Raw genomic sequence first — 57,283 nt, forward strand, 5'->3', positions numbered from 1 at the left:
GATGGTGCATCCGGGAGGATTCGAACCTCCGACCGCTCGGTTCGTAGCCGAGTACTCTATCCAGCTGAGCTACGGATGCAAATGGCGGTGAGGCGGGGATTCGAACCCCGGATGCAGCTTTTGACCGCATACTCCCTTAGCAGGGGAGCGCCTTCAGCCTCTCGGCCACCTCACCAACACGCCTCTTGCGAGTGCTTCGAAGAACTTGTTTCTGCTCATCGTCGCTGCGTGGCGCACATATTACTTTCTGGGACTTATAAGTCAAACAATTTTTCCAGAGCTTTTATCGTTTGCACATTTCACGCGCAATTAGTCTGCAAAAACGGCAAAAAGAGTGTTTTATCAACAGATAAATTGGCAATTTCCTGAAGCAGTGAACAAACGGAAACGTCGCAGGAAAAGGCAATACGCGCAGTGGAATCGAAAAAATGGGGAAGACAAAATAGAAAAGAGAAGAAAAAGGACTATTCAATCAGGTTGCGCCTCACCAGAAAGGTGAGACGCGAAAACCTTAGTAACTGGACTGCTGGGATTTTTCAGCCTGGATACGCTGGTAGATCTCTTCACGATGGACAGAAACTTCTTTCGGGGCGTTTACGCCAATGCGCACCTGGTTGCCCTTCACCCCTAAAACTGTCACGGTGACCTCATCGCCTATCATGAGGGTCTCACCAACTCGACGAGTCAGAATCAGCATTCTTTGCTCCTTGAAAGATTAAAAGAGTCGGGTCTCTCTGTATCCCGGCATTATCCATCATATAACGCCAAAAAGTAAGCGATGACAAACACCTAAGTGTAAGCAGTCACGGCATCACATTCTGTTAAACCTAAGTTTAGCCGATATACACAACTTCAACCTGACTTTATCGTTGTCGATAGCGTTGATCCAACCGCTGCGGACTGAAGTCCGCAGCGTCGGCTTACGCTTATAATTATTACAGTTTTGCGCTGACCCAGCCTTTCACACTGGCTAACGCTGCAGGCAGAGCCGCTGCATCCGTACCACCGGCTTGCGCCATGTCCGGACGACCGCCACCCTTACCGCCTACCTGCTGAGCGACCATGCCAACCAGTTCCCCTGCTTTCACGCGATCTGTCACGTCCTTAGACACACCCGCAATCAGAGAAACCTTACCTTCCACTACCGTTGCCAGAACGATAACGGTAGACCCCAGTTGATTTTTCAGATCATCAACCATGGTACGCAACATTTTCGGCTCAACGTCCGCGAGTTCGCTGACCAGCAGCTTCACGCCGTTGATATCAACTGCTTTGCTGGAAAGATTTGCACTCTCCTGTGCCGCAGCCTGTTCCTTCAATTGCTGCAATTCTTTTTCAAGTTGACGCGTACGCTCCAGTACGGAACGAACTTTGTCACCGATATTCTGGCTATCGCCTTTCAGCAGCTGCGCAATATCGCTTAAGCGATCGCTCTCAGCATGCACGGTTTGGATAGCGCCTTCACCGGTTACGGCTTCGATACGACGAACGCCCGCCGCGGTGCCTGACTCGGACACTATGCGGAACAGACCGATATCACCCGTACGGCTGGCGTGAGTACCGCCACACAGTTCGGTAGAGAAATCCCCCATGCTCAGAACACGCACGTGATCGTCATATTTCTCGCCAAACAGCGCCATTGCGCCTTTGGCTTTCGCCGCTTCGAGATCCATGATGTTCGTTTCAATCGGCAGGTTGCGACGAATTTGCGCATTCACCAGATCTTCAACGGCACGGATTTCATCAGGCTTCATAGCTTCGGTATGAGAGAAGTCGAAGCGCAGCACTTTATCGTTAACCAACGAGCCTTTCTGCGCTACATGCGTACCGAGTACCTGGCGCAGCGCCGCGTGCATCAGGTGCGTTGCGGAGTGGTTCAGGCGAATACGCGCACGACGTGCATCATCAACATCGGCCTGTACTGCATCGCCAATTTTCAGAGAACCCGTAGACAGCTTGCCGATGTGACCAATGGCCTGGCCATATTTCTGTGTGTCGCTGACCGCAAAGCTAAAGCCCGCGCCTTTCAGTTCACCCTTGTCGCCAACCTGACCGCCAGATTCCGCATAGAATGGCGTCTGATCCAGAACGACAACTGCGTCCTGACCTGCGTTAATTGCGTCTACTGCTTTACCATCAACAAACAGCGCGGTCACTTTGCCGTTCAGTTCCAGGTGTTCGTAGCCTTTAAATTCAGAGGCGCCATCAACGCGAATCATCGCATTGTAGTCTGCGCCGAAGCCGCTGGCTTCACGCGCACGACGGCGCTGTTCTTCCATTGCAGCTTCAAAACCGGCTTCATCAACCTTAATGTTGCGCTCACGGCAAACGTCTGCCGTCAGGTCAACCGGGAAACCGTAGGTGTCATACAGACGGAATGCGGTTTCGCCATCCAGCGTATCGCCGGACAGTTTTGCCAGTTCTTCATCCAGCAGCGCCAGACCACGCTCCAGAGTACGTGCAAACTGCTCTTCTTCGGTTTTCAGAACCTGCTCAACCATAGCCTGCTGACGCTTCAGTTCTTCACCTGCTGAACCCATGACTTCCACCAGCGGACCAACCAGCTTGTAGAAGAAGGTATCCTTCGCGCCCAGCATATTGCCATGACGTACCGCGCGACGAATGATACGGCGCAGCACATAACCACGGTTTTCATTCGACGGAACAACGCCATCGGCAATCAGGAATGCGCAGGAACGGATATGGTCGGCGATAACGCGCAGCGACTTGTTGCTCAAATCGGTCGCGCCAGTAACTTTTGCCACGGATTCGATCAGTGAGCGGAACAGGTCGATTTCATAGTTGGAGTTAACGTGTTGCAGCACTGCCGCAATACGCTCCAGACCCATACCGGTATCCACGGACGGTTTCGGCAGCGGTTCCATGGTGCCGTCAGCCTGACGGTTGAACTGCATGAAGACGATATTCCAGATCTCAATGTAGCGATCGCCATCTTCTTCTGCGCTTCCCGGAGGGCCACCCCAAATATGGTCGCCATGGTCGTAGAAAATTTCGGTGCACGGGCCGCAAGGACCGGTATCACCCATCTGCCAGAAGTTGTCGGAAGCATAAGCCGCGCCTTTGTTATCACCGATGCGGATGATACGTTCGCGTGGAATACCGACTTCTTTCTCCCAGATTTCATAGGCTTCATCGTCAGTTTCATAGACGGTGACCCACAGACGATCTTTTGGCAGGGCAAACCAGTTTTCACCGGTCAACAGTTCCCACGCGTATTGAATGGCGTCGTGTTTGAAGTAATCGCCGAAGCTGAAGTTGCCCAGCATTTCGAAGAAAGTGTGGTGACGTGCAGTGTAACCGACGTTTTCCAGGTCGTTGTGCTTACCGCCCGCACGTACGCAACGCTGCGAGGTGGTTGCGCGGGAATAATTACGCTTGTCGAGGCCAAGGAAAACATCCTTGAACTGGTTCATCCCGGCGTTGGTAAACAACAAAGTAGGGTCATTGTTCGGTACCAGGGAGCTGCTGGCAACTACCTGATGTCCTTTACTATGGAAAAAATCGAGAAACGCCTGACGGATCTCAGCGGTGCTCTTGCTCATAATTATCCTGAAGAAATCAAGCTAACGAAATATCATTACCAGCATCGGCACGTAAACTGCGCCTCTGGCAATCGAAAAGTGGGAATAAGATAAGTTTTCTTTACTGGGAAGTAAAATCCCGTATGCGCTCAATCGTCAAAATTTCGCCATATTGCCTGAATATCTTCCATCAGATAGCCACGATAGAGCAAAAAACGCTGGACCTTTACCTTATCTGAAAAATCTACAGGTAAAGGTTCTCCGTATTTCCGAATGGCCTGCTCGCGCGCAAGAACTGCCCAGTCAATTTCGCACTCGCGCATCGCTCGTTCGATAGCCTCACGCGTGATCCCCTTTTGGTTTAGTTCCTGGCGCACGCGCGCAGGTCCATAGCCCTTACGGCTACGGCTGGCGATAAACTGCTGAACGAAGCGATCATCATCCAGATAACGACTTTCAATACACCAGGCGATGACCTTGTCGTAATCCTCCGGCGTAGCATCAATGTCTTCCGGTCCATTTTTCCCCATCACTGGAGCGGCCAGCTTGCGCCGCAGCTCCTGCTCGCTGTGATCGCGCATTGCCAGAATACGTACGGCGCGGTCAAGAAGTCGTGAATAAGCCGAACGGCGAGAAGTTGCTTCTGTCATAGTGAGCCTTCAGAAATGAAAAAGGGCTGCATGATATGCAGCCCTTTACTATATGCGATTCAAAACATGCGATTCAAAACAGATTATCAGAAATCTTCGTTCGTTTCTTTTACGTCTTCACCGCTGTCATCAACGGAGAAATCAGGCGTTGAATCCTGGTTGTTGAGCAGTAACTCACGTAACTTCGTCTCAATTTCTTTCGCAGTTGCCGGGTTTTCTTTCAGCCAGTTGGTCGCATTCGCTTTACCCTGACCGATTTTCTCACCGTTGTAGCTGTACCATGCACCCGCTTTTTCAATCAGCTTCTCTTTCACGCCCAGGTCAACCAGTTCGCCGTAGAAGTTAATACCTTCACCGTAAAGAATCTGGAATTCAGCCTGTTTGAACGGCGCTGCAATTTTGTTTTTCACGACCTTAACACGGGTTTCGCTACCAACCACGTTGTCGCCTTCTTTCACCGCGCCAATACGACGGATATCCAGGCGGACAGAAGCATAGAACTTAAGGGCGTTACCACCGGTGGTGGTTTCCGGGTTACCGAACATCACGCCAATCTTCATACGGATCTGGTTGATGAAAATCAGCAGCGTGTTGGACTGCTTCAGGTTACCGGCCAGCTTACGCATTGCCTGGCTCATCATACGTGCCGCAAGGCCCATGTGAGAGTCACCAATCTCGCCTTCGATTTCTGCCTTCGGCGTCAATGCGGCAACAGAGTCGACAACGATAACGTCAACCGCGCCGGAGCGCGCCAGCGCATCACAGATTTCCAGCGCTTGCTCACCGGTATCCGGCTGAGAACACAGCAGGTTGTCGATATCAACGCCAAGTTTGCGCGCATAGACAGGATCCAGCGCATGTTCCGCATCGATGAACGCACAAGTTTTACCTTCGCGCTGTGCGGCGGCAATAACCTGCAGGGTCAGCGTCGTTTTACCGGAGGATTCAGGCCCGTAGATTTCGACGATACGGCCCATTGGCAGACCGCCCGCGCCCAGTGCGATATCCAGAGAAAGCGAACCGGTGGAGATGGTTTCCACATCCATGGAACGGTCTTCACCCAGGCGCATGATGGAGCCTTTACCGAATTGCTTTTCGATCTGACCCAGCGCTGCCGCCAACGCTTTCTGTTTGTTTTCGTCGATAGCCATTAATTACTCCTGTCATGCCGCTTTCGGGTTAAACCGCGAAACGTGATAGATAATGTTCTGTTGAGGCAATTATACTGTATGCTCATACAGTATCAAGTATTTTGTAGAAATTGTTGCCACAGGGTTTGTAACGCGTAGGCGGTCGCCTGTCGACGTACCGCGTCGCGATCGCCGCTGAAGCATTCCCGGCGGGTAATCCCCTCGCCACTCACGCTGGCAAAAGCGAACCATACCGTCCCCACGGGCTTTTCTTCACTGCCACCATCCGGCCCCGCAATACCGCTTATCGAAACAGCGAAATGCGCGCGGGCGGCTTTTAGCGCACCAATCGCCATCTCCACCACGACAGGCTCGCTCACCGCGCCATGCTGGGCCAGCGTCTCTTCGCGCACGCCAATCATCTGCGCTTTGGCTTCATTGCTGTAGGTCACAAACCCACGCTCAAACCAGGCGGAGCTGCCGGCAATATCCGTAATCACTTTGGCTACCCAGCCGCCGGTGCAGGATTCCGCCGTTGTTACGGTTGCACCGCGCGCCTTCAGCGCCAGGCCAACCTTCTCGCTTAACTGCATCAGTTCACTGTCAGTCATTTCAGCCTCTGTCAGTTAAAAAAATATGCCGGACAAGATAGCACTTTCATAACCAATGTGGGGATGGAGAGAACGATTTACGAGGGGGATTCCAAAAATTGCTCCGTGGCATAAATAAGACCTGCCGGATGGCGATACCAGGGCATCTTATCCGGCCTACAAGAGATATCTTCCGGTAGGCCGGTGGAACGATTACTGCACGCGCGCCAGTGCGACTGCCTGACCCAATTGCCACACGGCCATCGCGTAGTGGGTACTGTGATTGTAGCGGGTGATGGTGTAGAAGTTCGGCAGTCCATACCAGTACTGATAACCAGTACCGATATCCAGGCGCAGCAGGCTGGCCTGCTGATGATTCCCCAACGACTGCTGCGGCGTCAGGCCCGCGGCGGCAAGCTGAGATATGCTGTACTGGGTTTTAAAGCCGTTCGCTAGCCCAGGCGCCTGACCATTGGCCGGAACCGCAACCGTATCGCCTTTCACCCAGCCGTGACCTTTGAAATAGTTTGCCACGCTACCGATAGCATCAACCGGATCCCACAGGTTAATGTGGCCATCGCCATTAAAATCAACGGCATATTGTTTATAGGAAGATGGCATAAACTGGCCATAGCCCATCGCCCCTGCGAAAGAACCTTTCAAATCAAGCGGATCGTCGCTTTCATCTCGCGCCATCAGCAGGAAGGTTTCCAGTTCACCAGAGAAATATTCTGCACGACGAGGATAGTTAAACGACAACGTCGCCAACGCATCCAGAATCCGCGTTTTACCCATCACGCGGCCCCAGCGAGTCTCTACGCCAATAATGCCAACGATAATTTCCGGCGGTACCCCATAGACCTGCCAGGCACGGTTAAGGGCATCTTCATATTGGTTCCAGAAGGCCACGCCGTTTTGCACGTTATCCGGCGTGATGAACTGTTTACGATACCGCAACCATGCGCCGTTAGGCCCGGCTGGCGGTTGAGTCGTCGGTGCCTGGCGGTCCATCAATCGCAATACCGAGTCCAGACGCTTGGCCTGCGACAGGATCTCTTGCAACTGCTGGCGGTCAAAGCCGTGCTTGTTCACCATTTTCTCGATGAACTGCTGCGCGTTCGGATTATTGGCAAAATCGCCGCCCGTTTGCATGACATTATGCTGTGGCTCAAGCAGGAAACCGCCGGAAGGCGTACCCGTAGTCGTTTGAGTCTCTGAAGGTTTAGGTTTGCTGCTACAAGCAGCAAGCAATACGAAAAGGGGAAGTAACGCTACATAACGACGCTTGAACATGAGACATCCATTAAACAAATTCAGCCTGGGAGAAGTATGGTAAAGCATCCTCCTCCATACAAGGAAGTAGTTGTCACTCTCCTTCACAGAATTTCCCCCCTCTTGCCCCCCCGACCGACACATTTGCGATCCCTTACGCACAATCTTTCAAATTAAAATATTTATCTTTCATTTTGAGATCAAAATAACACTTTTAAATCTTTCGATCTGATTAAAATTAGTTACCGTTTGGCAAGATAACTAAAAACCCTACAGGAGAGAATAATGATCGACACCATCACACTCGGTGCTGAGTGGTTTATCGGGTTGTTCCAGAAAGGCGGAGAGGTCTTTACCGGCATGGTAACCGGTATTCTGCCCCTGCTGATCAGTCTGCTGGTCATCATGAATGCGCTAATTAACTTTATCGGTCAGCAGCGCATTGAACGTTTTGCCCAGCGCTGCGCCGGAAACCCGCTGTCCCGCTATCTGCTGCTGCCGTGCATCGGCACATTTGTGTTTTGTAACCCAATGACGCTGAGCCTGGGCCGCTTTATGCCAGAAAAGTACAAGCCCAGCTACTACGCCGCCGCCTCATACAGTTGCCATTCCATGAACGGCTTATTCCCACACATCAACCCTGGTGAACTGTTCGTCTATCTGGGGATCGCCAGCGGACTGACCACGCTGGGTCTTCCGCTCGGCCCGCTAGCGGTGAGCTATTTGCTGGTCGGTCTGGTGACCAACTTCTTCCGCGGCTGGGTGACTGATTTCACCACCGCCATCTTTGAGAAAAAAATGGGCATTCAACTTGAGCAGAAAGTACATCTGGCGGGAGCAACATCATGACGCGTATTCGTATTGAAAAAGGCACCGGCGGCTGGGGCGGCCCGCTTGAACTGGATGCCGAACCGGGCAAGAAAATTGTCTATATCACCGCCGGGACTCGCCCCGCAATAGTCGACAGGATAGCAAGTCTGACCGGTTGGCAGGCCGTTGATGGCTTCAAAGAAGGCGAGCCGCCGGAAAACGAAATTGGCGTGGCGATCATCGACTGCGGCGGCACGCTGCGCTGCGGGATCTATCCCAAACGTCGTATACCGACGGTGAATATTCACGCTACAGGTAAATCAGGCCCACTGGCCCAGTACATTATCGAAGACATCTATGTCTCTGGCGTAAAAGAAGAAAATATTACCATTGTCGGTGAAGCATCCGCTGCGACAACGCCTGCAAGCAGCACGATTGGTCGCGAGTACGACGCCAGCAAGAAAATTACGGAACAAAGCGACGGTCTGCTGGCAAAAGTTGGGATGGGAATGGGTTCAGCAGTTGCGGTTCTGTTTCAGGCCGGACGCGACACTATCGATACCGTTCTGAAAACCATTCTGCCATTTATGGCGTTCGTCTCGGCGCTGATCGGCATCATCATGGCTTCTGGTCTGGGGGACTGGATTGCCCATGGACTCGCACCACTGGCCAGCCATCCGCTGGGACTGGTCACTCTGGCGCTGATCTGTTCTTTCCCGCTGCTGTCACCTTTTCTCGGCCCCGGCGCGGTTATCGCCCAGGTTATCGGCGTTCTGATCGGCGTACAGATTGGTTTGGGGAACATCCCTCCACATCTGGCGCTACCTGCCCTGTTCGCCATTAACGCCCAGGCTGCATGCGATTTTATTCCTGTCGGGTTGTCGCTGGCCGAAGCGCGTCAGGACACGGTCCGCGTCGGCGTGCCATCTGTTCTGGTGAGCCGTTTTCTGACCGGCGCGCCTACCGTTCTCATCGCCTGGTTTGTTTCCGGCTTTATTTACCAATAAGAGGCACTCAAAAATGACCGTGATTTATCAAACCACCATCACCCGCATCGGACAGAGTGCCCCGGATGCGCTCTGCGACCAGATGCTGATTACCTTTCGTGAAGGTGCCCCTGCGGATATCGAGGAGTTTTGCTTCATCCATTGCCACGGAGAACTAAGCGGCTCATTGCAAGCAGGGATCCAATTTGTGCTGGGTCAGCATCACTACCCGGTCACGGCCGTTGGCAGCGTGGCGGAACAAAACTTACGTGAACTGGGCCATATCACCCTGCGTTTTGACGGACTGAGTGAAGCGGAATTCCCTGGCACCGTACACGTTGCGGGTCCTGTACCAGACGGTATAGCGCCGGGCTGTATTTTGAAGTTTGTTGCTTAAGATTGAAGGAGATAAAGATGAATCAGGTTGCCGTTGTCATTGGTGGAGGCCAGACCCTGGGGGCATTCCTTTGCCGTGGGCTTGCGACAGAGGGATACCGCGTCGCGGTAGTGGATATTCAAAGCGATAAAGCCGCCAACGTCGCGCAGGAAATTAACGCCGAGTTTGGCGAAGGCACCGCCTACGGTTTTGGCGCAGATGCCACCAGCGAGCAGAGCGTGCTGGCGTTATCGCGCGGAGTGGATGAAATATTTGGCCGCGTCGATCTGCTGGTTTACAGCGCGGGTATCGCTAAAGCCGCGTTTATCAGCGACTTTCAGCTTGGGGATTTCGACCGCTCGCTGCAAGTGAATCTGGTTGGCTACTTCCTCTGCGCACGTGAATTCTCACGCCTGATGATCCGCGATGGCGTTCAGGGGCGCATTATCCAGATCAACTCCAAATCAGGGAAAGTGGGCAGTAAACACAACTCAGGTTATAGCGCGGCAAAATTTGGCGGCGTGGGCCTAACCCAGTCGCTGGCGCTGGATCTGGCGGAATACGGGATTACCGTGCATTCGTTGATGCTCGGTAATCTGCTGAAATCACCGATGTTTCAGTCGTTATTGCCGCAATATGCGACCAAGCTTGGCCTTAAGCCAGACGAAGTTGAGCAGTATTACATTGATAAGGTTCCGCTCAAGCGCGGCTGCGATTATCAGGACGTGTTGAATATGCTGCTGTTTTACGCCAGCCCGAAAGCCTCTTACTGCACAGGGCAGTCCATCAACGTCACCGGCGGTCAGGTGATGTTTTAATGTTGAATTGCCGGATGGCGACTGCGCTTATCCGGCAAAATCAAAGGAGTACATATGGTTTCCGCACTGATTACCGTCGCCGCTATCGCCTGGTGTTTGCAACTGGCGCTTGGCGGCTGGCAAATATCCCGCTTTAACCGGGCGTTTGATAAACTCTGCCAACGGGGTCGGGTTGGCGTCGGTCGTTCCGGCGGACGGTTTAAACCACGCGTGGTAGTCGCCATCGCGCTGGATGAGCGGCAACGGGTTACCGATACGTTGTTTATGAAAGGTCTTACGGTATTCGCCAGACCCGGCAAAATTGCCACAATAATGGGCAAACATCTTGATGATTTACAGCCTGATGTGATCTTTCCCCATGATCCGTTAGCGCAGAATGCACTATCATTGGCGCTTAAACTGAAACATGGGTAATTTCGTTGTGAATGCTAATAGCTTGCGAAATTATCATTTTGCAACCTATTAAGTCAGGGTAATCACGCCTATGAAACCTCGTCAGCGTCAGGCTGCCATACTGGAGCATCTGCAAAAGCAGGGAAAATGCTCGGTTGAAGAACTGGCCCACTACTTTGACACGACCGGAACGACCATTCGCAAAGACCTGGTCATTCTGGAAAATGCCGGAACCGTCATTCGTACCTATGGCGGCGTAGTATTAAATAAAGACGAATCCGACCCGCCAATCGATCATAAAACGCTAATCAATACGCATAAAAAAGAGCAGATTGCCGAAGCCGCCGTCCGTTTTATACACGATGGCGACTCTATTATTCTGGATGCGGGTAGCACCGTATTGCAGATGGTGCCGATGCTCACACGCTTTAGCAACATCACCGTCATGACCAACAGTCTGCACATTGTTAACGCCCTTTCGGAGCTGGACAACGAGCAAACCATCCTGATGCCCGGCGGGACCTTTCGCAAAAAATCTGCGTCATTTCACGGTCAGCTGGCAGAAAACGCCTTTGAGCAGTTCAGCTTTGATAAACTCTTCATGGGAACCGACGGCATTGACCTCAATGCCGGCGTGACCACCTTTAATGAGGTGTTTAGCGTCAGTAAAGCGATGTGTAATGCTGCTCGTGAAGTGATTCTGATGGCTGACTCGTCAAAATTCGGGCGCAAAAGCCCCAATGTTGTGTGCAGCCTGGAAAGCGTCGACAAGCTGATTACCGATGCGGGTATCGACCCTGCGTTTCGTCAGGCGCTGGAAGCAAAAGGGATTGAAGTAATCATAACCGGAGAAACCAATGAGTGATGCACTACTGAACGCGGGCCGCCAGACGTTAATGCTGGAACTACAGGAAGCCAGCCGACTGCCTGAGCGGCTGGGCGATGATTTTGTCCGTGCCGCCAATACTATCATCCACTGCGAAGGCAAAGTGATCGTCTCCGGGATTGGAAAATCCGGCCATATTGGCAAAAAAATCGCAGCGACCCTCGCCAGTACCGGCACGCCCGCCTTTTTTGTGCATCCGGCGGAAGCGCTGCACGGTGACTTAGGGATGATTGAAAGCCGCGATGTCATGCTATTTATCTCCTACTCTGGCGGCGCAAAAGAGCTGGATCTCATCATCCCACGCCTGGAAGACAAATCCGTCGCCCTGCTGGCAATGACCGGAAAACCGACCTCACCGCTGGGTCTGGCCGCCAAAGCCGTGCTGGATATTTCCGTTGAGCGCGAAGCCTGTCCGATGCGTCTGGCACCAACGTCCAGCACCGTGAACACTTTAATGATGGGTGACGCACTGGCAATCGCCGTAATGCAGGCGCGCGGCTTTAACGAGGAAGATTTTGCCCGCTCGCATCCGGCAGGTGCGCTGGGCGCTCGTCTGTTAAATAAAGTGCATCATCTGATGCGCCGTGACGATGCCATTCCGCAGGTGACGCTTACCACCAGCGTCATGGACGCGATGCTGGAACTCAGCCGCACGGGTCTTGGCCTGGTGGCGGTCTGCGACGACGCGTCACTGGTGAAAGGGGTCTTTACCGACGGCGACCTGCGCCGCTGGCTGGTTGGCGGCGGAGCGCTCACCACTCAGGTTAGCGAAGCAATGACCCATAATGGCATTACGCTGCAGGCGCAGAGCCGCGCGATTGATGCCAAAGAGATCCTGATGAAGCGCAAAATCACTGCCGCACCGGTGGTAGATGAAAACGGTAAACTCACCGGTGCTATCAACCTGCAGGATTTCTATCAGGCCGGTATTATCTAATCCTTCAGCCCCAGACGTTTCGCCAGCCGGTGCAGGTTGGCGACGTCTGTTTCCAGCGCTCGCGCACTTGCCGCCCAACTATGGTTATTTTGCGCCAGTGCCCGACGGATCATTTCCCGCTGGAAAGACTCTGTTGCCTCACGCAGGCTGTGATGCTGTGGGATCTCCGCAACAACTTCTGCCGCCTGCGGAGCCGGACCTTCATCCAGCAGGGCAAAATGCTGCGCCTCCAGTACCACTTCATCCCCTGCCCTGGTCGCCCTTGCCAGAACCACCGCCCGGTGAATGGCATGTTCCAGCTCGCGCACGTTTCCAGGCCAGCCATAATTCAGCAGATGGCTACGCGCGCCGGGGCTTAACACTACGCGGGAAAGCCCCAGCCGCAGCCGACATTGCTCGCAAAAATAGCCGGCCAGCAGCACCACATCTTCGCCGCGTTCGCGAAGAGGCGGTACGGAAAGGGGAAAGACGCTCAGACGGTGGAACAGATCCGCACGGAAATTCCCGGCCAGCACCTCTTCGCGTAAGTCACGGTTCGTCGCCGCCAGCACCCGCACATCCACGCGCAGACTGCGATCGTCACCCACACGCTGAATATCACCGTACTGCAATACGCGCAGCAGCTTAGCCTGTAGTGCTAACGAGAGTTCGCCAATCTCATCAAGAAACAGCGTCCCATTGTCGGCCATTTCAAACTTACCGCTACGATTGCTGATAGCCCCGGTAAACGCGCCTTTTACGTGCCCAAACAGCTCACTTTCGGCTACGGTTTCCGGCAACGCCGCGCAGTTCAGATACACCAGCGGGTTTACCGCGCGCGGCGAACCTTCATGGATAGCTTTAGCCACCAGCTCCTTCCCGGTCCCCGTTTCGCCGCTAATCAGTACGTTGAGATCGGACCCTGCCACAATCTCAATCTCTTTTTTCAGCTGCATCATATTGGGCGACAGACCAATCATCTGCGTTTCAGTCACCTGCTCGAAAGCCGTTGATGAGCCTGGCAGCATATTCTGGCTTTCCAGTTGTTCAATCAGCAGCGCATTGCTCAGCGCGCCCGCCGCCAGCGCGGCAATCAGTCTAAGCTCTTCATCGCTGAAAACATCGAACTGATCGGGCTCCATGCCATCCAGGGTTAACGCGCCAATCAGATTTTGACCGGCGAACAGCGGTAAGCCAATGCAGGCGTGTACCTTCAGGCTTTCCTGCCCCGGAATCAGCCCATCGTAAGGGTCTGGCAAATCGCTGTCGGCAGGGAAACGAACCACGTCCCCGGCACGGGCAATCGCCTCCAGACGCGGATGCCCCTCCAGGGTAAAGCGTCTGCCGAGAACATCCTGCGCCAGCCCATCGATCGCCAGCGGAATAAACTGTCGGGACTCATAGCGCAGCAATGCCGACGCGTCGCACTCCAGCACCTGGCGTAAGGTGGTTATCAGGCGTTGAAAACGGTCCTGATGTCCAATACCGCTTTGTAATTCAATGGCGATGCCCGCCAGCACGTCTACGGAAAAGCTCATGACTACCTCATTGTCATTTTGACAATTCATATTGTCATATTGACAATAAAATGAATAGTCATTTTGACTACCACCTAATAAGCATCAAACAATAAAACCTTTAAAATCAATAAAATAAAAAGTTGGCACACAACCTGCAATAAGCAAAACATCTTTTTTAGAAAAACGCTGAATTAATTACTGAGGTTGCTATGTCTATTCTGGTTAAAAATAACATTCATTGGGTTGGCCAACGTGACTGGGAAGTTCGTGATTTCCACGGGACTGAATACAAAACGCTGCGCGGTAGCAGCTACAACAGCTATCTCATCCGTGAAGAAAAAAATGTCCTGATCGATACAGTAGACCACAAATTTAGCCGTGAATTCGTGCAGAACCTGCGCAGTGAAATTGACCTCGCGGATATCGACTACATCATCATTAACCACGCGGAAGAAGACCATGCCGGGGCGCTGACCGAGCTAATGTCCTGCATCCCGGATACGCCGATTTACTGCACAGCCAACGCCATTGACTCCATCAACGGGCACCACCATCACCCGGAGTGGAATTTCAACGTGGTGAAAACCGGTGATTCACTGGACATTGGTAACGGCAAACAGCTGATCTTCGTTGAAACGCCGATGCTGCACTGGCCTGACAGCATGATGACCTACATGACCGGCGACGCGGTGCTGTTCAGTAACGACGCCTTCGGTCAGCACTACTGCGACGAACGTCTGTTTAACGACGAAGTTGACCAGACCGAACTGTTCGAACAGTGCCAGCGTTACTACGCCAATATCCTGACGCCGTTCAGCCGTCTGGTTACACCGAAAATCACTGAGATCCTCGGCTTCAACCTGCCGGTCGATATGATTGCCACTTCTCACGGCGTGGTATGGCGCGACAACCCAACGCAAATCGTTGAGATGTACCTGAAATGGGCGGCGGATTACCAGGAAGACCGGATCACCATTTTCTACGACACCATGTCCAACAATACCCGCATGATGGCGGACGCCATTGCCCAGGGCATCAACGAAGTTGACCCGAACGTGGCGGTGAAAATCTTTAACGTCGCCCGTAGCGATAAAAACGAAGTTCTGACTAACGTCTTCCGCTCTAAAGGCGTACTGGTCGGTACTTCGACGATGAACAACGTGATGATGCCGAAAATCGCGGGTCTCGTGGAAGAGATGACCGGCCTGCGTTTTCGTAACAAACGCGCCAGCGCTTTTGGCTCACACGGCTGGAGCGGCGGAGCGGTAGACCGTTTATCCACGCGCCTGCAGGATGCAGGTTTCGAGATGTCGCTGAGCCTCAAAGCCAAATGGCGTCCGGACCTGGATGCGTTGGAACTGTGCCGCCAGCACGGCCGTGAAATTGCTCGTCAGTGGGCGCTTGCTCCACTGCCGGAAACAACCGTGAAAGCAGCATCCAAAGAAGAAGAGTGCGCCTGCGCAGCAGCCGCAGCAGCCGATCTCGGTCCATGCATGCAATGCAGCGTGTGCCAGTGGATTTACGACCCGGCAAAAGGTGAACCGCTGCAGGATGTTGCGCCGGGAACGCCGTGGAGCGACGTGCCTGACAACTTCCTGTGCCCGGAATGTTCATTAGGTAAAGACGTCTTCGACGTACTGGCAACGGAGGCAAAATGAGCCGCGGAATTGTCATTATTGGTTCGGGCTTCGCTGCCCGCCAGTTAGTCAAAAATATCCGTAAGCAGGATGCAAATGTCCCGCTGACCCTGATTGCTGCGGACAGCATGGATGAGTACAACAAGCCCGATCTCAGCCATGTTATCAGTCAGTCGCAACGTGCAGACGACCTCACCCGCCAGTCGGCGGGAGAGTTTGCCGAACAGTTTAATTTACGCCTGTTCCCGCACACCTGGGTAACCGACATCGACGCTGATGCTCACGTAGTGAAAAGCCAGGATCATCAGTGGCAGTACGACAAGCTGGTACTGGCGACGGGCGCTTCAGCCTTTGTACCGCCCGTTACCGGACGTGAGTTAATGCTCACGTTGAACAGTCAACAAGAGTACCGCGCCTGTGAAACGCAGCTGCGCGACGCACAGCGGGTACTGATTGTCGGCGGCGGCTTGATTGGCAGTGAACTGGCGATGGATTTTTGTCGTGCCGGTAAAGCGGTAACGCTTATCGACAACGCCGCCAGCATTCTGGCTTCGCTGATGCCACCGGAAGTCAGCAGTCGCTTACAGCATCGTCTGACCGATATGGGTGTGCATCTGCTGCTGAAATCCCAGCTTCAGGGTCTGGAAAAAACTGAATCGGGTATTCGCGCCACGCTCGATCGTAGCCGCAGCGTAGAAGTCGATGCGGTGATCGCCGCCACCGGTCTGCGCCCGGAAACTGCATTGGCACGCCGCGCCGGATTGAACATCAACCGTGGCGTCTGCGTCGACAGCTACCTGCAAACCAGCCATCCAGATATTTACGCACTCGGCGACTGTGCGGAAATTAACGGTCAGGTACTTCCGTTCCTGCAACCGATTCAACTGAGCGCCATGTATCTGGCGAAAAACCTGCTCGGCGGCAATACGCCGTTGAAGCTGCCAGCCATGCTGGTAAAAGTCAAAACGCCGGAACTGCCATTGCATTTGGCCGGGGAAACCCAGCGCCGCGATTTGAACTGGCAAATTGCCGCCGAAACGCAGGGGATGGTCGCCAGAGGGATGAACGACGAAGGTCAGTTGTGCGCGTTCGTCGTCAGTGAAGACCGCATGAAAGAGGCCTTTGCGTTGCTGAAAACGTTGCCCGTGTAAATCGTGATGCCGGATGGCGGCTTTGCTTTATCCGGCTACGCTGCTACTGATTTATTAACCTCACGCACATGGATGTGCGTTGCCATTTGTCGGTATGCCCCGACATGTTTTTCTTGCCCCGCCAGTCCCGGGGCTTTTTTTATTTTTGTGCCAACGCTCGCGCCGCGGCAATCACGCCTTGCCCCAACGACAACCCACCGTCGCCCGCCGGTAAACGCTGCGGGAACAGTAAAGTAAAATCATGCAGATAAATAGCCAGACGGGCTGACAATAAACGGTTATGCATCACGCCGCCGCTAAATACTAACGTCTTGATTCCACGCGCTTCGGCCTGCTCTCGCATCAGAGTAGCAAACCCACGCGCCAGCGCGTCGTGAAACGCCCACGCTCTTACCGCTGGTTTGGCCTGCCAGTTCAGCCATTGCTGCCAAAAAACCGCTAAGTCCAGTTCATTGCCATCAAGCGGCACCGTGACAGGGTGATCAACATCATCACACTGCGATGCCAGCGCCTCCAGCGCGCAGGCCGCTTCTCCTTCATAACTCAACGAGTCCGGCGCACATTGCAGCGCAGCGGCAACGGCGTCAAACAACCGTCCGCACGATGACGCCAGCGGAGCGTTGATCCCCCGTTCAATAGCGCGCGCCAGCACATTCCAGTTTTGATGCTGCAGCGCAGATGTTTCCGGATAACGCTGCCAGTCAGGAACAAAACGCAGGCACTGCGCGAGCAGGTTACGCCACGGCTGTTTTGCCGCCAGATCGCCGCCCGCCAGCGCTACCGCAGGTAGGCCGCCAAGGTGTTCGCATTCACGATAGTTGACCCGCAAACACTCTCCCCCCCACAGCGCGCCGTTTTCCCCCATGCCGATACCGTCTAACGTCAGAGCAATCACGTCGCCACCGTCGAGCGGCCAGCCGTGCTCGGCAAGACACGCAGCGGCATGCGCATGGTGATGCAGCGCCGTTTCAACTGGCAGCTCCATTTCGCTGGCCCACTGGCTGGAAACATAGCCAGGGTGTGCATCGTGCACAATACGCTGCGGCGTAAAGTCATAAATGCTCTGGATCAGGCGCAGCGCATCACGCCACTGCTGCTGAATGCCGTCATCGCTGAGATCGCCCAAATGCTGGCTGATAACCGCCTGTTCGCCACGCATCAGACAGAAAGTATTTTTCAGATCCGCGCCTAAGCACAGCATCGGCGGCACATCGCGAAATCCTGGCGGCAGTGCTACCGCATCCGGTACGTAACCCCGGGAACGACGCAGCATTTCCCCACTTTCACGCACCACCGAGTCATCCATCCGCTGCACAATTTCGCGGTTATGCAGCAGGAAACCGTCAGCAATGTCGCGTAAATCTTCCAGCGCCTGCGCGTTGGTAATGGCCGGCGGCCTGCCGCTGAGATTGCCGGAGGTCATCACCAGTGGGCAATTCATCTCTTGTAAAAGTAAATGCTGTAACGGATTCGCGGGCAGCATGACGCCAACCTCCGTTAACCCTGGCGCAATTCCTTCGCTCAATGCCGCGACATAGCGCTTCTGTACCAGCACGATCGGCGCGGCAGGGGTAGTCAGCAAACGACGAGCGGGTTCAGGTAGCCCGTCATCACCTGGCAGCATTACCGCCAGAGGTTTTGCCGGACGGCGTTTGCGCAACCTGAGCAACGCTATGGCATCATCATTTCGCGCATCACACACCAGATGAAACCCGCCAATGCCTTTAACGGCCACAATACCGCCTGCTTTCAGCCGCGATACCGCCACCTGCAGCGCCTCTTCTTTCTCCGCCCGCTCATCCGCGCTGAACCACTCAAGATGAGGGCCGCAGGCCGGACAGGCAACGGGCTGGGCATGGAAGCGACGATCATACGGGTCGCGATACTCTTTATCGCATTGCGCACAGAGTGGGAACGACGCCATCACAGTGAACGGCCGGTCATAGGGCATGGCGCGGATAATCGTAAAACGTGGACCACAGTGGGTGCAGTTGATAAAGGGGTATCGGTAGCGACGTTCGCCGGGGGTGTTCATTTCAACAAGGCATTCGGGACAGGTCGCGGCGTCAGGAACGATTTGCGTATTCATCGTACCGCCAGCACTTTGACGAATCGAGAAATCGGCAGGCTGCTGCGTCCAGACGAATGGTTCGCTCTCAACACTGTCAATACGCGCCAGCGGTGGGCAGTGTTGATGCAACTGTGCAATAAACTCCGCCGGATCTTCCTGCACACGCACAACCACACCGTCACCGTCGTTACACACATCGCCATGCAGTTGTAACCGCTGCGCCAGTTGCCAGACGTAGGGGCGAAATCCGACACCCTGTACCTTACCGCGAATACGCAGTTGTACGCCGGAGTGGTTGTTTATTGTCATTAGGTAGTCCCGCAGTCATCTATCCCCGTAGGCCGGATAAGGCAAAGCCGCCATCCGGCATAAGTACTGCCGTATTTTACGCGGATTTTCAGATATCAGAACAGCAAAGATGCGGTGGAATCCAGCGCCGCGCGACGGCGTTTTTCCGCGCTCAATTGCTCAAGCTTATTGCGATCCACATAAATCAGCGCGTGAGTCGGGCAGACTTCCATACAGGCAGGGCCGGCCTCACGGTGGTGGCACAGATCGCACTTATTGGCTTCTGCTTTTTCTGCACGGACGTTCAGACCCGCGCCGCTGTTACGCACAACCGGGCGCACAACCACTTCCATTGCGCCATAAGGGCACGCCACAACGCAGGTTTTACACCCAATGCAGCGTTCCTGCATCACGTGGACAAAGCCTTTATCACGGCTGATAGCACCGTTCGGGCAGACGTTAGCGCACGGCGCGTCTTCGCACTGGCGGCACAGCGTCGCCGTGGAGACATTAACGCCTTTGATGACGTGAATGCGGGGTAAAAAAGTTTCAGGGGTCAGCGATGCGCAGTCCTGGTTATCCTGATGGGATACCACGCAGGCCACTTCACAGGTACGGCAACCAATGCATTTATTGGCGTCTGCAATGATGAAACGGTTCATCAATTTCTCCAGCAATGACAGAATATCTGCCGAAGCATTCACAAATCGTGCCAGATTTTAATTGACTGTTATTAAAGGTTTTTTATTCTGACGAATGCAGGAAAGGCGTGTCATCGTCACTAGTGACGATGACAAATGACAGCCGTCAGCGCAAGACAAGCGGCGCAACAGAGTCGCGTTGGATGAGTTCGCCGGTGAAGGTTTTTGGCGGCGTAAATGCCCCGTCATCCAGCATAAAGATCAGACGTCCAATCGTTTCCTGAATCATTTCCGTCACCGGTATTTTGACGCTGGAAAGCGCCGGAATAGTGTATGGCGCGAGGGCGATATCATCGAAGCCAATCACCGACACCTGCGCAGGAACGCGCACGCCATGCACGTGCAACTGCTTCATCGCGCCGATCGCCATATCGTCATTACTGGCCACCAGCGCGGTGAATTTGACCTTGCGCGAAAGGAAAGTATCCACACCCGCTGCGCCGCAGGCCGGCGTCCATTTCCCGTTAACAATCAGATCATTGTTTAGCGGGATACCATGATGCGCCAGCGCGTCTTTATAGCCTGAAAGTCGCTCCACGCCGGTAGGGGAATCCATTGAACCGGTAATAAATCCAATCTCTTTATGCCCGGCGGCAATGAGCTGAGTAACGGCGTTGAAGCTGGTTTGCTTTTGATCGCACCACACGCTGTGGCTACTGTTTTTCCGCAAGCGTCGATTAAGCACCATAATCGGCTGGCTGTGGGCGTCGATGATATCGTCTATCTCATCCACGCTGAGAAAACGCGGATAGATCATAATCGCGTCACAGCGCAGGTCGAGCAGGTACTGGATCGCCTGGCGCTCTTCCTCAGCGCTGTGTTTACCGTCAGCCAGTAACAGCTGGCGTCCTTTATCTTCCGCCATCCGCGCGGTATGAAACAGCAGCTCGCTGAAATAGACGCCGTGATAAAGGGTATTTGTTACCACCAGACCCAGCGTCTGCGTGGTTTTCGCTGCGAGACTGCGGGCCAGCAAGTTTGGGCGGTAACCACTCTCTTCAATGGCCTGAAACACGCGGTCTTTGGTCTCCTGGCTGACATAGCCGTTTCCGGAAAGCACCCGGGAAACGGTCGCTTTCGACACCCCGGCACGCTTCGCCACCTCCAGCATCGTGGTCATATTACTCATCCCTATTCTCTCAATGTGACGCAGTGTACTGCACCGTTTCGCCGCTGTCCTTGCTGCTAAATCGCAGACGCTGACATATGGTGATCGGAGTCACAATTACAAAAAGTGATCAAAATTAAATCTTGCTCATTATTCATAATTTAAACATGATTTTGTGGAACCGGTTTCCTATCTGTGTTTCATTCACTCAGAAAAGCGACCAACGTAAACGGATAAAACATAACGTACTCTACTGATAAAACAGGATTAAATCCGATGTCCAAGAATTATGCAGCGCTGGCGCGCTCCGTTGTGACGGCTCTGGGAGGCGTCGACAACATCACAGCAGTGACCCACTGCATGACCCGTTTGCGTTTCGTTATCAAAGATGACTCGCAGGTCGACAGCGCGACGCTGAAGACGCTCTCTGGCGTGCTCGGCGTGGTGCGTAACGATAATCAGTGCCAGGTGATTATCGGCAACACCGTTTCGCAGGCGTATCGTGAAGTGGTCAGCCTGTTGCCTGCCAACATGCAACCTGCTGAGCCGCAAACCAAACCCCGACTGACGCTGAAGCGGATTGGCGCGGGGATCCTCGACGCGCTGATCGGCACCATGTCTCCGTTGATCCCGGCAATTATCGGCGGATCAATGCTCAAGCTGCTGGCGATGGTTCTGGAAATGACCGGCGTGCTGGTGAAAGGTTCGTCCACACTCACCATTCTGACCGTTATCGGCGACGGCGCATTTTTCTTCCTGCCGCTGATGGTCGCCGCTTCTGCAGCCATCAAATTCAAAACTAACATGTCGCTGGCTATCGCCATCGCAGGGGTACTGGTGCATCCCAGCTTTATCGACCTGATGGCGAAGGCCGCGCAGGGTGAACACGTTGAGTTCGCCCTGATCCCGGTGACGGCGGTGAAGTATACCTATACGGTGATCCCGGCACTGGTCATGACCTGGTGTCTGTCTTACATCGAACGCTGGGTCGATCGCATCACTCCGGCGGTGACCAAAAACTTCCTGAAACCGATGCTGATCGTACTGATCGCCGCCCCACTCGCCATCGTCATCATTGGCCCGGTAGGCATCTGGATCGGGAGTGCGATTTCCGCGCTGGTGTATACCATTCACGGCTATCTCGGCTGGCTGTCGGTAGCCATTATGGGCGCGCTGTGGCCGCTGCTGGTAATGACCGGTATGCACCGCGTCTTTACGCCAACCATCATTCAGACTATTGCCGAGACCGGAAAAGAAGGCATGGTGATGCCGTCTGAAATCGGCGCCAACTTGTCGTTAGGCGGTTCATCGCTGGCAGTAGCATGGAAAACTAAAAACCCGGAGTTGCGTCAGACGGCGTTAGCGGCAGCTGCCTCAGCCATTATGGCGGGTATTTCCGAACCTGCGCTGTATGGCGTGGCGATCCGCCTGAAACGTCCGCTGATTGCGAGCCTTATCAGCGGCTTTATCTGCGGCGCCGTTGCCGGAATGGCCGGACTGGCAAGCCACTCCATGGCGGCTCCGGGCCTGTTCACCAGCGTACAGTTTTTCGATCCGGCCAATCCGATGACCATCGTCTGGGTATTTGGCGTGATGGCGCTGGCAGTAGTGCTTTCCTTTGTATTAACACTGATTCTCGGCTTTGAAGATATTCCTGTCGAAGATGCAGCCGCGCAGGCCAGAAAAAATCAGGCCGCACAACCGGGCAATATCAATGGAGCCAGCATTTGACTGGTATCAACTGAGGTTAATTATGTCTGTTTTTCCACAAGGATTTTTATGGGGCGGCGCACTGGCCGCCAACCAGTCTGAAGGGGCATACCGGGAAGGCGGCAAAGGGCTGACCACCGTCGATATGATCCCTCACGGCGCACACCGGATGCCCGTCAAACTGGGTCAGGAAAAGCGCTTTACGCTTCAGGATGACGAATTTTATCCCAGCCATCAGGCGATCGACTTTTATCATCGCTATAAAGAAGATATCGCGCTGATGGCGGAAATGGGGTTTACGGTTTTTCGTACTTCCATTGCCTGGAGCCGTCTCTACCCTAACGGCGATGAACTGACGCCGAATGAAGAGGGTATCGCGTTTTACCACAGCGTGTTTGCCGAGTGTAAAAAATACGGAATTGAGCCGTTGGTCACGCTGTGCCATTTCGATGTGCCAATGCATCTGGTCACCGAGTACGGCTCCTGGCGTAACCGCAAAATGGTGGAGTTCTTTACCCGCTACGCCCGTACCTGCTTCGAGGCGTTCGACGGTCTGGTGAAGTACTGGCTGACCTTCAACGAAATCAACATTATGCTGCACAGCCCCTTTTCTGGCGCCGGGCTGGTATTTGAAGAAGGTGAAAATCAGGATCAGGTTAAATACCAGGCCGCGCACCACGAACTAATAGCCAGCGCCCTGGCGACTAAAATTGCCCATGAAATTAATCCGCAAAACCAGGTCGGTTGTATGCTGGCTGGCGGCAATTTTTATCCTTACTCCTGTAAACCGGAAGATGTATGGACCGCGCTGGAAAAAGACCGCGAAAACCTGTTCTTTATTGATGTGCAGGCGCGCGGGGCTTACCCCGCTTACTCTGCCCGTGTGTTTCGCGAAAAAGGCGTGGTGATAGAAAAAGCCCCGGAAGATGACGACATCCTGAAAAACACCGTCGATTTTGTCTCGTTTAGCTACTACGCATCGCGCTGTGCCTCTGCTGAAATGAACACCGGCAATACCAGCGCCGCCAACGTGGTGAAATCGCTGCGTAATCCATATATTGCCACCAGCGAATGGGGCTGGGGCATCGATCCGCTCGGTCTGCGCATTACCATGAACATGATGTATGACCGCTACCAGAAACCGCTGTTTCTGGTGGAAAACGGGCTGGGGGCGAAAGATGAAATCGATGCTAACGGCGAGATCAATGACGACTATCGCATCAGCTATTTACGCGAGCACATTCGCGCCATGGCAGACGCTATTGAGGATGGCGTGCCGCTGATGGGTTACACCACCTGGGGCTGTATTGATCTGGTTTCTGCCTCAACCGGTGAGATGAGCAAACGCTACGGTTTTGTGTATGTGGACCGCGATGACGCGGGTAACGGCACGCTGGCGCGCACCCGCAAGAAATCATTCTGGTGGTACAAAAAAGTGATCGCCAGCAACGGTACCGATCTGGCCTGACGGGCCTGCCGGAGGGGTCTACAGCCCTCCGGCAGAAGTACGTATTTTCATTTCATTTATTGCATTCAAAATGTGGAATCATCCTTCCAGTTTCAGGTTTGCTCGCGCCCTTTTTTACTGGCATTTTATTCAGTAGTTTTTAATCCTGGCCGTTCACCACAAGGAAACGTGTATGACTGATCAAAATGGCAAAATAGCAGTGGCTATCACCAAACCCGTACGTCGTTTGAAAGTCGGCTATGTCAGAAAACGCCATGAAGATCCCAAAACGGGTTTCACGCGACGAATCAGTCGGCACGCTTCACTCACGCTGAACGGCGACTGGCTGGAACAAGCTGGGTTTCCTACCGGTACGGCAGTAAAAGTGTCAGTGATGCAGGGGAAATTAATTATTGAGCAGGCCATTGAGTGACGAGGATACGCAGGGAAACAGGCCGGATGTCACTCACATCCGGCACTGATACGGTTTACTCTTCCGGCGCTTCCAGCTCGGAGAATCCACCGTGTCCTTCCCAGCCAGCTAATCGCTGATAGACGGTATCAACCGCATCTTTAATCGGTTGTGTCATCGGGTAGTAAAAACCGACAATATCTGGCTGAATGCCAAGGAAAATTACCTCGCCTACGTCGTCTTTCAGCTGATCGACCAGGTAGTTCAGCGGCATGTTGTGGGTGGTCATCATGAACATCTCAGCAATATCATCAGGATCGATAATACGGATTTCACCGGGGTTTAGCCCCATGTCGGTGGCATCCACGATCAACAGACGCTGCGGGCGCAGTTCACGGATGGCGACGATGTCGTTCTCCGGCGCGCTACCGCCGTCGATGACAACCCATTGGCCTTGAGGGTTTGCGGCACACATTTCGGCCAGCAGCGGACCCGCGCCGTCATCGCCCATCATGCTGTTACCTACACATAATAAAACGTCAGTCACGGTGTCTCCTCACCATCAGATAGATAGCGCTTTCCTGGTGGATATCGTGCAGCATGCTGAGCATCAGCTTGCTCCACTCCTGCTGCTGCTGGGTCTGCACGGCACGCGCATCATCGAACGCGCGCGCCAGCATTTGCACATGGTTGAAATCGATGACTATCTCACCGTACTTCGGCACGCCTTCCATTTTCCGGCGAGCTTCACTGCCTTCGGCAAGCGTAGCAATCCACGCCAGATATTCATCCCACGGACAGGTTAACGCCGCTTCCAGGCAATCGATGATCCCAAGGTGGTGACCAATCGCCAGGCTGTAATAGACAACCTGCTGCGCCTCAGCGGGCGTTGCATCGTTCTCATCAATAAACTTACGGCTCAGTTGGCTGAACACCACCGTTTCACTCATCGGATACGCGCCTCTTCGACAACATGATTAAGATGCGTGACGATCTCGGTCAGACGCGGATCGTTTTCCGCTTCCAGCCAGCGCGCCACCTGATGCTCGCCCTGCCCTAACTGCGTCAAATAGTCATCAGCAATCTGACGGCCATAGCGGTATCCCGCCAGACGACGTGCTTCGCGGTCCACCTTCACACGCAGCGGCTGAACCATATCCGGATGCAGAATTTCCGCCGGCTGTTCGTCCAGTTCACCCGGCGCACGCGCGTGAATTTTTTGTTCCAGCAGTCCCAACGCCATGGCAAAGCCGTACAGCGTTGCCGCAGGCGTCGGCGGGCAACCTGGAATATACACGTCCACCGGTACGATTTTGTCCGTGCCGCCCCATACGCAGTATAAGTCGTGGAAGATACCGCCGCTGTTACCGCAGGCACCGTAAGAGATACAAATTTTCGGATCCGGCGCTGACTGCCAGGCGCGCAACGCCGGAGAGCGCATGGCACGCGTTACCGCGCCGGTAAACAGCAGAATATCCGCATGGCGCGGCGACGGTACCACTTTGATACCAAAACGTTCGGCATCAAACAGCGGAGAAAGCGTGGCGAAAATTTCGATTTCACAGCCGTTGCAGCCGCCGCAGTCCACACGGTAAACGTACGCTGAACGCTTGATGCTTTTAAGCAGCGACGCTTTCATGCTGGCAATGGATTCATCCACCGTCATCGGTACCGGAATACCGTTGGCGTCACGTGGGCCTAATAAATTGCTCATCAGCTGGCCTCTTTCATATGGCGAGTCAGTTCAATACGGTCAGACGGCACCAGACATTTCTGGCGCTTACAATCCGGGCAGGTCTCAAAGCTTTCACGGTGGTTTTCCGCACGGCTGTCACCGTTGTGCTTCAGCAGCGCAATGGCGTAATCGATCTCTTTTTGTACCGCAAACGGGCGGTTACAGACGCGGCAATTACACAGCGCAAAGCGGGACTGCTGCAGGAAATCCTCTTTCTTCCACACCGCCAGTTCATACTCCTGCGACAGTTTGATTGCCGCCGTCGGACAGACTTCTTCGCAGCGGGCGCAGAAGATGCAGCGACCGAGGTTGAACTGCCACGCCAGCTCATGGGTAACCAGATCGGTTTCTACCGTTAGCGCGTTCGACGGGCATGCATTCACACAGGCCGCGCAGCCAATGCACTGCTGCGGATTATGTTCCGGTTTGCCACGGAAGTTTTTATCGACCGCAATCGGCTCCAGCGGATACGACGACGTCGGCGCCCCGGTTTTGATGACTTTTTTGATAAAGGTAAACATGGCGATTCCTTATTTCAGCGGCGAGTTTTTACGCTCGATGCTGTAGCGCTCAAGTTCTTTGTACGGCACGACTTTGCTCTTCTTCTTACGCACATCAACCACGGTCATACGGTCAGTACAGGAGTAGCAAGGGTCGAGGCTACCGATAATCAGCGGGGCATCGGAAACGGTGTTGCCACGCAGCATATAGCGCAGCGTCGGCCAGTTGGCGTACGTCGCCGCACGGCAGCGCCAGCGATACAGTTTCTGGTTGTCGCCGGTCATGCTCCAGTGGATGTCATCTCCGCGCGGCGCTTCAGCAAAGCCCAGTGCGAAGCGGTGAGGAATATAGGTAAAGCCTTCCACCATCAGCGGGCCGCCCGGCAGGTTGTCCAGACCAAAGTCGATCATATTCAGTGCGGTGTAGACTTCATTGATACGGACTTTCAGACGAGAAATAACGTCGCAACCCTGCTCGCTATGAACTTCCATCGGCAGCAGACCATAACCGACAAACGGGTGATCGGCACGGGTGTCACGCGCGTGACCGCTGGCGCGTACCATTGGGCCGACGTTACTGAAGTCACGAGCAATTTCCGGATCCAGACGACCGATACCAACGGTACGTTGTTCCATGTTCGGCGTGCTGAGCAGCATATCGACCAGTTCCTGCACGTCACGGCGCATCTGCTGCGCCAGTTGACGGGTCTGGATCATATCCTCTTTCAACAGGTCGCGACGAATACCGCCGATCAGGTTCAGACCGTAGGTTTTACGTGCCCCGGTGAGGATCTCGGCCATCTTCATCGACGTTTCGCGCACGCGGAAGAACTGCATAAAGCCGGAGTCAAAACCGGTAAAGTGACAGGCCAGGCCGAGGTTCAGCAGATGCGAGTGCAGACGCTCAACTTCCAGCAGAATGGCGCGGATCATCTGCGCACGCTCTGGCACCACGATGCCCATCGCATTCTCAACGGAGGTGGTATATGCGGTGCTATGCGCAAAACCGCAGATACCGCACACGCGATCCGACAGGAACGTCACTTCGTTATAACCCATACGGGTTTCCGCCAGTTTCTCCATGCCGCGGTGAACATAGAACAGACGGTAGTCGGCGTCTATGATGTTCTCGCCGTCAACGAACAGGCGGAAGTGACCGGGTTCATCGGAGGTGACGTGCAGCGGACCAATTGGCACCACGTTGTTTTTCTTGTCGCCCAGTTCGTTGATGAACTCGTAGGTTTCGGCATCGGTGGTCGGGGCCGGGCGCTGACGATAATCCATACTGTCTTTACGCAGTGGGTAGAGTTCGTCCGGCCAGTCATCCGGCAGTACCAGACGACGTTCATCCGGTAAACCTACCGGGATCAAACCGTACATATCGCGCACTTCGCGCTCGCCCCAGACTGCAGCCGGAACGCGCGGCGTGACGGAGGGAAACTCCAGCTTATTGGCATCGACCTCAACGCGGACGGTTATCCAGCACTTGGTGCCCTGCTCCATCGACATCACGTAGTAAACGGCATAATGGCCGCACAGCTGGCGTTCGTCGTTACCAAACAGCACGGACAACCAGCCACCCTGTTTGTAGTACAGGAACTCCACCACTTCCGGCAGGTAGTTCACCTTGACGGTGATCGTCAGCTGATCTTTGGTCTGCCAGGCTTCATCCAGTACGACACCCGGAAAGGCCTGGTGCAGCGCAGCGAGATATTGTTGACCTAATTTTTCTTCAGACATGCTCAAACTCTCTTAAATCACGCCACCAGCAAGGAGACGAACGCTAAAAACGCAAACCCAAAACCGGCCCAGGTCACGCGTGAAGTGGCGCAAAAACGCAGACGCGCCATGCTGTTTTCGAACAGGGCGATAACCAGCACGCCGAGAACCAGTTTGACGACGGCAATCACCAGCGCCAACAGCAGCCCACCGGCGGTGAAGGTTTCCATCTGTCCCCACGGCAGGAACACGCCGACGAACATTTGCAGAACGACCAGTTGCTTGAGGCTAATGCCCCATTTCAGCACCGCAAAACCGCTGCCGCTGTATTCGGTCAATGGACCTTCCTGCAGCTCCTGCTCTGCTTCCGCCAGATCGAACGGCAGTTTGCCCATTTCGATAAAGGTGGCGAAAGCACAGGCGCACAGCGCCAGAATCAGCGGGATGCTGCGCGCAGCAGGCCAGTGATAAATGGTATCGGCGATATTGCTGATATGAGTTGAGCCAGCAACCTGCGCCGCTACCCACAGCCCCAACAGCAGGATAGGTTCAACCAGTACGCCGAGCATCGCTTCGCGGCTGGCGCCAATAGCGGTAAATGGGCTACCGGTATCCAGACCCGCGATAGAGAAGAAGAAACGGGCGATGGCGAACAGGTAAATCAAGGTGATCAGATCGCCCAGTTGCGGCAGCGGCGAGCCAACGGTCACTACCGGCAACGCGGTGGCGATAGTCAGCATCACGCCCACCATCACGAACGGTGTCAGGCGGAAAACCCAGCTGGAATCCGCAGGCGCAATGCTCTGACGGCCCAGCAGTTTGATAATGTCGCGGTATTCCTGCAAAACGCCCGGACCACGGCGATTGTGCAAACGCGCACGCGCCACGCGGGTAACACCGGAAAGTAGCGGCGCAACGGCAAACAGCACCAGCGCCTGAATTAACGGATATAAAACACTCATTCTCAGGCTCCTCGTGAAACCACAATCACCACCAGCACCGCCAGCTCAATCAATGCCAGACGACGGAACAGCACCGGGGCAGCCGCATTCTGCCAGCCCGGAACCAGTGATACCGGGTTTAGCCATTTACGCAGTTTGAGTACCGGGGCAAAGGCTTCTTTCACCGGCATGGCAAAACCGTGCGCGGTAATGACCATTGACTGCTCATGATCGTAACCACACACCCATGCCGCACCGCGTGAACGCGACGGCAGACGGTTGCCTTTGAAAATTGCCATGATGATGAACGGCAGCAGCGGACATGCGATCAGCAGCAGCGTGATCATTGGCTGAGAAACGGTGGTGTTCGCAGTTTCCAGCGGCAGCGGAACGGCAGAGGAGATCATCGGCAGCAGCCACGGCGCCGCCACGCCGCCAATCACGCAACAGATAGCCAGCGCAACGACGCTCACCCCCATCAGGATTGGCGCGCAGCAGGCGTTTTCAGCTTCCTTCGTGCGCGGTGCGCCAAGGAACGTAACGCCATAGACTTTCGCCATACACATCACCGCCAGCGCGCCGGTAATCGCCAGTCCTACCGCCAGCAACGGTCCTAACAGACGGCCGACAAACGCGCCGCTGTTGCCAAGCTTAAAGAAGGACTGGTAGATAACCCACTCACCGGCAAAACCGTTCAGCGGCGGCAGTGCGGCCATCGCCATCAGGCCAACCAGCATCGCCAGAGAGATAACCGGCATACGTTTACCAATACCACCCAGTTTTTCGATATCACGATGACCGGTACGGAACCAGATGCTACCTGCGCCCAGGAACAGAACGCTTTTGAACAGGCTGTGGTTTACCAGGTGGTACAGACCGCCGGTCAAACCCAGCGCAATCAGCGCCGGTTGATTCAGGGAAATCCCGGTCACGCCAGCACCCAGACCCAGCAGAATAATGCCGATGTTTTCCAGCGTGTGGTACGCCAGCAGACGCTGAATGTTGTGTTCCATCAGCGCATACAGACCGCCGACAAATGCGGTGATCATACCCAGCACCAGCAGCGTAATCCCCCACCACAGCGGCGCGTTACCGCCCAGCAGCGACAGGGAGAGAATACCCAGCAGCCCCACCTTCATGACGACGGTAGAGAACAGCGCCGCAGCCGGTGCGCTGGCGTTGGCGTGCGCCTGTGGCACCCATCCGTGCAGCGGAATAATCCCGGCCAGCAGGCCAAAACCCGCCACGCCCAGCAGCCAGATGTCAGAGCCAAGGGGCAGCTCCTGAGTACGCAGGTCAAGCAGGCGCAACTCCAGGGTGCCGTAACGTTGCCACACCAGGTAACAGGCAATAGCCAGCAGCAGCGTACCGACGCGTCCCAGCGCAAACCACAGTTTGCCCTCTTTACTGCAGCCGGTGAGGAACACGGCGCACAGCGCCATGATTTCCGCCATCACCACCAGCGTTCCGAGGTTGCTGGCCACTACCGCACATACCGCCGCGGCCATCAGCAAATTCACCAGTAGGCCGTTAGCTTTCACTTGCGGATGACGATGCCAGTCAATGTTGTACAGGCTGACAAACAGGCCGCAAAGGCCCAGCGTAATCAGCCAGATAGCGTTCAGCGGCGTGACTTGCAGACTGTGGCCGATAAACGGCATCACGCCGCTAATCGCAACGGCGCGGGTCAGTACGAGAAACCCCGCAGCCGCCGTACACAGGCTGCCCACCGCACCGCCAACCCCGGCAATCCAGCCGCTCAGCGGTTTATGAAACGAAAACAGAAATGCCAGAACCGCAGCCGCTGTAAACCAGGCCACGCCGCTGTTAATTAGTGAAATTGCGCTCATTTTGCATCTCCACTCTGAGCCTGCTGAAACAAGGTGAGATCGCCGAAATCGGTATTGAAAGTCAGCTCACGCTTACGTTTGCTGGCGCGGGCGATATCCATGTTGCTCACCAGATGCAGGGCTTTGGTTGGGCACATGCGTACACAGGCCGGACCAAGCTCATCAAAACTGCACAGATCGCATTTCACCGCGATGGCGCGAACGCCCGGAACCCAATCAAGCATCGTGCTCACGCGGGCAGGCGCTGGCGGAGCCGGAGGCGCTTTTGGCGTATTGGCGTTTGCCGGGATATGCAGCGGACGGCTACCGGAAAACTCAATTGCGCCAAACGGACAGGCAATCCCGCACAGTTTGCAGCTTACGCACAGGCTTTCATTCAGTTGCACGGCACCATCAACGCGATTAATCGCATTAACCGGACAAACGGTGGCGCAAGGCGCATCTTCACACTGGTGGCAAAGCTGCGGGGCGGATTCTTTTTCATTTAACATCACTTTCAGGCGCGGCATTGACTGCAGGCCATGCTGGCGATGTGTCTCTGAGCAGGCGGCTTCACAGGTGTGGCAGCCGATACAAAGAGTGGAGTCAGCAATTACAAAACGATTCACCAGGCATTCCTCAGGTGATAGTCATTTTTGACGAAAACATGTCTGGTAAATGTCATTTCGACATTTTTCGACATGCCCATTCCCTAAACTGTCGTGACGCAATATGAAAGCGCATCATGACAAAAGTGGGCAGCACCCGAGGCTTAAGCCGGGCTGTGTCCCTCAACCAGTTGGCTTAAATTCACCGGCATATTGTTCTCAACCGCGGTGTACAGGCTGTCGTAGACGGTGGCGATTTTTTCGAGATAGTGCTCCAGCACCTGCTCGCGATCGCGGTTGCTGATACGCTCATCGACTTTACCGTCGATGGTCAACTCTGCCCGTGCAATCAGTTGTTTATCATCACCATCTTTCGTTTCAACGTAGTATTCGATGGTGTGGCTGTTAAAGCCGTCCGCCAGCGTGACGTAGATGGTGAAGTGTTCAAAAAGGACGAAGCAGAGATCCTTGTCCGGTGCGCAGCTCATTGCATGATGCAAACGCGCTTTTGACAGGGTGATCCCCTGAACCAGCGAGTTACAGTAAATACGCCACTGGTCCTGTAGGCGACGGTGCCGTTCAGCGATGTAATCGGCTTTTTCGCTTATTTCCCAAATAGTCATGTCAGGTTACCCGTTTAGCAGAGATGAACACCCTTAAGCACATTTCATGCCAAAATTAAAATTCTTTATTTTCATATAGATAAAAAACATAAACCCGGTGACGACGTGTCATTTCGTCATCGTCGTCATTGTCACTCGCGGGAAATTTCAACCTGGCATGTTTATTGCTTTTAATATCGCAACTTCACAGGAGGCGGTATGCACGAAATAACCCTCTGCCAACGGGCACTGGAATTGATTGAACAACAGGCCACGCAATACGGTGCTCAGCGAGTAACTGGGGTCTGGCTCAAAATTGGCGCATTTTCTTGCGTAGAAACCAGCGCTCTCGCCTTTTGTTTTGATCTGGTATGCCGCGGGACCCTTGCAGAAGGTTGTAAACTCCACCTCGAAGAACAAGAAGCCGAATGTTGGTGCGAATCTTGTCAGCAATACGTCACCTTACTGACGCAACGCGTGCGCAGATGTCCGCAATGCAACAGCGATATGCTGAGAATTGTGGCCGATGACGGCTTACAGATTCGACGTATTGAAATAGATGAAACTCCAGCGCCGGATGCCGACGCCTAAGCGTCTTGTCCGGCCTACAGGAATGGCCTGAGTTGTTGGCCGGAAAAGACGAAGCCGCCATCCGGCAACAGATATACCGCAAGATAAAGATCAGGAGTGAGCGATGTGTACGACATGTGGTTGCGCTGAAGGCAACCTTTATATAGAGGGTGATGAGCATAATCCCCACTCGGCGTTTCGCAGCGCGCCATTTGCCCCGGCAGCTCGTCCGGCGTTGAACATTACCGGTGTGAAGACATCCAGTTTCACGCCAAGCCAGACCGAAGAAGGCGATTTGCACTACGGTCACGGAGAAGCAGGCACCCACGCGCCAGGCATGAGCCAGCGTCGGATGCTGGAAGTGGAAATTGACGTGTTGGACAAAAACAACCGTCTGGCCGAGCGCAACCGCGCCCGCTTTGCTGCCCGTCAACATCTGGTGCTGAACCTTGTCTCAAGCCCGGGCTCTGGTAAAACTACCCTGCTGACCGAAACGCTGATGAAGTTGAAAGATAGCGTGCCGTGCGCCGTTATTGAAGGTGACCAGCAGACGGTGAACGATGCCGCCCGTATTCGCGCCACAGGCACACCCGCCATTCAGGTCAACACCGGTAAAGGTTGCCACCTCGACGCACAAATGATTGCTGACGCCGCGCCGCGTTTGCCGCTTGACGATAACGGTATTCTGTTCATTGAAAACGTCGGCAACCTGGTCTGCCCGGCCAGCTTCGACCTCGGCGAGCGCCATAAAGTGGCCGTGCTTTCAGTAACCGAAGGTGAAGACAAACCGCTGAAATACCCGCATATGTTTGCCGCCGCATCGCTGATGCTGCTCAACAAAGTGGATCTACTGCCGTACCTCAATTTTGACGTAGAGAAGTGCATCGCCAGCGCCCGGGAAGTGAACCCGGAAATTGAGATTATCCTGATTTCTGCCACCAGCGGCGAAGGCATGGATCAATGGCTCTCCTGGCTGGAGGCGCAGCGATGTGCATAGGTGTTCCGGGTCAAATCCGCACCATTGATGGCAACCAGGCTAAAGTCGACGTTTGCGGTATTCAGCGTGACGTCGACCTGACGCTGGTCGGAAGCTGCGATGAACATGGTCAACCTCGTCTGGGTCAGTGGGTGCTGGTCCACGTCGGTTTTGCCATGAGCATCATTAATGAAGCTGAAGCGCGCGACACGCTCGACGCGCTGCAAAATATGTTTGACGTTGAGCCGGATGTCGGCGCATTGCTGTATGGCGAGGAAAAATAATGCGTTTTGTTGACGAATACCGCGCACCAGAACAGGTGATGCAGTTGATAGAGCACCTGTGTGAACGTGCCGCACTCCTCCCCTACACGGCTGAACGCCCGCTGCGCATCATGGAAGTTTGTGGTGGTCATACCCACGCTATCTTCAAGTTCGGTCTCGACCAGTTATTGCCTGAAAATGTCGAGTTTATTCATGGACCAGGCTGCCCGGTTTGCGTTCTGCCGATGGGCAGAATCGACAGCTGTGTTGAAATCGCCAGCCATCCAGAAGTGATTTTCTGCACCTTTGGCGATGCGATGCGCGTCCCGGGTAAACAAGGTTCTTTGCTACAAGCCAAAGCACGCGGCGCAGATATCCGCATCGTCTATTCACCGATGGATGCGCTGAAGCTGGCGCAGGAAAACCCAACGCGTAAGGTAGTGTTCTTTGGCCTGGGTTTTGAAACCACAATGCCAACCACCGCCATCACCCTGCAGCAGGCAAAACAGCGTAACGTGCAGAACTTTTACTTTTTCTGCCAGCACATCACGCTTATTCCTACGCTGCGCAGTCTGCTGGAGCAGCCGGACAACGGCATCGACGCCTTTTTAGCGCCAGGCCACGTCAGCATGGTGATTGGTACCGATGCCTATAACTTCATTGCGTCAGACTTCCATCGTCCGTTAGTGGTCGCCGGTTTCGAACCGCTCGATTTGCTGCAGGGCGTGGTGATGTTGATTGAACAGAAGATTGCCGAGCATAGTCAGGTCGAAAACCAGTACCGCCGCGTGGTGCCGGACGCCGGTAACGCGTTAGCGCAAAAGGCTATCGCCGACGTGTTCTGCGTCAATGGCGACAGTGAATGGCGCGGCCTGGGCGTAATTGAATCCTCTGGCGTTCACCTGACGCCAGACTATCAGCGTTTTGATGCCGAAGCGCATTTCCAGCCAGCGCCGCAGCAGGTGTATGACGATCCGCGCGCCCGTTGCGGAGAGGTATTGACCGGCCGATGCAAACCGCATCAGTGCCCGCTATTTGGCAAAACCTGTAACCCGGAGACCGCGTTTGGCGCCCTGATGGTCTCCTCAGAAGGCGCATGTGCCGCCTGGTATCAGTATCGTCAGCAGGAGTGTGAAGCATGAACAGCGTACAACTCGCCCACGGTAGCGGCGGTCAGGCTATGCAGCAGTTGATCAACAGTCTGTTTATGGAAGCTTTTGCTAATCCGTGGCTGGCAGAACAAGAGGATCAGGCACGTCTGGAACTGGCGCAGCTGGTGGCAGAAGGCGATCGTCTGGCATTTTCAACCGACAGCTATGTTATCGATCCGTTGTTCTTCCCGGGCGGCAATATCGGCAAGCTGGCTATTTGCGGTACGGCTAACGACGTAGCGGTCAGCGGCGCAATCCCGCGCTACCTCTCCTGTGGTTTTATCCTCGAAGAGGGTCTGCCGATGGAGACGCTGAAAACCGTCGTTAACAGCATGGCAGCAACCGCGCGCGAAGCGGGCATCGCCATCGTAACCGGCGATACTAAAGTCGTGCAGCGCGGCGCAGCAGACAAGCTGTTCATCAACACCGCCGGAATGGGGGCGATCCCCGCCAACATTCACTGGGGGGCACAGACCCTCAGCCCGGGCGATGTGCTGCTGGTCAGCGGTACGCTTGGCGATCACGGCGCAACTATCCTTAACCTGCGCGAACAGTTGGGTCTTGATGGTGAACTGGTCAGCGACTGCGCGGTATTAACGCCGCTTATCCAGACGCTACGTGATATTCCCGGCGTGAAGGCGCTGCGTGACGCGACCCGTGGCGGCGTGAATGCGGTAACGCATGAATTTGCCGCCTCATGCGGATTTGGTATTGAGCTGTCTGAAGCGGCCCTGCCCGTGAAGCCCGCGGTGCGCGGCGTTTGCGAACTGCTGGGTCTGGATGCGCTCAACTTTGCTAACGAGGGCAAGCTGGTGATTGCCGTTGAGCGCCAGGCGGCTGAAATGGCGCTTGCCGCGCTGCGCGCGCATCCGTTAGGGCGCGATGCCGCAATGATTGGTGAAGTGGTGGAACGCAAAGGTGTACGTCTTGCCGGACTCTACGGCGTGAAACGAACCCTCGATTTACCGCACGCCGAGCCATTGCCTCGTATATGCTAACAGCCGGTTGGCAGCAAGCTGTAGGCCGGATAAGACGCATTTGCGTCGACATCCGGCATTAACGATGCATTTTCGCCCGATGGCGCTTTGCCGATCGGGCCTACGGTTCGTGTAGCCGGACCAATCCGGCAATAAATTACGACTTATACCTATAATTCATTTACCGTTTTCGCACCGTTCTGCGGTGCTTTTCCTGGAAAAGCAATATGTCGTATACACCGATGAGTGACCTTGGACAGCAAGGCCTGTTCGATATTACTCGTACATTATTACAGCAGCCCGATCTCCCGTCTCTCAGCGAGGCGCTTTCGCAGCTAGTCAAGCGTTCAGCGCTGGCCGACTGTGCGGCTATTGTCTTGTGGCAGGCACAAACGCAGCGTGCGCGTTATTTTGCGACGCGTGAAAATGGTAAACCCATCGATTATGAAGACGAAACGGTGCTGGCGCATGGCCCGGTACGCCGTATTTTGTCTCGCCCCGATGCGCTGCACTGCAACTATCATGAGTTTACGGAAACCTGGCCGCAACTGGCCTCAGGCGGGCTGTATTCTGAATTTGGCCACTACTGTCTGTTGCCGCTGGCGGCAGATGGGCGAATCTTTGGCGGCTGCGAATTCATCCGTAATGAAGATCGGCCGTGGAGTGAAAAAGAGTACAACCGGCTGCAGACCTTCACGCAAATAGTCGGCGTTGTTGCTGAACAAATTCAAAGCAGGGTCAGCAACAACGTCGATTACGATTTACTGTGCCGCGAGCGCGACAACTTTCGCATCCTGGTCGCCATCACCAATGCGGTGCTCTCGCGTCTCGACATTGATGAACTGGTTAGCGAAGTCGCCAAGGAGATCCATCACTACTTCGACATTGATGCTATCAGCATCGTGTTACGCAGCGATCGCAAGAATAAACTCAGCATTTATTCCACCCATTATCTGGATGAACATCATCCGGCGCACGAACAAAGTGAGGTGGACGAAGCAGGCACACTCTCTGAACGGGTCTTCAAAAGCAAAGAGATGCTGCTGATTAACCTGAGTGAACGCGATACCCTTGCTCCTTACGAACGGATGCTGTTCGAAACCTGGGGTAACCAGCTACAGACTCTGTGCCTGCTGCCGCTGATGTCCGGCAATACTATGCTCGGCGTACTGAAGCTGGCGCAGTGCGAAGAGAAAGTGTTCACCACCGCCAACCTAAAACTGCTGCGTCAAATCGCCGAACGCGTGGCGATCGCCGTAGATAACGCCCTCGCCTACCAGGAGATCCACCGCCTGAAGGAACGTCTGGTCGACGAAAACCTGGCGTTGACGGAACAACTCAACAACGTGGAGAGTGAGTTCGGCGAAATCATTGGCCGCAGCGAAGCGATGTACAGCGTACTCAAGCAGGTCGAAATGGTGGCGCAAAGCGACAGCACCGTCCTGATTCTGGGTGAAACCGGAACGGGTAAGGAGCTGATCGCGCGGGCAATTCACAACCTGAGCGGACGCAACGCCCGCCGAATGGTGAAAATGAACTGCGCGGCAATGCCTGCCGGATTGCTGGAAAGCGATCTGTTTGGCCATGAGCGCGGCGCGTTTACCGGGGCCAGCACGCAGCGGATTGGGCGTTTCGAACTGGCGGACAAAAGTTCGTTGTTCCTCGACGAAGTTGGCGACATGCCGCTGGAACTTCAGCCGAAGCTGCTGCGCGTTCTCCAGGAGCAGGAGTTTGAACGTCTGGGCAGCAATAAGCTGATCCAGACCGACGTTCGCTTGATCGCCGCCACCAACCGCGATCTGAAAAAGATGGTCGCCGATCGCGAGTTTCGTAACGATCTCTACTATCGGCTGAACGTCTTCCCGATCCATCTGCCGCCGCTGCGTGAGCGCCCGGAAGATATTCCGCTACTGGTGAAAGCCTTCACCTTTAAAATTGCCCGCCGAATGGGGCGCAATATCGACAGTATTCCCGCCGAAGCTCTGCGTACGCTGAGCAATATGGAATGGCCGGGTAACGTGCGTGAACTGGAAAACGTGGTAGAGCGCGCGGTTCTACTCACCCGAGGCAACGTGCTGCAACTGTCCCTGCCGGATGTTGTCGCGTTGGCGCCATCCACCCCACCAGTGGCGACCGAAGTCGCGCAGGACGGCGAAGATGAATATCAGCTGATAATGCGCGTGCTAAAAGAGACCAACGGCGTCGTTGCCGGTCCGAAAGGCGCGGCGCAAAGACTGGGGCTGAAACGCACAACGTTACTCTCACGCATGAAACGATTGGGGATTGATAAGGATGCACTGGTTTAGCCAGTGTGGTTATACTGGGTGATATCTCAACGAAAGGAGGCAGTATGGCGGTATCAGCACGTAATCAATTAACCGGTACGGTGAGCGCAGTCGCTACGGGCGCAGTGAATGATGAAGTTGAACTGACGCTGGCTGGCGGCGCAAAACTGGTCGCGATTGTAACCCATAGCAGCCAGCAGGCGTTGGGTCTGGCAAAAGGGAAAGAGGCGATTGCCCTGATTAAAGCGCCGTGGGTAACGCTGGCAACAGAAGACTGCGGCCTGAAGTTCTCTGCCCGTAACCAGTTTGCCGGTAGCGTTTCCCAGGTCACCGAAGGCGCAGTCAACGCCACGGTACATATCAAAACTGACGCAGGCTTTGAGATTGTTGCCGTCGTCACCAACGAAAGTCAGCAAGAAATGAAACTGAGCCAGGGAAGCCGCGTTGTTGCGCTGATCAAAGCCTCAGCCATTCTGATTGCCACCAAAGCGTAATCGCCATCGTCAACGCATGGCCAGTTTGCCCGATAGCGCTGTGCTTATCGGGCCTACGCGGCAGGAGCGCTTGCTCTCGTAGGCCAGATAAAGCATCGCCGCCATCCGGCATAGAATTACTTCTTCCGCTGGTATTTCTCTGGCAATTCCGGTACCGGACGTTTGTCATCAATCAGATGACGCACGGTCAGAATCGGATGACGCCAGAGCATTCTTGGTCCAGCCCAGCGCATAATTTGCTTCATCTCTTCGCGTTTAGCAGGTTGATAACAGTGCACAGGGCACTGTTTACAGGCCGGTTTTTCCTCACCAAATACGCACTTATCGAGGCGCTTTTGCGCATAGGCAAACAACGCATCGTAATGCCCCGGCTCGTCTGAAGCCTGCGGACACTGGCTTTCATACAGCGAGATCATTCTCTGGATCGTCATTTTTTCACGTGCAATACGTTTGCCGGACATGATGCCTCCACAATTAAGTTGCATAAATAATACACCTTAACAGTGAAGGCAACCATCACATGAGATCAATTCCCCACGAGAATGACTAAATTGCCCTGCGTTTATAAGGACGGTAGTGCGGTAGCCAAAAGTTATCGTTGATGCTCTGCAACAGCGCGTCGTCGCTCATCTTCTCTGCCACACCTGACTGCTGCGCCGTCTTGCCGACCTCGAAGGCAATGCGGCGCGTCACGTCACAGATTGTCCCAATCTCCGGCAACAGAGCGCCTTCCCCGTTATGCACCAGCGGAGAAGCATCGGCCAGCGCACGGCTTGCCGCCATCAACATGGCTTCTGTTATTCGCGCCGCGCCGCTGGCGATAGCCCCCAGACCGATGGCCGGGAAAACATAAACGTTATTGCACTGCGCAACCGGAATGGAACACCCATTAAATTCAACCGCATCGCAGGGACTGCCGGTCGCGATGATGGCCCGTCCCTCGGTCCAGCGAACAATATCTTCTGGCCGCGCTTCCATTCTCGAGGTGGGATTCGACAACGGCATAACAATCGGCCGATCGCAGTATTGGTACATCGTGCTAATCACCTCCTGCGAAAATAATCCGGCCTGGCCCGACACACCCAGCATCACCGAAGGTTTGGCATTGTGGATAACCTCCAGTAACGACGGAGTCTGCCCCTCATACAGCCAGTCAGATAAGGCCACGGGAGGCTGCGCCAGCGGTTGCTGGAAATCCGCTAATCCATGATTGGTGGTCATCACCAGACCGTCACGATCCACCATAAAAATGGTCCGTCGGGCTTCGGCCTGGCTCATTCCTTCAGAGATGCGGCAGGCGATAATATGTCGGGCGATCCCACATCCGGCAGCACCCGCGCCCACAATCACAATCGATTGCTGACGGAAATCGCGGCCGCTGCCACGACAGGCAGCAACCACGGTCGCCAGAGCCACCGACGCCGTGCCCTGAATATCATCATTAAAACAGCACAGCTCATCGCGATAGCGGTCCAGTAACGGTACAGCGGTATGCTGGGCGAAATCTTCAAACTGCAGCAGAACGTTAGGCCAGCGCCGTTTTACGGCAGCAATAAACATACCAATGAATGCGAAGTAGTCTTCGCCAGTTATGCGCGGATGACGCCAGCCGATATAGCGCGGATCGTCCAGCAGTCGCGTATTGTTCGTACCGACATCCAGCAGAATGGGTAGCGTATTCGCCGGATTAACCCCGCCACAGACGGTATAGAGCGACAGTTTCCCGATAGGGATCCCCATACCGCCAACGCCCTGGTCACCTAGTCCCAGAATGCGCTCACCATCAGTGACGACGATGACCTTGATATCGTGTCGTGGAATATCATGCAAAATATCGTCAATACGATCGCGATCGGGCCAGGAAATAAAGACACCACGCGCCCGACGATATATCCAGGAGAATTTTTCGCAGGCAGCCCCGACTACTGGGGTATAAACGATTGGCAACATCTCGGGCAGGTACTTTTTCAACAGGTAATAAAATAAAGTTTCGTTGGTATCCTGGATATTACGCAGGTAAATATGTCGAGCGTTGTGGGATTCAGCCTCAAGATATTGTTGATACGCCCGCTCAGCTTGTTCATCAATATTCTCAATCGCGCAAGGCAGTAGCCCACTCAGGTTAAAGTCATGTCTTTCTTGCTGCGTGAAGCTACTTCCCTTGTTTAATAACGGAGACTCAAGCAGTAACTTCCCCGTAAACGGGACGTATAAAACATCGTTTGTCACGTTGCCATCCATAAATTACAACCAGATAAAAAAATAAGAGCCTGCATTAACAGGCTCTCGGGATTCAAATCAGGACATAGTTGGCAACCAGCATCGCCGCGATACCGGCCAGCGCTGGAAGCAGCGTTCTTCTGACAATCATAAACGGTGAGCATTCCCCTGCCTTGCTTACCGCAATAATGATGCCAGCCACCGGAGACATTGAGCGCCCCATTCCCGCCATCAACTGCATTGGCAGGATCATATTGACAGCGCTCTCACCGAATTTTGCCGCAATCGAAGGTGCCAGGCCGGAGAAAGAGAAAAAGGCTGCAACGCCAGAGCCAGTCAGGACGGCGGTGACGCCCACCAGCGCGGTCATTACCAGCGTCATGCTGGTAAAACCCAGCCCTGCGTTTTGCACGGACTGCAACAGGTAGTCCACAGCGCCAATTTTCTGCAGCCCCTGGGCATAAATATCCGCACATACCAGCAAGGAAACGATGCTGGTAAACATGCTGCCCATCCCTTTGAAAAAGACCTGTAATCCTTTGCAGCAGCTTTTGAAATCTCGGGTAGCCACCAGTTCGAAGAAAAAAGCGACGACCGCGCCAAGGATCATTGCTGTGACCACGTCAATTTTGATGGATTTGATAACCAAAGGGCTAAAGACCAGCACCAGTACCACAGGCAAGACGGGCAACAGCGCATAAATGACGGGCACCTTACGGCCTTCTTCTTCCGCTTGTGCTACGCTTTGCGCTCCAGGAACAAAGCCATCTTTTTTGTCGAAATACTTCGCGCTGAAGTAAATCACCACCGCCACGGCCAGCATTACGACCACCGCCACTGGCATCTGGTAATGAGCAAAGTAGATAGCGCTTTCCATGCCAGCATGCTTGGCTGCCAGATTCGCCGTACCAACCGCGGGCCCTAAATCCATAAACGCGCACAGACCGATCATCGCGGCCGCGGAGGCTTTACTGACTCCCAGGCGTACCAGGACCGGGAAGAATGTTACCAGCAGCAACATTGCCAGACCTGCCGCACTTGAAATTGCCACGTGCAGAAGCTGTGCGCAGATATACCCTAACGCAAGGATCAGGTATGGCGCTTTAATCACCTGCAGCGGTCGAATGCACATATTCACCATCGCGTTCGACGCTTTAATGTGATCCATATAGCTGGCAAATCCACCCGCCGCCATGATGATAAGACCAATACCCGCGATTTGTGTGGTAAGCGATTCTTTTGCAAAACTAAAGATATCCAGCCAGGTTGACCCCGTGGATTTTGCTTTATCATAAAGAATGCTGTTTTCAGGATAAAACAGTACGGTAATGGTCAATAATGCCAGTCCAGCGAGTAATAGAACAGTTTGCGGCTGATAGTTTTTCACAATTAACCATGCAGCAATAACTGTTATCACTATTGCTATAATAAACGCCGTCATAATAACAATTCCTATGCCATACAAATCGGGTAGGGTTTTCTGACATATCATCATAGCTTATGTAGGATAGTAAAAAATCACACCTATATATAAGCAGCTATAATATGCACGTAAATTTAACGTATTACATACTCAAATATTGAGATTTAATTGTAATGGGTTGTGCGGTTGTAAAATACGGGAAAGGTGTTTTCCCACCACTTTTTGTGAGTAAGATCGCAACTCATCTGAATGCGGTCGCATCCCTTAGAAAAGGCTGGATGCGGGTTTCCAACATATTCATTCTATGATTGACGTCGAAAGCGTATTCCCCTATAACAACGTTGATATACAGCAGCCATCGGGTGTTATCTATGTACAAAAAAAACACGTTAAGTCTGGATGAGTATAACTCACTTACTCTTAATATGGGTGATCTGACTGAATCTGAGTGCCGACTTAATGAGTACATTAATAAACACTTCAATGAACTCCCCTATCATGGCATTGTTGATCTCTCGCAAAATGCGATGGTAAGCAAAGCCACCATTGGCCGATTTTTAAATAAAATTGGGTTTACGGGTTATGCTGCTTTTCGCAAAGCATTAGACATTACGCTATCAAAAAATAAAATATCCGCACCCTTTGAGAAAAACATCAAACTACGTAACAACCCCAGCATTACCACTGAAAGTATCGTTACCGATTTCACCCACAAAGTATCAGAATTATTTAATCAATTTAAAAATAATATCGATATTGAAAGCCTTAATGCGTTTATCGATCTGGTATTGAACAATCAACGTCATATTTATGTCGTCGGCCCTTCATCATCTCATGCAATGGCAACGCACTTTTGTACACTGCTAAAGTACTTTCGCAGTGACATCACCCTGTTACCGACGGACATCAGCGAACTCCCCAAATGCCTCCTCAATATTGAGGAGGAGGATGTCTTGATTGTGTTCTCCTACTACCGATTTAACCGGGTAGCGCTCAATATTGCAAAGTGGTTCAGAAAAAAGAATGCCGTCGTGGTCCTGGTTACCAACTCAGAGGCGAATCCTTACGGTAAGTTCTGCGATCTGCAGTTCGTTCTTCCCAGCGACGTACAATCCATTTTTCAAAGCCGTATTCTTGGCTTCTTTTTTATCGAACTTATATTGCATCTGGCGTATGAGAAAGGTGAGAGCGAGGGGAATTTTGCCCAACTGGAGGAGTTGTTTGTCTTTTTCGAAACATTTTCAGCATCAGCCCACAATACTTAGACCCACCAGCAGCCAGGAGTGTTCTCACTCCTGGCAACAGGATGCATCAGGCTATCTCTGGGGTTTTCACGCGATCGAACTCAGCTATAGTTTCAGCGATTAGCGCGTCGTTCGCTCCGATATATGACAGCGGCTCGCAGGCGTCGGCAATTTCCTCTACAGATAATGATGCGCGGATTTCCGGGCTAGCCTGGACAATCTCCATGAAACTCTGCTCACCGTTTGCATGCTTCAGCAGGTCTTTAACTAAGTTATAGGCAGACTCTCTGCCAATTTTGGCGGCAAGCCTCATCGTCAGCGATTCCGACATAATAAAGTGCTTCGAACAGTCAAAATTGGCGCGCATCTTCTCTTCATTAATAATGAGATGCGCAAGCAGATTCTTTGCGCGTGTCAGGCTGGTCGATAAAGCATTAGAGGCCTCCGGGAGGATTGTCCAGTTTAATACCCTCATTGAGGCAGCCCGTACGTCCTGTTGATCCAGCATTGCTGGGGCGCCAGACGCATACATCCATCCCATCCTTGCCAGCGTTTGCATCATGTTACTGGCACGCGGATTAACTTTGTGCGGCATCGTGCTCGACCCTCCGCCGCCCTCACCCTCAAGCACTTCAGCAATCGGCGTGCGTCCCATTGTTTCGACATCGTTGGCCAGACGACACAGCGTGCCGTGAACAAGGGCAAAAAACTGCACGACTTCAACAACCGCATCCTGGCTGGCATTATTAATGCCGCAGGGCACGTTCAGACCCAGCGCTCGCATCAGCCGTTCACGCGTTTCCATTCCCTGCTCGCCCACCGAGGCCAGATTACCTACCGCGCCGCCAAAGAGCCCGGTGACCGCGCGCGGGTACAACTGCTGGAGTCTTATCAGATGGCGGTTAACCTCCGCCAGATAACTGCAAACATGTAGCCCCCATGTTGTCGCAGAGGCATCCACCGAATTGGTGCGCGCAACCATCACCGTCCTGGTATGACGTATTGCCATCGCTTTCATCGCTTCGCCAACATCAAGTAATTGCTCGCGCAGCAGATGCAGCGTTTGTTGTAGTCTCATCGCCATGCCAGAGTCCAGCAGGTCCTGAGTGGTACATCCCCAGTGCAGAAACTGGCTGACCAACGGTGTGCCGCAAGCAGAGATCTGATCGATCAACGGTTTTATCGCCATACCAACCGTCTGTGTTTCCTGTGCCAGGGCCGGCCAATCTATCTGTATATCCCTGCACGTTTTTTCAATTTCGACGGCGGCTTGCTCAGGGATAATCCCCAGCTCGCCTTGCACGCGAGCGACAGTCGCCTCAAACCGCAACCAACACCGCAGCAGATTGTCGTCAGACCATATTTCCCGCATCCGCCCCTGGGTGAACAATGAAGAATAAAGATCAGAATCAAATACCGTTGTTTGCTTACCGAACATACAGCGCCTCTCCGGCCAATGAATGCGTCAAAATCGAAAATGTGATTAATCAAGTTTGCGGGATCTGTTTTCCAAATTATAGGGGAAAATAGTATTCCCACCCCAAAATGGCCATGAGAATGCAATATTCCCATTTTCATTTTTCTCACCAAGTAGAAGTGCGATGTACTTCACAGTAATTTGTGAATTACACTTTAAACAACCGTAATATTTCCAAAAAAATGCTTATTAAATATAAGAACCATTAATACAATAGTGAAAACGGAGATATTTATGCGTGAATAATCACATTTCATCACGAGAAAAAATAATTCCCATACCGCTGTCATTCCATTTCCACAAACAATTACCTCGCTGTGAACTTTATTTTTATGGTCAGGAAATTAATGCTTGTTTGAGGGATGACATGAAGCTAAAAAATTATTCACTAATATTACTTATGGGTATGAGTTCCTCGGCGTTCGCCTTAAACGTCTATAATAAGGATGGCAATACTCTGGATATCTATGGCCGCGTTGAGGGTAAAATAGCAAGTGGCCAGAATTCATTTGCCGGCAGTGAAAGCCGAAGCGATCTGGGTGGCCGTGTAGGTATTTATCTCACCCGAGATCTGGATATTCTGCCAGAAACTAAAATCGTGGGTCGTCTGGAATGGCAGGTGCGTACCGAAAAAAATGATAACAATACCGGTGAAAGCGATATGGAGGCCCGCTATTCCTATGTCGGTCTGTCAAATAAAACATGGGGTGAACTGATCACCGGGAGAACCAAAAACCCGTTGTATCAGGTAATGAAAATGACCGATAAATATAAAAACTTCACTCCCAATATCTATAGCTATGGTATTACAACTATAGATGATTCGTACCAGTTCAACCGCCAGGACGGCACCGTTCAGTGGAACGCCAAATTTGCCGGTAACGAAATTCAACTGGCATGGGTCTCCGGTAATGGCAACAGCGACAACGAAGCCCTGGATTACGGCGCGATGGCCAGCTATCGCAAGTCTTTCAAATTTGGTGATTTTAGAATTACACCAGCACTCGCGGCCAGTCGTTACAAACGACAGGATGGCGTAGTGACCACCGATGGGCGTAATCAAAACGATCAAATTATGGGAGGGTTACAACTCGGTTATAAAGCCTATGAGGTCGCGGTAACCGCATTACGGACTTCTATTTCCCGTGATAACAATAGTGATAATAATTATAAAGGAATGGATTCGCTCATTTCCTACAACTTTGGCACCGTCAAGGTACTCACCGGGTATAGTTTTTTAAATGAAGACGGTAAAGATATTGCTGAAAAAGAAGACTGGCGTGCTGAGGCGCAATTAACATTGGCTGAGGATACGTGGTTATCATTTACTTACGATAAAGAATTCGCCAGTAAGAACAAAAAAACCAATGATGATGCGCTTATCGTTGGGCTCCGTTACGATTTCTAAGAGATAACCGATGAAAAAGATTACTTTGCTTGCCGCAGTAACAACCCTGGCACTGAGTAGTATCTGCGCTCACGCTGATACATTATTAGCGCCTTCCGCACATGCGAAAATGGATGGCGAGAATAAAATCGTCGCGCTGTATGGCAACTCGTTCACGTTCTATAACAACAATATCAATACCCGATTACGGGATTTGACACAGTCTTTATTGCCTGACCATGCAAAAGGGTATAAGTATCGCGGGATCACGATTTCCAGCGGCCATTTAGGCTGGCAAATTGAGAATATGCGCTACCAGAACACGCTACAGAAATGGGATGTAGTGGTATTACAGGGGAACTCCACAGAAACGATTTCAAAGAAAGAAAGTACCCGACAAAACTTCGTTGATTCTGCAACCCAAATGGCCAACATGGCACATCAAGCGGGTGCAAAAGTCGTCTATTTCATGACCTGGCCGAAAAAAGACAAACCCGAAGATAGCCAAAAACTGGCGGACGCTTATATCTCTATTGCGCAGAAAACGGGAGGATATGTCGCTCCGGTTGGCCTGGCTTTTGAGAAAGCGCGCAAAACCCATCCGGAGATAAATCTGTATTATCATGATGGTGTACATCCTTCAATTTCTGGAACGTATCTCGCCGCATGCGTATTCTTTGCCACCCTGTATAACCAGTCTCCGGTCGGTGGCGCGCTTCCCGTTGATACGGACATGACCCCTGCTACCGCCAAAATGTTACAACAGATTGCATGGGACACCGTCACTGAGTTCCAGAAGTCGTAATCATCAGGTAATTCATCACCGACACGCCGGCAATTCTGTCGGCGTGAAACGCATTATCCCCCGCCAATTCCTTAGCTCCCTACGCAAATAAGAATTATTTTCATTTATTTATACCTTGTGCTATATAACATAGCGAAGGCTATATTCGTTGATAAATTAACCACTTTGTTGTGAGGGATACTATGCCGCATCTGCCCCATCTGAAATCATTTCTCCTTGCCAGCGCGTTAACAGCGCTGACGCTGTCACCCGCCTGGGCGAAAGAAAAGTTCAAAGTGATAACCACCTTTACGGTGATTGCCGATATGGCCAGCAACGTAGCGGGTGACGCGGCGGACGTCAGCTCCATCACCAAACCCGGAGCAGAAATTCACGAATATCAACCCACGCCGGGAGATATAAAACGGGCGCAAGGCGCGCAGCTTATTCTCTCCAACGGCCTTAACCTCGAACTATGGTTTGCCCGCTTCTACCAAAATTTGTCCGGCGTACCGGAAGTGATGGTCTCAAACGGCGTGCAGCCAATGGGTATCAGCGAAGGGCCGTACAACGGTAAACCAAACCCGCATGCCTGGATGTCAGCGGAGAACGCGCTTATCTACGTGGATAACATTCGCGATGCGCTGATGAAATACGATCCAGACAATGCCGCCACCTACCAGAAAAATGCGCAGAATTATAAAGCAAAAATCCAGCAGACCCTGGCGCCATTGCATGCAGAACTGGCCAAGCTCCCTGCTGATAAACGCTGGCTGGTCACCAGCGAAGGCGCATTCTCTTACCTCGCGCGTGATAACAACCTTCAGGAGCTGTATCTGTGGCCAATCAATGCCGATCAGCAAGGCACGCCCAAACAGGTACGCAAGGTGATCGATGCGATCAGAGCGCATCATATCCCAACGGTATTTAGCGAAAGCACCGTGTCCGACAAACCAGCACGTCAGGTTGCCCGTGAGTCTGGCGCACATTACGGCGGCGTGCTGTATGTCGATTCGCTCAGCGCTGCCGACGGCCCGGTTCCGACCTATCTGGATTTACTGCGCGTAACCACACAAACCATTGTCAACGGCATCAATAAGGGCCTGGAGAGACAACCATGAGTCACTCTGCGATTACCGTAAATCAGGTTACGGTGACGTATCGCAACGGTCACACCGCATTGCGGGACGCCACTTTTCAGATACCGGGCGGCTCAATTGCCGCTCTGGTCGGCGTAAACGGTTCGGGAAAATCAACGCTTTTTAAAGCGCTGATGGGTTTTGTCCGCCTGGCGCACGGGGAAATATCGATTCTGCAACAGCCGGTTAATAAGGCGCTCAAACAGAATCTGATTGCCTATGTCCCTCAGTCAGAAGAGGTGGACTGGTCATTTCCGGTACTGGTGGAAGATGTCGTGATGATGGGACGCTTTGGCCATATGGGGTGGCTGCGTCGGCCAAAACAGATTGACCACGCCTGCGTGGATGCGGCGCTGGCGCGGGTGGATATGCTGGACTATCGCCATCGCCAGATAGGTGAATTATCCGGAGGGCAGAAAAAACGCGTTTTTCTGGCAAGAGCCATCGCGCAGGACGGGCAGGTTATTTTACTGGATGAACCCTTCACCGGCGTGGATGTGAAAACCGAGGCCCGGATCATCGACCTGCTGCGTGAACTGCGTGATGAGGGGCGGACCATGCTGGTCTCTACCCATAATCTGGGATCCGTCACCGAGTTTTGTGATTACACGGTGATGATTAAAGGCACGGTGCTGGCAAGTGGACCAACCGAAATCACCTTTACTCACGAGAATCTCGAGCTGGCATTCAGCGGCGTACTGCGTCACGTTGCGCTGAGCGGCGGTGAACAACACGTGATTACCGATGATGAACGCCCGTTTATTTCGCGACGCGCGACAAGCGAGGGTAAATAATCATGAACTGGCTGACGGAGCCGTTTGGCTACCAGTACATGCTCAACGCCATGTGGGTCTCGGCGATGGTCGGCGGCCTGTGCGCGTTTCTCTCCTGCTATCTGATGCTCAAAGGCTGGTCGCTGATTGGCGATGCGCTGTCGCACTCTATCGTTCCGGGCGTTGCCGGAGCTTATATGTTAGGGCTTCCCTTCGCGCTTGGCGCATTTCTTTCCGGCGGACTGGCGGCGGGCAGCATGCTGTTTCTCAATCAACGTTCACGCCTGAAGGAAGATGCCATTATCGGACTGATTTTTTCGTCCTTTTTCGGTATCGGGCTATTTATGGTGTCGCTCAATCCGATGTCGGTGAACATTCAGACCATTATTCTCGGCAACGTGCTGGCGATTGCGCCGGAAGATATTCTGCAACTGGCCATCATCGGCGTTATCTCGCTGACTATCCTGTTTTTGAAGTGGAAAGATCTGATGGTGGTCTTTTTTGATGAAAACCACGCGCGGTCTATCGGTCTGAACCCGGGCCGGTTGAAGCTGTTATTTTTTACGCTGCTCTCCGTTTCCACCGTCGCCGCACTGCAAACCGTCGGCGCATTTCTGGTGATTTGCCTGGTGGTGACGCCCGGAGCAACGGCCTGGCTGCTGACCGATCGTTTTCCTCGCCTGCTCACCATCGCCGTCGCTATCGGCAGCCTGACCAGCTTTTTCGGCGCCTGGCTGAGCTACTGGCTGGACGGCGCAACCGGCGGAATTATTGTCGTTCTGCAAACGCTGCTGTTCCTGCTGGCATTTGTCTTCGCGCCAAAACACGGTCTGCTGGCGAATCGCCGCCGAGCCCGTCTGGTGAATAAGGAGCAAGTATGATCTTAACAATGCTGCTGGAACCTTTTCAGTTCAGCTTTATGGTCAATGCGCTGGTCATCTCCACTATTGTCGCCGTCCCCTGCGCGCTGCTGTCGGTATTTTTAGTACTCAAAGGCTGGGCGCTAATGGGCGATGCCATGAGCCACGCGGTTTTCCCGGGAATTGTGCTGGCATGGATTGCAGGTATCCCGCTGGCAATTGGCGCGTTTATCGCCGGGCTATTCTGTGCGGTGGCGACGGGCTATCTCGACGATAACAGCCGTATCAAACGCGATACTCTGATGGGGATTGTCTTTTCGGGCATGTTTGGTGCGGGACTGGTGCTGTACGTCTCTATCCAGTCAGAAGTCCATCTCGATCATATCCTGTTCGGCGACATGCTGGGCGTATCGTTAAGCGATATCATGCAAACCGCGGTTATCACGCTGGGAATAGCGCTTATCATCGGACTTAAATGGAAAGATCTGCTGCTGCATGCGTTCGACCCGCATCAGGCAAAAGCCAGCGGGCTTAACACCGCACTGCTGCATTACGGCCTGTTATGCATGATAGCCCTGACGATTGTCGCCACGCTAAAATCAGTCGGGATTATTTTGTCGATCTCCTTGCTGATTGCGCCTGGCGCCATTGCGATTTTAATGACGCGAAAGTTTTCTCACGCCTTGTGGCTGGCGGTGGTTATGTCGGTTATTACCTCGTTTATGGGCGTGTACCTGTCATTTTTCATCGACAGTGCTCCGGCCCCTACCATCGTCGTACTATTTTCCCTGCTGTTTGTGATTACCTTTATTTATTCCACCCTGCGCGACCGCCGTTTAGAACGGCGACGCCTGCATGATGTGCTATAGGGCTAATCAGCGCCAGCTTAACAGCGGGCTGAACGCCTCTCGCCCCACCAAAGCGCGCAGCGCAGGCAGATGGCAACTGCGCGCCAGAAGCGGCGGAACGGCAAAAATGGTGTCGCTGGAGAGCATCACGTTCTCCAGCTGTCCCCAAAAGTACCAGCCGGTATCAACGCCGCTGTCAGGAACGCATAAATGCAAGTGTCTGCCCTCCTGCGGCTCATCGGCAATACCCAGCCAGTGACTAAAGCGCGGGATTTCCGGTACAACATGCGTCACCAGCGCGCAGCGTCCAACCTGGCTGGCCGGAATATAAAAATTCTGCGAACCCAGCGTGACGCGCACCGCTGCAAGGTTAGTGAGAGCCGTCATAGCCACGGGTCTCCTGATAACGATCAAACACCAGATTCAGGTCGAGCAGCGTGAACCAGGTTTCCGTCACGTTAACCACACCCACTGCGATCGTTTGCAGCGCCGAAGGCAGCGAGTCTCCCGGCAAATGAATCTGGCTTTCAACAACGTCCAGCACATCAATCAGTTTGTCTATCAGGATCCCGCTTTGCATTTTTTCGGCACAACCAATCAGGATGGTGCGTTTACCTGCCAGATTGACGGCAGGGGTGTCGATCAGGCTGTCCAGCCTCATCACCGACTCGACTCGCCCGCGGTAATTAATGACCCCTTCAAGCATTGGCGGGCAACAGGGAACCCAGGAGATCGGGCGCTCTGCGAGGATCTCTTTGATCTGCGCGCCGTAAAAAGCAAAATTCTTACCCGCCAGTTGAAATAACACCAGCGTACGCTGCGGCTCATCAACGTTTTCACATTCCGGCTTTTCGCCATGATTCAGCGCGAGAATGTGCTCCAGCTGTTGGCTCATGTTTTCTCCTTTTACTCAGCAACGCAGAAGGTGTTGCGGCCATTTTGCTTCGCGGCGTATAGCGCCTGATCGGCACGTTCGCGCAGCGTTTCGATCCGATCGCCAAACTGCCATTGCGCAATACCCGCGCTGAAGGTGCTGTGAAAGCTGACATCATTGACGGAAAACGTGACCTGTTCGTAATCTCTACGTAATCGTTCGACCACCCGCGCCGCCTTGTCACTGCTGGTGTTAGGCATGATGATGACAAATTCTTCACCACCGTAACGCCCCACGATATCGGTGCTGCGTAAGCGATGCGAAAACAGCTGCGAAATACCGACAATCACCTGATCGCCGACCGCATGACCGTAGGTATCGTTAACGCTTTTGAAGCGATCCAGGTCCACCATCACCATGCAAAACGGGTTGCCACTGTAGTTCGACTCGGCAATCGCGCTTTTAAGAAAATGGGTGGTCGTCGAGTGGTTATATAACCCGCTCAGGCTGTCCTGCGACATGCGGGCGCGCAGGACGCGCATTCTTTCCGCGCGGATCGATACGGCTCGAATCAACTCCTCTGGATCGGCCTGTTTGAGAATAAAATCCTCCGCGCCAATACTCATCGCTCCCAACTGCGCATGCTTGTTGGTCTCGCTGGAGAGATAAGCGATAGGCAGGCCAATATGTTGCGGTATTTGGCGAATCAGTTTTGTCAGTTCCTCGCCGCTGAACTCCGGCATGTGGTAATCCATCAACACCAGATCGATCGGTTGCGCATTCAGCACGTGCAGTAAATAGTGAGGTTTTTCCAATACATGTACTTCCATTCCCGCCATGCGCAGCATTTCGGCGTTGTACTCCGCCACCGCCGGCTCGTCATCGATCATCAGCACCTGATAAGGTTTTCTCAGCGACGGTTGAGTCAGGCGGTGAAGTTCCTGTACTAAATCGGTAATCGAAGCCGGTTTTACGTAGTAACCATCACAGCCGGATTTAATGGCGTTGATGCGGGCGTTAAAATCGCTATGACACGAGAGAAACAACACCGGGAAAGGTTTACCCACTTTGCGCTTCAGATCCGACATCGCCAGCGGTCCACCGTAGGCGTTGTCCGGAAAGCTGACGTCCATAATTACCACGGCAGGCGGTTGCAACAATACGGCCTGACTAAAATCCTGCGTGCTTGCGAACACATGGCAGGTAAAACCAAAGCAGCGCAGTTGAGTAGCGAGCAGTTCAACCTGGTCGAGGTCATCATCACACAGGTAGATAGGCTTGCTGGCCCGCCGAACATATCCCTCTTCCGGGCGTTGCGCGGCGATCGGTAAAGTGAAATCCGTATCGCTGATGCGATGCTCAAGATTGAGCTGCTCCTGAGTCAGGGTGTACAACCAGCGAATGATTCGCCGCAGCTCATCGTAATGCAGCGTGCCAGCCTCCGTTTCTGGCTCCGTCAGTAAACGCTCACCTTCTGCTGAAGCATTCGCCAGCGGGCTAAAACCAAATGATCCCGCCGAACCGTGGATACTGTGCAGCAGAATATGCAGCTGTTTACGACAGGCTTCGCTGGGCTCTGCGACCAGTTGAACGAGTAATCTTTCCGCTTGCGCCAGCATGTCGGGGATTCGACGTAAAAACCCCTGGCGCAAACGCGCTATTTTTTCCTGCGCAGCCGCCATCGCTATGTGTTTATTTTCTTGTTTCATCACACGCCCAGGCTTATTTCGTAACCGCAGGTGGCTGCAGTAGCGCGTTCACCGCAGCCCCCAGATTTTCCGCAAGGTTTTCATCTTTTTTAACCCAACGGTCGTACGCAACGTCGCTGGCCGTCACTTCATTGGCACTCAGTAAAATAAAAGGTTTGGACCAGTGCTGAGCGCGTAACAACGCCAGTAAATCCAGTCCGCTAATCTCTGGCATATGCAGATCGCTAATAACCAGGTCGATATTGTTGTCCGAGTCCAGGCTTGCTAAGGCGGAAATCGCGCTTTCCACAATCACCACATCGTAGCCATCCATTTGCAAAAAAATAGACGCCAGTTCGGCCGCAAAAAGATCATCATCAACTAATAAAATTCGCATCTTCTCTCTCGATTTTGCGCCATCAGCACAAAAGCATTTTTAATGTTTTTATCAAACTGTCCTGCTCGAAATCGCCTTTGGCGATGTAGGCATCCGCCCCCACCTGAATCCCTCGCCGCCGGTCCTCTTCCTTTGCGCGGGACGTCACGATGATGATTGGCGTGTGCTGATAATTTTTCTCTCCTCGCAAGGATTTGGTGAAGGTGAAACCATCCATAAACGGCATCTCGACATCCGTCAGTACGGCATCAAACTGGGTCAGTTTCGCTTTTTGCAGTCCAGACAATCCGTCTTCTGCCAGCGTGACCTGATAACCGTGCGCTTCCAGCACATTCTTTTCTATCTCGCGGGTATTGAGGGAGTCGTCAACCACCAGCACGTGCCAGGCATCCGGCGTAACGTTTGCCGCCGGTGCGGGTGCCGTGGTTTGTCGCGATTGCTGCGCCATCGCCATCAGCGCGGGGACTTGCAGAATGCTGACCAGTTGGTTTTCCGGCGTTTGTACCATCCCGGAAACCAGCGACTGCTGCTGCATATGCTTCGGTAACGGTTTGATCATCATCTTGCGTTCATCGAGCAGCTTATCCACCCGCAGCGCCATTTTGCTAAACTGGTTTTGCACCACGATTAACCGCTGCCCAGCCGGTGGAGAACTTCCCTGACGCTCATTAATACCCAGCAAGGCGCCTGTGCAGACCACCGGGATAAACTCGTTATGCAAAATAATGGCGGGTCGCCCGGCAATATCGCTAATTCCCTGCGCGGTGCACTCCACCACCTCGACCACATACTGCGCGGCCAGACCGAACAGGTGTCCCTGCTCTTCAAATTGCAGAATGCGCATCATCGTTAGCGAAACAGGCAGACGCAGACTAAAGCTGGTTCCGATGCCCGCACGGCTATAAACCTGCAAATCTCCTTGCAGATCGGTCACCACCGTTTTGCGCACCACATCAAGGCCCACGCCGCGACCGGAAAGCTCGGAGACTATCTTGCTGGTAGAAAAACCAGGATGAAAAATCAGCTCATTACACTCCTGCTCGGAGAGCTGCCCGGCCATGGAAGCAGGAACCAGACCTTTACTGACCGCCTTCGCGCTGATGGCCTCATAGTTCAGACCGCGACCGTCATCTTCGATACGCAGTAGTATCCCACTGCCGTCCTGTTGGGTAGTGATGGTAATGGTGCCACGCGTGGATTTACCGAGCGCCAGACGTTCATCGATCTCGCCAATCCCGTGATCGACGGCGTTACGCAGTAAATGCGTCAGCGACTCCGATAAGCGGTCAATCAGTTGACGATCGATTTCCACTTCTCCGCCGACAAAGCGGCATACCACCTGCTTATTCAGCGTGGAAGCCAGCTCACTGACCTGCAGCGAAATCGGTTCAAACAACGTTGAAAGCGGCAGCATGCGGATCCGTGCCGCCACGTCGTAAAGTTCAAACATTTGCAAATGCTGGAGCTGGACGCTCTCTTTCAACTGCGCGCTGAAATCGTGGATCTGCTGGCGAAGCTGTTCGGCACTCAGGCCTGGCAGTCGCGGGACCAGTTGACTCAGATTTTGGATCTGTTGCTCAAGGCGGTCATGCCCGGCGAGAACTTCCCCCAGGATGTCGATCAGGCCATCGAGCTTATTCAGCTTTACCCGCACGAAATCGGCCTGCTTAATGCCGGAATCCATGCTGGCTGCCGCTGCAGGCGTTGGGGTGCCTGCTTTTTCCGTTGTCCCTGCACCTTCGACCGCCAGTGTGACAGCCTCTCCCCGGCTGGCGCGGGCAAGGCGTTCGCACAGCCCGGCGTCCGCCGGTGGCAACTGATTATCCCCTTCGCTGACAAAAAGCTGCGTCAACTGGCCGGAGAGATACTCCACGGACTCATGAATCAGATTGCCCAGCGCCCTGTCCGGCGTCAGTTTGTTATCACGCAGCTCACTCAATACATCCTCAAGATGATGAGTGACATCGGCGATACTTTGCAGTTTCAGCATCCGCGCGCCCCCTTTCAGGGTATGCGCGGCGCGAAACATCTCGCCTATCCAGGCTTCCGTATGCTCATCAGCGGAGAGGAGAAACGCCCCTTCGCTGATCGTCTGCAAATGACCTCTCCCTTCATCAATAAAGCGCAGAACGAATTTTTTTAGACAGATAGCCATAATCGCTCTTATTAGCCACTTTGGTGGGCGAATTGCGCCAGTTGATGTTCACACAGGAAACGAAACGTATGGCCTGGAAAAACGATCGGCAAACGCAGACGACAAACCGATGATGGATTGTTCATTTCAGCATTCAGTAACTGCATTACCACGCGATAAGTCCGTTGTGCGGGCTGGCGCAGCTCGCTTTGTCGGTACATTTCGGCCAGGTAATAGTGTGCCGGCCAGTAGCCCGGTTCCTGATAAACCACCTGTTTGAACCAGGCGATAGCCTGCTGCGTCTGGTGTTGCCACATCATCGCCAGGCCGAGCAGCATTTTGGCCTCTGCCGACCACTCATCCTGCGCGAGGATCTGCTGCGCGTTGCCGGCTGTCTGAGAAAATTCACGTTGCTCAAGGGCTATCACCCCCTGGATCAGCAGCGCATCCTGATTACGGGGATCGTCGCGTAATACGCAGGCGATACACTTTTCGGCTTCAGAAAAACATTTCTCATCGAGACAGGCGCGTGCTTTCTTCAGCCAGTCATTATTCTGCTGCACCGTTGGCGCGGAAGCGTCCTGTTCAACCACCGTTCTCGGCGGCGCAACGCGCGATGCAGCTCGGGGCACGGGCGCGACCTTCGCCGCTTCGCGATGGTGACAAAAATAGAAAATGCCCTCTTCCTGCTCCAGTTTTAGAATGTCGAAATTGTTGGCCAGCGTTTCTGCATTGCCAAAAAATAAGGCCCCCTGCGGCTGTAACATCTTCAATAAATTACCGTGCAGTTCACGACGCGTTGGCGTGTCGAAATAGATGGACACGTTGCGCAGCAAAATGATGTCCACTTCCGGCAGCAACTGCTCTTTTATAATGTTGGTGCGATGAAAGGAGACTTTCTCACGAATCTCATCATGCAGCCGGTAGAGGTTTCCCGAGCGGGTAAAGTAACGTTGCTGAATACTCGGGTC

The 57,283-nt window shown here is 53.5% G+C and carries 55 protein-coding genes and 2 tRNA genes (1 of these 57 cut by a window edge); 26 read left to right on the forward strand and 31 right to left on the reverse strand.

Annotated features, from left to right (window positions below):
• Positions 1-2: 2 nt before the first annotated feature.
• The 8 genes from OGW16_RS16400 to mltB form a co-directional block, all read right to left on the reverse strand.
• A tRNA-Arg gene (locus OGW16_RS16400) sits at positions 3-79 on the reverse strand.
• Between the two features lie 3 nt (positions 80-82).
• Positions 83-175: transfer RNA gene (locus OGW16_RS16405), tRNA-Ser, on the reverse strand.
• Positions 176-511: 336 nt separating this feature from the next.
• On the reverse strand, positions 512-697 hold the full coding sequence (gene csrA, locus OGW16_RS16410) for a carbon storage regulator CsrA (protein ID WP_000906486.1): 186 nt from the start codon (positions 695-697) through the stop codon (positions 512-514).
• A 238-nt stretch (positions 698-935) separates the two neighbouring features.
• Entirely contained in the window at positions 936-3,563 is a 2,628-nt protein-coding gene (gene alaS, locus OGW16_RS16415; RefSeq protein ID WP_043017323.1) for an alanine--tRNA ligase, read from the reverse strand.
• Between the two features lie 128 nt (positions 3,564-3,691).
• Positions 3,692-4,192 carry a recombination regulator RecX gene (gene recX / locus OGW16_RS16420; RefSeq protein ID WP_043017324.1) on the reverse strand — a complete coding sequence of 167 codons (501 nt, stop codon included), beginning with the start codon at positions 4,190-4,192 and terminating at the stop codon, positions 3,692-3,694.
• Positions 4,193-4,278: 86 nt separating this feature from the next.
• Positions 4,279-5,343: a recombinase RecA gene (gene recA, locus OGW16_RS16425; RefSeq protein ID WP_087052082.1), complete on the reverse strand. Its 1,065-nt coding sequence runs from the start codon at positions 5,341-5,343 to the stop codon at positions 4,279-4,281.
• A gap of 92 nt (positions 5,344-5,435) precedes the next feature.
• A complete protein-coding gene (pncC, locus tag OGW16_RS16430) occupies positions 5,436-5,933 on the reverse strand; it encodes a nicotinamide-nucleotide amidase (RefSeq protein ID WP_043017326.1) in 498 nt (165 codons plus the stop codon).
• Between the two features lie 192 nt (positions 5,934-6,125).
• Positions 6,126-7,205, reverse strand: a complete 1,080-nt coding sequence (gene mltB / locus OGW16_RS16435; RefSeq protein ID WP_032947148.1) for a lytic murein transglycosylase B — start codon at positions 7,203-7,205, stop codon at positions 6,126-6,128.
• Between the two features lie 264 nt (positions 7,206-7,469).
• Here mltB and srlA point away from each other — a divergent pair, with 264 nt between their 5' ends.
• From srlA to gutQ, 7 genes are all read left to right on the forward strand, one after another.
• Positions 7,470-8,033 carry a PTS glucitol/sorbitol transporter subunit IIC gene (srlA, locus tag OGW16_RS16440; RefSeq protein ID WP_003825953.1) on the forward strand — a complete coding sequence of 188 codons (564 nt, stop codon included), beginning with the start codon at positions 7,470-7,472 and terminating at the stop codon, positions 8,031-8,033.
• Positions 8,030-9,001: a PTS glucitol/sorbitol transporter subunit IIB gene (gene srlE / locus OGW16_RS16445; protein ID WP_075145739.1), complete on the forward strand. Its 972-nt coding sequence runs from the start codon at positions 8,030-8,032 to the stop codon at positions 8,999-9,001. Before srlA ends, srlE begins: the two co-directional genes overlap by 4 nt.
• 13 nt (positions 9,002-9,014) lie before the next feature.
• A complete protein-coding gene (gene srlB, locus OGW16_RS16450; RefSeq protein WP_043017328.1) occupies positions 9,015-9,377 on the forward strand; it encodes a PTS glucitol/sorbitol transporter subunit IIA in 363 nt (120 codons plus the stop codon).
• A gap of 17 nt (positions 9,378-9,394) precedes the next feature.
• Positions 9,395-10,174, forward strand: a complete 780-nt coding sequence (srlD, locus tag OGW16_RS16455; RefSeq protein WP_003037345.1) for a sorbitol-6-phosphate dehydrogenase — start codon at positions 9,395-9,397, stop codon at positions 10,172-10,174.
• 54 nt (positions 10,175-10,228) lie between these two features.
• Positions 10,229-10,588, forward strand: coding sequence for a transcriptional regulator GutM (gene gutM, locus OGW16_RS16460; RefSeq protein ID WP_043017330.1), 360 nt, complete (start codon positions 10,229-10,231; stop codon positions 10,586-10,588).
• A 70-nt stretch (positions 10,589-10,658) separates the two neighbouring features.
• The gene (gene srlR / locus OGW16_RS16465) at positions 10,659-11,432 is read left to right on the forward strand and encodes a glucitol operon DNA-binding transcriptional repressor SrlR (RefSeq protein WP_003037350.1); all 774 of its coding nucleotides are present in this window, start codon (positions 10,659-10,661) and stop codon (positions 11,430-11,432) included.
• Positions 11,425-12,390 (forward strand): arabinose-5-phosphate isomerase GutQ, encoded by a 966-nt coding sequence (gene gutQ, locus OGW16_RS16470; RefSeq protein ID WP_038633059.1) that lies wholly within the window; start codon positions 11,425-11,427, stop codon positions 12,388-12,390. Before srlR ends, gutQ begins: the two co-directional genes overlap by 8 nt.
• Here gutQ and norR read toward each other — a convergent pair.
• Positions 12,387-13,907, reverse strand: a complete 1,521-nt coding sequence (norR, locus tag OGW16_RS16475) for a nitric oxide reductase transcriptional regulator NorR (protein WP_075145737.1) — start codon at positions 13,905-13,907, stop codon at positions 12,387-12,389. The two genes, gutQ and norR, sit on opposite strands and share 4 nt — an antisense overlap.
• Positions 13,908-14,098: 191 nt before the next feature.
• Here norR and norV point away from each other — a divergent pair, with 191 nt between their 5' ends.
• Together norV and norW are read left to right on the forward strand one after the other, a co-directional pair.
• A complete protein-coding gene (gene norV, locus OGW16_RS16480; RefSeq protein WP_075145736.1) occupies positions 14,099-15,547 on the forward strand; it encodes an anaerobic nitric oxide reductase flavorubredoxin in 1,449 nt (482 codons plus the stop codon).
• Positions 15,544-16,677: an NADH:flavorubredoxin reductase NorW gene (gene norW / locus OGW16_RS16485; RefSeq protein WP_286518628.1), complete on the forward strand. Its 1,134-nt coding sequence runs from the start codon at positions 15,544-15,546 to the stop codon at positions 16,675-16,677. Before norV ends, norW begins: the two co-directional genes overlap by 4 nt.
• A gap of 139 nt (positions 16,678-16,816) precedes the next feature.
• Here the strand turns inward: norW and hypF are convergent, their stop codons facing one another.
• The 3 genes from hypF to OGW16_RS16500 all read right to left on the reverse strand — a co-directional run bounded on the left by hypF (position 16,817) and on the right by OGW16_RS16500 (position 20,857).
• The gene (hypF, locus tag OGW16_RS16490) at positions 16,817-19,057 is read right to left on the reverse strand and encodes a carbamoyltransferase HypF (protein WP_286518629.1); all 2,241 of its coding nucleotides are present in this window, start codon (positions 19,055-19,057) and stop codon (positions 16,817-16,819) included.
• A 95-nt stretch (positions 19,058-19,152) separates the two neighbouring features.
• Complete coding sequence (hydN, locus tag OGW16_RS16495; protein ID WP_003037366.1) at positions 19,153-19,698, reverse strand: electron transport protein HydN; 546 nt, start codon at positions 19,696-19,698, stop codon at positions 19,153-19,155.
• Between the two features lie 145 nt (positions 19,699-19,843).
• Positions 19,844-20,857 carry a LacI family DNA-binding transcriptional regulator gene (locus tag OGW16_RS16500; RefSeq protein ID WP_286518675.1) on the reverse strand — a complete coding sequence of 338 codons (1,014 nt, stop codon included), beginning with the start codon at positions 20,855-20,857 and terminating at the stop codon, positions 19,844-19,846.
• Between the two features lie 264 nt (positions 20,858-21,121).
• Here OGW16_RS16500 and ascF point away from each other — a divergent pair, with 264 nt between their 5' ends.
• From ascF to OGW16_RS16515, 3 genes are all read left to right on the forward strand, one after another.
• Positions 21,122-22,576, forward strand: a complete 1,455-nt coding sequence (ascF, locus tag OGW16_RS16505; protein ID WP_043017335.1) for a PTS cellobiose/arbutin/salicin transporter subunit IIBC — start codon at positions 21,122-21,124, stop codon at positions 22,574-22,576.
• Between the two features lie 22 nt (positions 22,577-22,598).
• The gene (locus OGW16_RS16510; protein WP_087051262.1) at positions 22,599-24,023 is read left to right on the forward strand and encodes a 6-phospho-beta-glucosidase; all 1,425 of its coding nucleotides are present in this window, start codon (positions 22,599-22,601) and stop codon (positions 24,021-24,023) included.
• Between the two features lie 172 nt (positions 24,024-24,195).
• The gene (locus OGW16_RS16515) at positions 24,196-24,435 is read left to right on the forward strand and encodes a SymE family type I addiction module toxin (protein WP_043017336.1); all 240 of its coding nucleotides are present in this window, start codon (positions 24,196-24,198) and stop codon (positions 24,433-24,435) included.
• Positions 24,436-24,490: 55 nt separating this feature from the next.
• Here the strand turns inward: OGW16_RS16515 and hycI are convergent, their stop codons facing one another.
• From hycI to hycA, 9 genes are all read right to left on the reverse strand, one after another.
• Complete coding sequence (gene hycI / locus OGW16_RS16520; protein ID WP_043017337.1) at positions 24,491-24,961, reverse strand: hydrogenase maturation peptidase HycI; 471 nt, start codon at positions 24,959-24,961, stop codon at positions 24,491-24,493.
• A complete protein-coding gene (locus tag OGW16_RS16525; RefSeq protein ID WP_043017338.1) occupies positions 24,954-25,364 on the reverse strand; it encodes a formate hydrogenlyase maturation HycH family protein in 411 nt (136 codons plus the stop codon). Before OGW16_RS16525 ends, hycI begins: the two co-directional genes overlap by 8 nt.
• Positions 25,361-26,128: a formate hydrogenlyase subunit HycG gene (gene hycG, locus OGW16_RS16530; protein ID WP_080626188.1), complete on the reverse strand. Its 768-nt coding sequence runs from the start codon at positions 26,126-26,128 to the stop codon at positions 25,361-25,363. Before hycG ends, OGW16_RS16525 begins: the two co-directional genes overlap by 4 nt.
• Positions 26,128-26,670, reverse strand: a complete 543-nt coding sequence (gene hycF / locus OGW16_RS16535) for a formate hydrogenlyase subunit HycF (protein ID WP_016154185.1) — start codon at positions 26,668-26,670, stop codon at positions 26,128-26,130. Before hycF ends, hycG begins: the two co-directional genes overlap by 1 nt.
• A gap of 9 nt (positions 26,671-26,679) precedes the next feature.
• Positions 26,680-28,389, reverse strand: coding sequence for a formate hydrogenlyase subunit HycE (gene hycE / locus OGW16_RS16540; RefSeq protein WP_003037393.1), 1,710 nt, complete (start codon positions 28,387-28,389; stop codon positions 26,680-26,682).
• A gap of 17 nt (positions 28,390-28,406) precedes the next feature.
• Positions 28,407-29,330: a respiratory chain complex I subunit 1 family protein gene (locus tag OGW16_RS16545; protein ID WP_003825914.1), complete on the reverse strand. Its 924-nt coding sequence runs from the start codon at positions 29,328-29,330 to the stop codon at positions 28,407-28,409.
• 2 nt (positions 29,331-29,332) lie between these two features.
• Entirely contained in the window at positions 29,333-31,159 is a 1,827-nt protein-coding gene (gene hycC / locus OGW16_RS16550; RefSeq protein ID WP_043017340.1) for a formate hydrogenlyase subunit 3, read from the reverse strand.
• Positions 31,156-31,767 carry a formate hydrogenlyase subunit HycB gene (gene hycB / locus OGW16_RS16555; RefSeq protein WP_286518630.1) on the reverse strand — a complete coding sequence of 204 codons (612 nt, stop codon included), beginning with the start codon at positions 31,765-31,767 and terminating at the stop codon, positions 31,156-31,158. The genes hycC and hycB overlap by 4 nt, the downstream gene beginning before the upstream one ends.
• A 143-nt stretch (positions 31,768-31,910) precedes the next feature.
• Entirely contained in the window at positions 31,911-32,369 is a 459-nt protein-coding gene (gene hycA / locus OGW16_RS16560; RefSeq protein WP_043017342.1) for a formate hydrogenlyase regulator HycA, read from the reverse strand.
• 198 nt (positions 32,370-32,567) lie between these two features.
• Between hycA and hypA the strand changes: the two genes are divergently transcribed.
• The 7 genes from hypA to OGW16_RS16595 all read left to right on the forward strand — a co-directional run bounded on the left by hypA (position 32,568) and on the right by OGW16_RS16595 (position 39,064).
• Positions 32,568-32,939: a hydrogenase maturation nickel metallochaperone HypA gene (hypA, locus tag OGW16_RS16565; RefSeq protein ID WP_016154191.1), complete on the forward strand. Its 372-nt coding sequence runs from the start codon at positions 32,568-32,570 to the stop codon at positions 32,937-32,939.
• A 103-nt stretch (positions 32,940-33,042) separates the two neighbouring features.
• Positions 33,043-33,915: a hydrogenase nickel incorporation protein HypB gene (hypB, locus tag OGW16_RS16570; RefSeq protein ID WP_286515159.1), complete on the forward strand. Its 873-nt coding sequence runs from the start codon at positions 33,043-33,045 to the stop codon at positions 33,913-33,915.
• Entirely contained in the window at positions 33,906-34,178 is a 273-nt protein-coding gene (gene hypC, locus OGW16_RS16575) for a hydrogenase 3 maturation protein HypC (protein WP_003037411.1), read from the forward strand. The genes hypB and hypC overlap by 10 nt, the downstream gene beginning before the upstream one ends.
• Positions 34,178-35,299: a hydrogenase formation protein HypD gene (gene hypD, locus OGW16_RS16580; RefSeq protein WP_043017344.1), complete on the forward strand. Its 1,122-nt coding sequence runs from the start codon at positions 34,178-34,180 to the stop codon at positions 35,297-35,299. Before hypC ends, hypD begins: the two co-directional genes overlap by 1 nt.
• The gene (hypE, locus tag OGW16_RS16585) at positions 35,296-36,306 is read left to right on the forward strand and encodes a hydrogenase maturation carbamoyl dehydratase HypE (protein WP_200001194.1); all 1,011 of its coding nucleotides are present in this window, start codon (positions 35,296-35,298) and stop codon (positions 36,304-36,306) included. Before hypD ends, hypE begins: the two co-directional genes overlap by 4 nt.
• A 206-nt stretch (positions 36,307-36,512) precedes the next feature.
• The gene (gene flhA / locus OGW16_RS16590; RefSeq protein WP_087051259.1) at positions 36,513-38,591 is read left to right on the forward strand and encodes a formate hydrogenlyase transcriptional activator FlhA; all 2,079 of its coding nucleotides are present in this window, start codon (positions 36,513-36,515) and stop codon (positions 38,589-38,591) included.
• A 44-nt stretch (positions 38,592-38,635) separates the two neighbouring features.
• Complete coding sequence (locus OGW16_RS16595) at positions 38,636-39,064, forward strand: TOBE domain-containing protein (protein ID WP_003825890.1); 429 nt, start codon at positions 38,636-38,638, stop codon at positions 39,062-39,064.
• A gap of 116 nt (positions 39,065-39,180) precedes the next feature.
• Here the strand turns inward: OGW16_RS16595 and OGW16_RS16600 are convergent, their stop codons facing one another.
• From OGW16_RS16600 to dcuC, 3 genes are all read right to left on the reverse strand, one after another.
• Positions 39,181-39,525, reverse strand: coding sequence for a nitrous oxide-stimulated promoter family protein (locus OGW16_RS16600; RefSeq protein WP_003825888.1), 345 nt, complete (start codon positions 39,523-39,525; stop codon positions 39,181-39,183).
• A gap of 85 nt (positions 39,526-39,610) precedes the next feature.
• Entirely contained in the window at positions 39,611-41,305 is a 1,695-nt protein-coding gene (locus OGW16_RS16605; RefSeq protein WP_043017347.1) for an NAD-dependent malic enzyme, read from the reverse strand.
• A gap of 52 nt (positions 41,306-41,357) precedes the next feature.
• Positions 41,358-42,725, reverse strand: a complete 1,368-nt coding sequence (gene dcuC / locus OGW16_RS16610; RefSeq protein ID WP_043017348.1) for a C4-dicarboxylate transporter DcuC — start codon at positions 42,723-42,725, stop codon at positions 41,358-41,360.
• A 353-nt stretch (positions 42,726-43,078) separates the two neighbouring features.
• Between dcuC and OGW16_RS16615 the strand changes: the two genes are divergently transcribed.
• On the forward strand, positions 43,079-43,972 hold the full coding sequence (locus OGW16_RS16615) for a MurR/RpiR family transcriptional regulator (protein ID WP_043017349.1): 894 nt from the start codon (positions 43,079-43,081) through the stop codon (positions 43,970-43,972).
• 46 nt (positions 43,973-44,018) lie between these two features.
• On the opposite strand, the gene OGW16_RS16620 is transcribed toward OGW16_RS16615, so the two are convergent.
• Positions 44,019-45,389, reverse strand: a complete 1,371-nt coding sequence (locus tag OGW16_RS16620; protein WP_193145240.1) for a class-II fumarase/aspartase family protein — start codon at positions 45,387-45,389, stop codon at positions 44,019-44,021.
• 406 nt (positions 45,390-45,795) lie between these two features.
• Here OGW16_RS16620 and OGW16_RS16625 point away from each other — a divergent pair, with 406 nt between their 5' ends.
• From OGW16_RS16625 to sitD, 6 genes are all read left to right on the forward strand, one after another.
• On the forward strand, positions 45,796-46,836 hold the full coding sequence (locus OGW16_RS16625) for a porin (protein WP_047409196.1): 1,041 nt from the start codon (positions 45,796-45,798) through the stop codon (positions 46,834-46,836).
• Positions 46,837-46,846: 10 nt separating this feature from the next.
• Positions 46,847-47,620 (forward strand): SGNH/GDSL hydrolase family protein, encoded by a 774-nt coding sequence (locus tag OGW16_RS16630; RefSeq protein WP_286518631.1) that lies wholly within the window; start codon positions 46,847-46,849, stop codon positions 47,618-47,620.
• 182 nt (positions 47,621-47,802) lie between these two features.
• Positions 47,803-48,720: a metal ABC transporter substrate-binding protein gene (locus tag OGW16_RS16635; RefSeq protein WP_047409189.1), complete on the forward strand. Its 918-nt coding sequence runs from the start codon at positions 47,803-47,805 to the stop codon at positions 48,718-48,720.
• Complete coding sequence (gene sitB, locus OGW16_RS16640) at positions 48,717-49,532, forward strand: iron/manganese ABC transporter ATP-binding protein SitB (protein WP_075145720.1); 816 nt, start codon at positions 48,717-48,719, stop codon at positions 49,530-49,532. The genes OGW16_RS16635 and sitB overlap by 4 nt, the downstream gene beginning before the upstream one ends.
• A gap of 2 nt (positions 49,533-49,534) precedes the next feature.
• Complete coding sequence (gene sitC / locus OGW16_RS16645) at positions 49,535-50,392, forward strand: iron/manganese ABC transporter permease subunit SitC (RefSeq protein WP_047409186.1); 858 nt, start codon at positions 49,535-49,537, stop codon at positions 50,390-50,392.
• Positions 50,389-51,240: an iron/manganese ABC transporter permease subunit SitD gene (gene sitD / locus OGW16_RS16650; RefSeq protein WP_047409183.1), complete on the forward strand. Its 852-nt coding sequence runs from the start codon at positions 50,389-50,391 to the stop codon at positions 51,238-51,240. The genes sitC and sitD overlap by 4 nt, the downstream gene beginning before the upstream one ends.
• 6 nt (positions 51,241-51,246) lie before the next feature.
• Here sitD and OGW16_RS16655 read toward each other — a convergent pair whose 3' ends face one another.
• The 6 genes in view from OGW16_RS16655 to OGW16_RS16680 are tightly spaced (at most 22 nt apart) and all read right to left on the reverse strand, a layout consistent with a single transcriptional unit that may run on beyond the window.
• Positions 51,247-51,606, reverse strand: a complete 360-nt coding sequence (locus tag OGW16_RS16655; protein WP_043017357.1) for a hypothetical protein — start codon at positions 51,604-51,606, stop codon at positions 51,247-51,249.
• The gene (locus OGW16_RS16660) at positions 51,590-52,114 is read right to left on the reverse strand and encodes a chemotaxis protein CheW (RefSeq protein WP_043017358.1); all 525 of its coding nucleotides are present in this window, start codon (positions 52,112-52,114) and stop codon (positions 51,590-51,592) included. Before OGW16_RS16660 ends, OGW16_RS16655 begins: the two co-directional genes overlap by 17 nt.
• Positions 52,115-52,125: 11 nt before the next feature.
• Positions 52,126-53,802, reverse strand: coding sequence for a diguanylate cyclase (locus tag OGW16_RS16665; RefSeq protein WP_043017359.1), 1,677 nt, complete (start codon positions 53,800-53,802; stop codon positions 52,126-52,128).
• A 13-nt stretch (positions 53,803-53,815) separates the two neighbouring features.
• Positions 53,816-54,178, reverse strand: coding sequence for a response regulator (locus OGW16_RS16670; protein ID WP_043017360.1), 363 nt, complete (start codon positions 54,176-54,178; stop codon positions 53,816-53,818).
• A gap of 22 nt (positions 54,179-54,200) precedes the next feature.
• Positions 54,201-56,333 carry a hybrid sensor histidine kinase/response regulator gene (locus tag OGW16_RS16675; protein ID WP_286518632.1) on the reverse strand — a complete coding sequence of 711 codons (2,133 nt, stop codon included), beginning with the start codon at positions 56,331-56,333 and terminating at the stop codon, positions 54,201-54,203.
• Between the two features lie 11 nt (positions 56,334-56,344).
• On the reverse strand, positions 56,345-57,283 hold the 3' portion of the coding sequence (locus tag OGW16_RS16680; protein ID WP_047409173.1) for a CheR family methyltransferase. The gene runs 474 nt beyond the window's last position; 939 of the gene's 1,413 nt are visible here — the last part of the coding sequence; its start codon lies beyond the right edge, outside the window; its stop codon occupies positions 56,345-56,347.

The organism is Citrobacter sp. Ce104 (assembly GCF_030334595.1).
Lineage (GTDB): Bacteria > Pseudomonadota > Gammaproteobacteria > Enterobacterales > Enterobacteriaceae > Citrobacter > Citrobacter europaeus.

What these genes read in the sequence shown, in the direction of transcription:
- OGW16_RS16625 (WP_047409196.1), top strand. Translation starts at nt 45,796, where the DNA reads ATGAAGCTAAAAAATTATTCACTAATATTACTTATGGGTATGAGTTCC.
- OGW16_RS16675 (WP_286518632.1), bottom strand. Translation starts at nt 56,333, where the DNA reads ATGGCTATCTGTCTAAAAAAATTCGTTCTGCGCTTTATTGATGAAGGG.
- srlE (WP_075145739.1), top strand. Translation starts at nt 8,030, where the DNA reads ATGACGCGTATTCGTATTGAAAAAGGCACCGGCGGCTGGGGCGGCCCG.
- hypF (WP_286518629.1), bottom strand. Translation starts at nt 19,057, where the DNA reads ATGACAATAAACAACCACTCCGGCGTACAACTGCGTATTCGCGGTAAG.
- gutQ (WP_038633059.1), top strand. Translation starts at nt 11,425, where the DNA reads ATGAGTGATGCACTACTGAACGCGGGCCGCCAGACGTTAATGCTGGAA.
- mltB (WP_032947148.1), bottom strand. Translation starts at nt 7,205, where the DNA reads ATGTTCAAGCGTCGTTATGTAGCGTTACTTCCCCTTTTCGTATTGCTT.
- OGW16_RS16545 (WP_003825914.1), bottom strand. Translation starts at nt 29,330, where the DNA reads ATGAGTGTTTTATATCCGTTAATTCAGGCGCTGGTGCTGTTTGCCGTT.
- dcuC (WP_043017348.1), bottom strand. Translation starts at nt 42,725, where the DNA reads ATGACGGCGTTTATTATAGCAATAGTGATAACAGTTATTGCTGCATGG.
- sitB (WP_075145720.1), top strand. Translation starts at nt 48,717, where the DNA reads ATGAGTCACTCTGCGATTACCGTAAATCAGGTTACGGTGACGTATCGC.
- OGW16_RS16665 (WP_043017359.1), bottom strand. Translation starts at nt 53,802, where the DNA reads ATGAAACAAGAAAATAAACACATAGCGATGGCGGCTGCGCAGGAAAAA.
- hypC (WP_003037411.1), top strand. Translation starts at nt 33,906, where the DNA reads ATGTGCATAGGTGTTCCGGGTCAAATCCGCACCATTGATGGCAACCAG.
- hypE (WP_200001194.1), top strand. Translation starts at nt 35,296, where the DNA reads ATGAACAGCGTACAACTCGCCCACGGTAGCGGCGGTCAGGCTATGCAG.
- hypD (WP_043017344.1), top strand. Translation starts at nt 34,178, where the DNA reads ATGCGTTTTGTTGACGAATACCGCGCACCAGAACAGGTGATGCAGTTG.
- OGW16_RS16670 (WP_043017360.1), bottom strand. Translation starts at nt 54,178, where the DNA reads ATGCGAATTTTATTAGTTGATGATGATCTTTTTGCGGCCGAACTGGCG.
- OGW16_RS16605 (WP_043017347.1), bottom strand. Translation starts at nt 41,305, where the DNA reads ATGGATGGCAACGTGACAAACGATGTTTTATACGTCCCGTTTACGGGG.
- hycA (WP_043017342.1), bottom strand. Translation starts at nt 32,369, where the DNA reads ATGACTATTTGGGAAATAAGCGAAAAAGCCGATTACATCGCTGAACGG.
- OGW16_RS16515 (WP_043017336.1), top strand. Translation starts at nt 24,196, where the DNA reads ATGACTGATCAAAATGGCAAAATAGCAGTGGCTATCACCAAACCCGTA.
- gutM (WP_043017330.1), top strand. Translation starts at nt 10,229, where the DNA reads ATGGTTTCCGCACTGATTACCGTCGCCGCTATCGCCTGGTGTTTGCAA.
- OGW16_RS16595 (WP_003825890.1), top strand. Translation starts at nt 38,636, where the DNA reads ATGGCGGTATCAGCACGTAATCAATTAACCGGTACGGTGAGCGCAGTC.
- hycF (WP_016154185.1), bottom strand. Translation starts at nt 26,670, where the DNA reads ATGTTTACCTTTATCAAAAAAGTCATCAAAACCGGGGCGCCGACGTCG.
- OGW16_RS16600 (WP_003825888.1), bottom strand. Translation starts at nt 39,525, where the DNA reads ATGTCCGGCAAACGTATTGCACGTGAAAAAATGACGATCCAGAGAATG.
- flhA (WP_087051259.1), top strand. Translation starts at nt 36,513, where the DNA reads ATGTCGTATACACCGATGAGTGACCTTGGACAGCAAGGCCTGTTCGAT.
- srlD (WP_003037345.1), top strand. Translation starts at nt 9,395, where the DNA reads ATGAATCAGGTTGCCGTTGTCATTGGTGGAGGCCAGACCCTGGGGGCA.
- norW (WP_286518628.1), top strand. Translation starts at nt 15,544, where the DNA reads ATGAGCCGCGGAATTGTCATTATTGGTTCGGGCTTCGCTGCCCGCCAG.
- recX (WP_043017324.1), bottom strand. Translation starts at nt 4,192, where the DNA reads ATGACAGAAGCAACTTCTCGCCGTTCGGCTTATTCACGACTTCTTGAC.
- hycC (WP_043017340.1), bottom strand. Translation starts at nt 31,159, where the DNA reads ATGAGCGCAATTTCACTAATTAACAGCGGCGTGGCCTGGTTTACAGCG.
- OGW16_RS16525 (WP_043017338.1), bottom strand. Translation starts at nt 25,364, where the DNA reads ATGAGTGAAACGGTGGTGTTCAGCCAACTGAGCCGTAAGTTTATTGAT.
- ascF (WP_043017335.1), top strand. Translation starts at nt 21,122, where the DNA reads ATGTCCAAGAATTATGCAGCGCTGGCGCGCTCCGTTGTGACGGCTCTG.
- OGW16_RS16660 (WP_043017358.1), bottom strand. Translation starts at nt 52,114, where the DNA reads ATGAGCCAACAGCTGGAGCACATTCTCGCGCTGAATCATGGCGAAAAG.
- hypB (WP_286515159.1), top strand. Translation starts at nt 33,043, where the DNA reads ATGTGTACGACATGTGGTTGCGCTGAAGGCAACCTTTATATAGAGGGT.
- alaS (WP_043017323.1), bottom strand. Translation starts at nt 3,563, where the DNA reads ATGAGCAAGAGCACCGCTGAGATCCGTCAGGCGTTTCTCGATTTTTTC.
- hypA (WP_016154191.1), top strand. Translation starts at nt 32,568, where the DNA reads ATGCACGAAATAACCCTCTGCCAACGGGCACTGGAATTGATTGAACAA.
- OGW16_RS16620 (WP_193145240.1), bottom strand. Translation starts at nt 45,389, where the DNA reads ATGTTCGGTAAGCAAACAACGGTATTTGATTCTGATCTTTATTCTTCA.
- srlB (WP_043017328.1), top strand. Translation starts at nt 9,015, where the DNA reads ATGACCGTGATTTATCAAACCACCATCACCCGCATCGGACAGAGTGCC.
- OGW16_RS16655 (WP_043017357.1), bottom strand. Translation starts at nt 51,606, where the DNA reads ATGACGGCTCTCACTAACCTTGCAGCGGTGCGCGTCACGCTGGGTTCG.
- hycE (WP_003037393.1), bottom strand. Translation starts at nt 28,389, where the DNA reads ATGTCTGAAGAAAAATTAGGTCAACAATATCTCGCTGCGCTGCACCAG.
- recA (WP_087052082.1), bottom strand. Translation starts at nt 5,343, where the DNA reads ATGGCTATCGACGAAAACAAACAGAAAGCGTTGGCGGCAGCGCTGGGT.
- srlA (WP_003825953.1), top strand. Translation starts at nt 7,470, where the DNA reads ATGATCGACACCATCACACTCGGTGCTGAGTGGTTTATCGGGTTGTTC.
- srlR (WP_003037350.1), top strand. Translation starts at nt 10,659, where the DNA reads ATGAAACCTCGTCAGCGTCAGGCTGCCATACTGGAGCATCTGCAAAAG.
- hycG (WP_080626188.1), bottom strand. Translation starts at nt 26,128, where the DNA reads ATGAGCAATTTATTAGGCCCACGTGACGCCAACGGTATTCCGGTACCG.
- csrA (WP_000906486.1), bottom strand. Translation starts at nt 697, where the DNA reads ATGCTGATTCTGACTCGTCGAGTTGGTGAGACCCTCATGATAGGCGAT.
- OGW16_RS16615 (WP_043017349.1), top strand. Translation starts at nt 43,079, where the DNA reads ATGTACAAAAAAAACACGTTAAGTCTGGATGAGTATAACTCACTTACT.
- OGW16_RS16635 (WP_047409189.1), top strand. Translation starts at nt 47,803, where the DNA reads ATGCCGCATCTGCCCCATCTGAAATCATTTCTCCTTGCCAGCGCGTTA.
- norR (WP_075145737.1), bottom strand. Translation starts at nt 13,907, where the DNA reads ATGAGCTTTTCCGTAGACGTGCTGGCGGGCATCGCCATTGAATTACAA.
- OGW16_RS16630 (WP_286518631.1), top strand. Translation starts at nt 46,847, where the DNA reads ATGAAAAAGATTACTTTGCTTGCCGCAGTAACAACCCTGGCACTGAGT.
- norV (WP_075145736.1), top strand. Translation starts at nt 14,099, where the DNA reads ATGTCTATTCTGGTTAAAAATAACATTCATTGGGTTGGCCAACGTGAC.
- OGW16_RS16500 (WP_286518675.1), bottom strand. Translation starts at nt 20,857, where the DNA reads ATGACCACGATGCTGGAGGTGGCGAAGCGTGCCGGGGTGTCGAAAGCG.
- OGW16_RS16510 (WP_087051262.1), top strand. Translation starts at nt 22,599, where the DNA reads ATGTCTGTTTTTCCACAAGGATTTTTATGGGGCGGCGCACTGGCCGCC.
- sitD (WP_047409183.1), top strand. Translation starts at nt 50,389, where the DNA reads ATGATCTTAACAATGCTGCTGGAACCTTTTCAGTTCAGCTTTATGGTC.
- sitC (WP_047409186.1), top strand. Translation starts at nt 49,535, where the DNA reads ATGAACTGGCTGACGGAGCCGTTTGGCTACCAGTACATGCTCAACGCC.
- hydN (WP_003037366.1), bottom strand. Translation starts at nt 19,698, where the DNA reads ATGAACCGTTTCATCATTGCAGACGCCAATAAATGCATTGGTTGCCGT.
- pncC (WP_043017326.1), bottom strand. Translation starts at nt 5,933, where the DNA reads ATGACTGACAGTGAACTGATGCAGTTAAGCGAGAAGGTTGGCCTGGCG.